The organism is Pseudomonas sp. TNT3, from assembly GCF_010095445.2.
Lineage (GTDB): Bacteria > Pseudomonadota > Gammaproteobacteria > Pseudomonadales > Pseudomonadaceae > Aquipseudomonas.
The window spans coordinates 1-57671 of the sequence record NZ_WFGV02000022.1 but is presented as its reverse complement, the minus strand read 5'-3'; the positions used below and the strand labels follow the sequence as shown (position 1 = coordinate 57671).

The window sequence follows — 57671 nt, the reverse complement described above, 5'->3', positions numbered from 1 at the left end:
CGGCAGAGATTAGTTCAGGACCAATATCGCCCTCAAACTTCTTCCATACCGGTTTCATCGCTTCTCGCCACTGCCCGCGTTCCTCCGGTGTCAGGGTGATGATTTCAGTGGTCTTGGCCGCGAGAATGCGCTGCTTGTCACCCTCATTGAGTTGTTCCGCTTCCTTGTTCACCTGAGCCGTGACTTCAACGACAATCTTGTCCAGCTCACTACGAACATCCGGCGGCAGCCCGTTCCAGAATTTGGTGTTGGTGATCAGCATATAATCCAGCACACCATGGTTGGATTCAGTGATGTACTTCTGCACTTCATGCATCTTCTGGCTGTAAATGTTCGAGTAGGGATTCTCCGCACCGTTGACCACGCCGGTCTGCAGTCCCTGATAAACCTCTGCAAAACTCATCTTGCGTGGATTGGCGCGCACAGCCTTGAACTGCTCCTCAAGCACGGCAGACGCCTGCACCCGGAACTTCAGGCCACGGGCATCGGCAGGGACGCGCAGTGGCTTGTTGGCAGACAGTTGCTTCATTCCGTTGTGCCAGTAGGCCAGGCCCGTGATGTTTTTACTCTCCATGGACTTGAGGAGCCCTTGGCCCTGCGGGCTCAACTGGAAGCGGTTGACTGCGGCGATGTCGTCAAATAGGAAGGGCAGGTCGAACAGCTGGACAGACTTCGTGTACTGCTCAAATTTTGCGAGCGAGGGGGCAATCAACTGCACATCTCCCAACAGCAGGGCTTCCATCTCCTTGCCGTCACCAAACAGGGACGAGTTTGGATAGACCTCGACCTTGACCTTGCCGGGCAGGCGCTCCTCGACCAATTTCTTAAACAGCAAGGCGCCTTGGCCCTTGGGCGTTTGCTCGGCGACCACATGTGAGAACTTGATAATTATTGGGTCGGCGGCCATCGCTGTGCTCAGCGTACCGAAGACAAGGGTACAGGCGAGTGCTTTGCATATTGACTTGAACATCGGGAGGATTCCTCTTGTTTTAGTTTTTCGTACATTCCATGCATTGAAGCTCATTTGTAAGGCGGACAAGAGGCAAGTCTAGGCGGAAAACTAGAAGAGGAGGATTGTCCGCTATCGCAACTCTAGCGGGCAGTTGAATGGATAAACTCGATAACACCTCAAGCGAAGTCAGAAAAAACAAGTGAAAAGGTACGTGTTTCCAGCAGGTGTTGAGCTGAGATCTTCAATGAGTGCTTGAGCAAATGGATTTGAATACCGATTGCAAATGAATCGTAATTCCCCCTGCCAAATTTGGATCTGGGTGCGGATAGAGATAGTCGTATTCGACTTATAAATACAGGGATATCAATATCTTAGAACTTGAGATGGCCACGAGAATCGATAAGCTCGTCATTCTGATAGAATCGTTCAGCTACTCATACTTGTCATCTGAGATTGGCATGAACTCAGAATTTTAGAGGTAGTGGTTCGTAGTACCGAACCGCTCCTATTTGGATGTGCGGCCCAATGTTCAATATTGACGATTTCCGGTTCAAATCTCATCACCTCTTGGTGGACCTCGATGCCGCGACGAATCACTTAATGATGTTAGTGGTAGCAAAAGAAGTATCAGGCCCCCGCTGGATTGAAGCCACTCTGCGCCAGAAGGCCGCATATGACGCTTGGGCCGCGCTGCTTTATGCGATAGAAACAGATCCTATGCCGTGCCTCGATGGCCGCTCCCCCGATAGTCTTATACCACCCCACCGTTTAACTGCTAGGAGTGGCGGCTTTTGGCCGATTTCTGCCTGTTGCGAGAGGCAGAGAACGGCCAAGAGCAGACGCTTTCACTAAGTGCTTGTTGTTCGGGAGCAGTACGCAGGCGGATAAACAATGGACGGTCTAACGATTCCCCCCGTCTCCGAAGAAATCGTCTATTGCGACCAAGCCAAAATCATCAGGGGCGTCAGCAGCTTTGGCGCTGAACAAATTCTCGGTCCGCCGTTCCTGCTTGAGGTAAGCAATGGTCTTGAAGAAGCAGTCTTCACAGAGATGCAACTCATACCGCTCGCCGTCATGTCTGGTGCCATAACCCCAGTGAGCGTGGAGGCTGGCGTATTGAAGTCCGCCATTCTCGGAACGCGTGGAACTGCTGCATGCATCACACAAGACGTCAATGACTGTCTCGATCTCGACTCTTCCCGTGATCTTCATTGCTGCCCTCTGCCTATGTCTTGAATCAAGACGTCAGCATACAGCTTGCGAGCCGGACCTATTGAACCGTTCGATGCAGCAACATTAAAGAAACAGTGTTTGTTTGAAGCGGTTGAAGCCCCTCCTGACAGGCACCTTCGCCCCAACGATAGCAGTGGCGACAGGCGAAAATAACCAATTTCTGCTTTTCTCGAATGCCTGTTTGTAACCGTCCGGCCAACCCACCTACCGAACTCCAGCATTAAGGGCGATGGTGTCCGCGTATTTTTAAGCGAACGCGATCACTCTTATCGCTAGGATTTCCATGCGCCAACGTAGCTCTTATCCCAAACCGTTCAAAGTCCAGGTCGTCCAGATAGCGCAATGCGGCAAGGTGTGACTGCGGGACGCTTACCGCCGATAAGCGGAAACCCCCCAAATAGTGGTTGCGCGGCCATTTTCGGTTAATATTTTCTGAGTGTTCAGCGCACATTTTAAGAAAATCTTGGCGCGGTTAAGAAAATCTAGCCAACTACAGGGGAAAAAATGGGAAATCTAGTGGGTTTACGCCCATTAGATCAATGCGATGGAGCTACCCACTGGTGCGGCAGCAACTGTCCCATTTCACTGGCCCTCTGTGTCGGCAACCGCGTAAGCACATCCTTGAGATAGCCATACAGGTTATGCCCGTTCATGCGTGCCGACTGAATCAGTATCATGATCATGATTGCCGCGGCCCGTTTTCCGCTGCGCAACGACCCTGCGAAGAGCCAGTTTTTGCGTCCAAGCGCCCATGGCCTAATTTGGTTTTCCGCCCAATTGTTTTCTATGGGTACGACCCCGTCATTGAGGTAGCGCGACAGCGCTGCCCAGCGTTTCAGGCTGTAATCGAGTGCTCTGCTGATGGCCGAGCCTTCGGGGTAAGCGTCCGCCCAACACACCTGGCGTGATTAAGCGGGCGCCCAGCTGTGCGGCAACAGTTCGGCAATGCCCTTGATCGCATCGACTACGTTGCCGATTTCGTTGCTATACCTGGCCAGCTGCGCCACTGTCATCCCGGTTTCACCCACCACCACCGAGAGGCGCTGAATGGCTTCCCGGGTGGCCCGGGCCAATTCGCGTCCACGCCAGGTCAACACATTGGCTTCTGGGTAAATTCGGCGGTGCGCTGGACATGGCTGGCGACTTCCTGTGTGGTGGCCGCCATTTGATTCACTGCGGCCGACTCCTGCTCGGAGTCGACCCGTTGGCGGTCTAAGCCACTGGAGAATTCGGTGGCTAGGCAGTCGAATCTACCGGCCAGACTGGTCATCTGCTCAGCCGTATCCTCCAGACGCACGGGCCCAGCAGAATGTGGTTGTTCGTTAAAGCGCATTTTCACAATGGCCAGTCATTCAAGAGGTTGTCCTCAATTAGCGAGATGAAGAGCTTGTTCTGTTGCACGCATGCTTTGAAAAATTGTTCACTGGCGGTGTCCCTGTGAGCAATCGCGCGCTCGTAGCAGTCGCGCAATAGAGCGTCAAGGGCGAACAGTCGTTCGGTCTCGAGATGAATACCTTGAATGCACTCGGGAAAGCACTTCGTATCCCGGACATCGTAGAGGCGGTGAAGCGTCTCCGCTTCAGCGTAGCCACCCAGGTCTGTGATGCGCAGGATCAGGAAATCGACATAGTCGATGTTTGCTTTCACCAGGCGGTGTAACAGCTGTTTCACAGGGAGGAAGCTGACGTTTTCCATCTGCTGTCTGGCTTGTTTCAGTTGAGTAAGAATCTTCACCCCGGTGGTACAGCTGTCGCTTAGAGCGTCGATGATCTCCACACGCTCGGCGGATGACAACGATGTGTGAGCGCCATAACGGCTGACGCGCAGGGGATGTCTGACAATGTACAGCGTGTGTAGTGCGTTCATGAAACGCGTCCCCTGCGAGCGCATCAGCGCTATGGGTTGATCAATTGGATGGGGCCACAATAAATCGACGCAGAACAGATGACACCCGTACCTCAAGACAGCGATTTAGCATATCGGTGTCGATCTTTAATACTGAGGTATGAACGGGCCGTCTCTCGCGCTCGCCTTAGCCGCGCAGGATGTCGAACGGGAGGTTCATTCCTGCTCGGCACCTGCGTCATGAGCATCAGCCTTTGATGAATGACAGAAGATCCGGGTTGATTACATCCGCATGGGTGGTGCACATTCCATGGGGCAGGCCAGGGTAGGTCTTCAGCTTGCCCTGTTTGAGCAGCTTGATTGCCAGATGGGCCGAATCGGCGATCGGCACGATCTGGTCGTCTTCACCATGCAATACCAGTGTTGGCACGTCGATGTTTTTCAAGTCGTCGGTGAAGTCGGTTTCCGAGAAGGCTTGAATGCAGTCGTACTGCGCCTTGATCCCACCGCTCATGCCCTGTCGCCACCAATTGTCGATGATCGCTTCGGAGATTTTCGCGCCTGGGCGATTGAAACCATAGAATGGGCCTGTCGGGAATTCCCGATAAAACGATGCTCGATGCTCGGCCACGGACTTGCGTAGACCGTCGAATACCTCCAGAGGAAGGCCTCCCGGGTTTTTCGCCGTGCGCAGCATGATTGGCGGCACCGCGCCGATCAGTATCGCTTTCGCTACGCGACCGCGGCCGTGATGCGCCACATAACGAACCACTTCGCCGCCACCAGTGGAGTGACCGATGTGCACAGCGTTCCTAATGTCGAGATGGGCCATCAGTTGAGCCACGTCTGCTGCGTAGGTATCCATGTCATTGCCGACAGCGGTTTGAGACGAACGACCGTGGCCGCGTCGGTCATGAGCAATGACACGGAAGCCCTTGCTGAGGAAATACAGCATCTGGGCATCCCAATCGTCGCTGGACAGGGGCCAGCCGTGATGGAACACGATCGGCTGCCCGGTCCCCCAATCCTTGTAGAAAATCCGCGTGCCGTCCTTGACGGTGATCATTTCTGAGCCGATGGCAGTACCGTCGTTTTTGTTGTCCGCCGGCTCGGCCGGGCGGGCTGTTTGCACCGCTAGCGCAGGTATCGTCACCGCCAACGCGGCTGCGGTCATGGCGCCGGTTGTCATCAATGCTCTACGGGTGGTTCCGTTCGTCTCATCATTCATCATCGTATTCCATGCGTGTTCGAAAAGTAGCGCCTGCAAGGCTCATGGGCAGGCCGTCAAGCGACAGCTTTGCCCCCTTCGGCAGCGGAGAATCTATGAGCAACCCGTGACGCTGACCACTGGACATGGGTTTTTGAAATTAACGCTTTGGTATGAGGGCTGGGCATGTATGCAGGGGGAGGAGGGGGCGAGGGCCAGTGCTCTATTTGATGAGAATCCACCGGGCTCCCATACCTTTTGATGGGGTGGATCATCCGAAGATGCAGCGATTCTATACCCGCGTATGGTATCGGCTCCGTTGCGCGACCAAGCACACTGGGCACCTGGGCAATCCGTCGCTCTCGCGTCGAGAGTGCGGCTTTCGCGGACCCAGGCAATAGGAGAGTAACCATGACAACGCATCTGAAAATCCCTACCCAACAGGAACATTCGCTCCAGCAAGGGAGTGCCCCGCAGGCGTCAGAAATCAGCTCGCACAACGCGGGGGGCCAGGAGCTGGTTCCTTCGCGCTATGCGCTGCGTGTCGGTGAAATTGATGTGATGGTCATTAGCGATGGCGTGCTGCCGCTGCCGACCACGACGATGTCCACCAATGCCGACCCGGTCGCCCGCGCAGCTTGGTTCAAGGACATGTTTCTAGGTCCTGACGCATTTGATTGGGCGTTGAACGTTCTTGTTGTGCGTAGCGGTAAGCAAACCATTCTCGTCGACGCTGGGCTGGGCGGCCAGTTCCCAGGCTTTCCACGAGCCGGGCAGTTCCCCAAGAGATTGGAAGCCGCCGGCATTGAACTCTCGTCCGTGACCGACGTGGTGATCACCCATATGCACATGGACCATATCGGCGGATTGCTCGTTGACGAGGTGAAAAACAAGTTGCGCCCGGACGTACGCATTCACGTCGCGGCAATTGAGGTCGCGTTTTGGGAGGCGCCCGATTTCGCTCACACTGAAATGCCTTCGCCAGTACCCGACGTACTGCGAGCAACCGCCAATCAATTCATAAACGATTACCGCAGTAATGTGCGGACATTCGAAGACGAGTACGAAGTGGCACCAGGCGTGGTTGTCAAACTCACCGGCGGTCATACCCCGGGCCACAGCGTGGTCTACGTGACGTCCGGGGGCGAGCGCTTGACGTTTGCTGGCGACGCCCTGTTCCCGGTCGCCTTCGAGCACCCCGACTGGCACAACGGTTTTGAACATGACCCTGAGGAATCGGTTCGCGTTCGGGTCCGCCTGATGCAAGAGGCGGCGGCGAGCGGCGAGCTGTTCGTCGCGACGCATCTGCCGTTCCCTTCCGTCGGCCGAGTGGCCATCGACGGTGACGCGTTTCGCTGGGTAGCGGCGTTCTGGGACTACTAATCACCTAACGGTTTTGGCTCGCCCAAGCGAATCATTTCTCTGAAGTAGGGAAGGTGGCTTGAGTGCGGGCCGAGTGCCAGTGGTGAACCGCAGAATCGCAAGAGACACACATGATGAACACGAAAAAACTGAGATGCCTCCTTGCAGGTTTGAAGCCGTCATTTGGCGCTGTGCGTTCGCATACCGCCCCAGCCAAAAAAGTCGACGTACTGCTCATTGGCAGCGGCATCATGAGCGCGACCCTGGGCGTTTGGCTAAATGAGTTAGAGCCGGATCTCTCTATGGAGATGATCGAGCGTCTCGACGATGTCGCACAGGAAAGCTCTAACGGCTGGAACAACGCGGGTACTGGTCATTCGGCATTGGCCGAGTTGAATTACACACCACTGGATGAGCACGGAAAAATCTCAATTTCGAAGGCTATTGAAGTCAATGAGGGCTTCCAGCTAACCCGAGAATTCTGGTCCTGGCAGGTCATGCGAGGTGTGCTGAAGAACCCACGTTCGTTCATCAACTCCACTCCGCACGTGAGTTTCGTTTGGGGCGAGGAAAACGTCAGCTTTCTGAAAAAGCGTTATGAGGCCCTGCAGGCTAGCCCATTATTCGGTGGCATCCAGTACTCCGAAGACCCTGCCGTAATTAAACAATGGGTTCCGCTTATGCTGGAAGGACGTGATCCGAAGCAAAAAATCGCAGCCACTTGGAACCCCAATGGCACAGACGTAAATTTTGGTGAGGTGGCCCGCCAACTGATCGGCTACCTGCAAACGACGCCGAAATTTGCCCTCAAGCTGTCGAGCGAAGTGAAGGACATCACCAGAAACGGGGACGGAAGTTGGCGTGTCAGCTACAGGAATCTTATAGACGGTAGCGAAGCGGCAACCGATGCCAGGTTCCTGTTCATCGGTGCCGGTGGAGGCGCGCTTAAGCTGTTGCAGAAATCGGGAATTCCCGAGGCAAGGGAGTATGCAGGCTTTCCAGTGGGGGGATCATTTCTGGTCGCAGAGAATCCGGCCATTACCGCGCAGCACCATGCCAAAGCCTATGGCCAGGCTTCGGTGGGAGCACCACCCATGTCCGTTCCGCATCTGGACTCTCGGGTGCTGGACGGCAAGCGCCTAATCCTGTTCGGTCCTTTCGCGACCTTTAGCACAAAATTTCTTAAACATGGCTCTTTCCTGGACCTGCTGAGTACTACCACCACACACAACGTGTGGCCGATGACACGCGTCGGCATAAAGCAATTCCCGCTCGTTCAATACTTAGCTGGACAACTGATGTTGTCAGAACAGGATCGCCTCAGCGCTTTGAAGGAATACTTCCCTAAGGCAAAAGCCGAAGACTGGCGAGTCTGGCAAGCAGGCCAACGCGTGCAGGTAATCAAGCGTGACAAAGCTGCAGGTGGCGTCTTGAAAATGGGCACTGAGATCGTCACGTCCGAAGACGGAACTATTGCCACCGTACTGGGTGCATCGCCTGGCGCGTCGACTGCAGTCCCTATCATGTTAGGTTTGCTGCAAAAAGTCTTCAAAGACCAAGTCGCGACTAACTCCTGGCAAAAGAAGATCCATCAGATTCTGCCGAGCTACGGTACCCAACTTAACAACAACCCACTAAAGCTAACCGAAGAGTGGGCCTTTACCGCCAGGGTGCTTGAGTTGGTGCCGCCACCGGTGAGAAGCTCGGCAGCTAAACCCGCTTTGGAAATGGAGGAGGGGAAGCCTGTCAGTGAAGATGCGTCTGTTGATATGGCGCTTTAACTCATCCTGGTATTGGGTCAATCCAACTGCGATTTTGATCCAGATGATCAAAAACAATAGTTCAGCGTCCAATCAAATCCGGGCGTTTACCTTCCGTTTTCATGCTCGCGTGGGCAAAGCTATCATCGCAGACAACGTCTGTAACGGTCCCGACTTCGACTCTCCTAACTATCTTCATTGCCGGCTCCTGCCGTGCATTGGTTTGCACTAACCATAGAGGCCTCAGCACAACGCGTTGTTGGTCACCGTCGCGCCCAGCGACATCTGGCAGTCAGGGACCGTCAGCGCAATTTTACCTCGGATGTGCTCTAAAGCCGGTCGTCCTTGCGCTCGATGTGCAACAGCAAGCGGGTGAGCTCTAGCGGTGACGATACAAATGTTCCCTGCATCGAGCATCCGCCCAACTTCTGTCAACGGCGCATCGCTGGAGCGCACTTACGGGGTCGAAACGGTGATACCTGGTTTTTCAGCTGCTTCGGCTTGGAAAATCCCTACAAGAAACAGCGGGAAAAACGCCTGGCTTGGTTTATGGCGGGTAGGAAGCTACCGGTTGTGGGGCCTCCAACTGCGTCGATCACGAATTCACGTACCGGGACAATGACCGCTTGGGGTATCTCCGTGTCCCGAACATCGCGGACGGCGTTCGCCCGCAATGGCCTCGACGGGGCAGTTTAGGTGGCATTCGTTGTGCCGAGGCTTTGTCTCCTAGGGCGATCATAACCAGTGGGACGCGAAGCCGCCGGTGCACCACCAAACCGATCTGTTCGAAATTCGGACCGTGGTGGTTGGACTCCCGATTAAAAAGGTATATAAAGCAGCTTCTAGCCTGTACCGATAGGTTCGAAATAGCTGTGTGATCATTTCTGATCAGCTTGGTTACAAGAAAGGGGGGATTTGAAAAATTTCCGAATGCAATCTAACGCATGTCCAAGGTTGAGCGGTTTAGCGGACAAGTCAAAATGGTCGTTTTGGGCGTCCAGGCTGTATTTCTGAAGAAGGGTTTCAACGCCGCCACGACGGACATGATCCAACGTGCAGCCGGCATCTCCAAGTCCATGGTGCATATCTGCTACCCGGCTAAAGAAGCCCTGTTCGAATCGGTGATCGTGACAGAGTGCGAAAGAGCATTGCGAGCAGTGAGTGAAATAGCACCCTCGCAAAATGATATTCGAGGAGTCCTCACTGGTGTAGCGCGGGCGTATATGAATATTTCTATTCTCCTGGCGTACTGCTCTCTTTTTGCGTCGTCGGTGAGGCGCCAACGATCTTTCACCTGGGGAGGCAGTTTTATCTGGTGGGGCCGCAATCCATGAACAAACTTGTTCCTGGGCACGTTGACAAGGCTTGTGCCGACGGCAAGGTTGATGTTTCAAGTCTGGGATTGGAGGTGACGGCTTCTGTATTTAACAACCTTGTCCGATCTGAGGCACAAATCCAATGCCTTACGTATCCAGCATTGCGCCCCTCAGACCCACCACCAGACCGCTGGATTAAGCTTGCGGTCACGACATTTCCCGTGCGTTTGGAGCGAGGTAGTACCGGGTTAAACAGGCCTTTGACCGACTACGGGGTGGCCACTGGGCTCACCCTATCTAAGTGACTTTCCCTGGCAAAGCCGCGCCTGGAGGTCACAATACAATGAGCTTGAAGTCATTTTTTTGCGATTTGCGGCAGATAAACATTTCAGCATTCGAGACTATCAGCATGCAAACACTTTGGGATGATGGTGAGCGTATTCTTCGCCGCGGGGATTTGCCAAATGGGAGCGGAGGTAACGTCCTGGTTGTGAGTACCTCCACCGACCATCCGTCGCCCAATAGCCTGGATCGTTTGGTGCACGAGTTTTCACTCAAGGATGAGCTTGACGACGTCTGGGCAGTGAGGCCGCTGGAGCTGCTACGTGACAACGGTATTCCCTTGCTCGTGCTAGCAGACCCCGGTGGCGAACCGCTTGTGCGACTGCTGACTGCACCAATGGAGACGGAATTATTCCTGCGGTTGGCTGCCAATATTGCCGCTGCGGTGAGCAAGCTGCACCAGCAGGGAATCGTTCATAAAGATCTTAAGCCCGCGCATATCCTCGTTAATTGCGATGACGGTCGGGCGCGGATCACTGGTTTTGGTCTGGCGTCACGGTTACCGCGGGAGCGACAGCCTCCAGAAATCATTGCCGGCACACTCGCCTATATGGCGCCTGAACAGACGGGTCGGATGAATCGCTCGATGGACTCACGCAGTGATCTTTACTCCTTGGGTGTCACATTCTATCAAATGTTGACCGGGTCCCTGCCATTCACCGCGGTCGACCCTATGGAGTGGATTCATTGCCACATCGCCAAGGCCCCTGCGGCTCCTCGGGTTCGCTTGCCTTCAATTCCCGAAACGCTTTCAAAAATTGTAATGAAATTATTGGCGAAAACTGCCGAGGATCGCTATCAAACTGCGATCGGCGTCGAGAACGATCTAAATCACTGCCTGGCTCAATGGCAGAGCGAAAAGCGAATCACCGAGTTTGCCCTTGACGAGCACGGTGCCGCTGAAAATTTGCTGATTCCGGAGAAGCTGTATGGTCGGGAAAATGAGGTCGACATACTCATTGCCGCATTCGGTCGAGTTATCAGCGATTGCGCGTCGGAATTAGTGCTCATCTCCGGTTACTCAGGTATCGGGAAGTCTTCCATCGTGAATGAACTTCGCAAGGCGCTGGTGCCGTCTTTTGGGTTATTCGCATCCGGAAAATTCGATCAATACAAACGCGACGTACCATATTCCACGTTAGTGCAAGCTTTTCAAAAGCTGGTGCGCACGCTATTAGGTAAGACCGACAGTGAACTGGGGCTATGGCGCAACAAGTTGCAGGACGAATTGCAACCTGATGCGCGGCTCATGACCGACCTCATTCCCGAATTGAAGCTCATCATTGGCGAGCAACCGTTGGTTTCGGAGCTTGAGCCATTGCAAGCCCAGCGCAGGTTCCAGCTGGTGTTTAGGCGTTTTATTGGGGTGTTTGCCACAGCGGAACACCCGCTCGCCCTGTTTCTCGACGATCTGCAGTGGTTGGATGCGGCAACGCTTGATCTGCTTGAGGAACTGGTGACGGGCTCAGACCTGAGCCATTTACTTTTAGTCGGCGCCTACCGCGACAACGAGGTGGATGAAACGCACCCGCTCTCAAGTAGGCTCCAACGTATCAGACAAGTGGGCGCTAGAATCAATGAGATAACGCTAACGCCACTTTCCGATGCAACCATCGGTCAACTGATCGCTGACTCACTGCGTTGCGACCTTACACAAGTCCGCGCACTGGCAACGTTAGTGTTCGATAAGACTGCTGGCAATCCGTTTTTCGTCATTCGGTTTTTGCAAGTGCTGAATGAAGAAGGCTTGCTCAGCTTCGATTACGGGGCACGGCGATGGCAGTGGGATCCAGATCGCATCCAAGCGAAAGGTTACACCGACAACATTGTAGACCTGATGGTCGGCAGATTGGCTCGCCTGCCTGACACCACGCAGCAAGCTCTGCAACAGTTGGCTTGTCTGGGCAACGCGAGCCATGTCAGCACCTTGGCGGCTGTGCTTAATGTTCCGCAGATTCAAGTGGCCACAATTTTCTGGGAAGCGATTCGCCAGGAACTTGTTGAGCGGTCGGATGGTGCCTACGCGTTTGTCCACGACCGTATTCATGAAGCTGCCTACTCCCAAATTCCGGATGACTTGCGTGCCGTAACTCATCTGCGCATTGGTCGCCTGTTAGTAGCGCAGACACCTGCGCAAAGCATAGAAAATTGTATTTTCGAGATTGTCGGTCAGCTTAACCGTGGCGCTAATCTAATCGTTGATCGGAGCGAGCGTGAACGCTTGGCGCACCTGAACCTTGCTGCGGGCCAACGAGCCAAGACTTCGACCGCGTACGCATCAGCACTCAGCTATTTCGCCGCCGGTGCGCAGCTCTTGGAGCAAAACCATTGGGCGCGGCAACATGAGCTGACATTCGCTCTGGAATCGAACCGAGCTGCTTGTGAATTCTTAACGGGGCAACTAACAGCCGCTGAAGAGCGGCTCACCGTGTTATCCATCCACGCTCGGACGGCGGTTCAACGCTCATCCATTGCCTGTCTGCAAGTGGACCTGTATCTGGTCTTCGATCAGCGTGACAACGCAGTGGCTGCGTGTCTCGCGTTTCTGCGGCATGTCGGCATCGAGTGGTCAGCTCACCCAGCAGAGGTTGAAGTGCGCCATGAATACAACCTGATCCAAGCCCGCCTTCAGAACCGCAACATCGAGGGGCTTATCGATTTACCGCGAATGGTGGATCCCACCGCGCTGGCGACCCTTGAAGCGTTGACCAGCCTGTTTTCCCCCGCGTTACACACGGACGGGAATCTTGCCTGCCTAACGATCTGCAAAGCGATCAACCTCAGTATTGAGTTTGGAAATGGCGACGCTTCATGTGTCGCCTACGCGAACATCCCTAGAGTTGCTGGCCGCCTGTTCGGCGACTATCTGGATGGCATTCACTTTGGCCAGCTAGGGTGCAGGATGGTTGAGCGCCACGGGCTTGATCGGTTCGTTCCACGCACTTACCTGTCCTTCACCTTATTTGTAGAGCGCTGGATGCGCCCCGTGCGTGCTTGTCGCGATAACCTGAATCGAGTATTCGATGCCGCGAATCGGATAGGAGACATTCCATTCGGCGCGTTCGCGTGCAATAGCCTGTATACGAATATGCTTTTTACAGGTGAGCCATTGGAGACGCTTGAGCTGGAAGCGGAACGGGGCCTGACTTACAGCAAGAAGGTGCGGTTCGGGCTGGTCACTGACTTCATTGACAATCAGCTAGCACTGATCCGGACGCTTCGTGGAAATACGAGTGAATTCGGAATTCTGGAAGACGTGCGCTTTAGTGAAGCCAGCATGGAGTTGCGCCTTCCTAATGTTTCCCGCGTGTTGGCTTGCTGGTACTGGATCCGCAAATTGCAGTGTCGTTTCCTAGCAGGCGAGTATGAGTCGGCACGGCACGCGGCTGATCAAGCGGAAGCGTTAATTTGGACATCTCATGCTTTCATTGAAGAAGCGGAATTTTACTTCTACAGCGCGCTCACTCGTGCTGCATGTTGTGATACTTCGCCTGTGGAGCAACACGCCAAATTATTGCAGGAAATGGCGGACGAGCACCGTCAGCTGGAAGCTTGGGCGCAGCAATGCGCCGAGAATTTCGCTTGCCGAGTAGCATTAGTCGGTGCCGAGATAGCTCGCCTCGAAGGTCGAATTGTAGTCGCTGAGGAGCTCTACGAGCATGCCATTCAATTGGCCCAAGACAGCAATTTTATTCACATCGAGGCCTTGGCAAACGAGCTCGCTTCGCGCTTTTACGCAGCGCGTGGATTTGAAAAAATCGCCCGTTTGTATCTGCAAGATGCAAGTTATGGCTACTTGCGTTGGGGGGCGATGGGCAAAGTACGTCATCTTGAAATGAAGCACCCATTCTTGCGTCCTGAAAACCGGCCCCTCAACTCCGAAATCACAATTTCTACTTCGGTCGACCAGCTCGATCTTGAAACGGTGCTTAAGGTGGCACAAGCCGCGTCAGGCGATATCGTCCTGGAAGGCTTGATCAAAACGGTCCTGGAAATGGCCATCGAGCAGGCTGGTGCCGAAAGGGGGCTATTGATTCTGTCGGACAGCGGCGCATACACGATCATGGCTGAGGCCGCCATCGGCAGAGATGCGACGCTGTTGCGGGATACGCCAGTATCGGCGGCTCTGCTCCCAGAGTCTGTTTTCTACCACGTCGTGCGCACTCGAGAAAGCGTGGTACTGAACGACGCAATCGAGTCGACATTCGCTAATGACCCCTTTGTCCAGCAGCACTGCGCACGCTCGATTTTGTGTATGCCGTTAGTGAACCAGGCAAAACTTACGGGTGCGCTTTATCTTGAAAATAAACATACCGCCCAGGTGTTCAGTCCTGCTCGGATTGCGGTTTTAAAATTGATCACCTCACAGGCGGCCACCTCGCTGGCGAACGCCTTGTTATATCGTGATGTAGAGGAGCGCGAGGCGAAAATTCGTCGATTGGTCGATGCCAATATTATCGGCATTATCGTTGGAACGACAGATGGCGATATTGTTGAAGCCAATAACGCCTTTTTGCAGATGATTGGCTACGACCGCATTGACGTAGTTTCAGGGCGTGTTCGGTGGAGCGACCTGACGCCACCAGAATTCCATGATGTCAGTGCGCAGGCCATGGCAGATGCTCTAGAGAGCGGAAACGCGAGTCTTCTGGAGAAAGAGTATGTGAGAAAAGATGGCTCCCGAGTACCGGTCTTGGTGGGTTTGGCAATGTTCGGAGACAAGCGTAAGCAAGGGGTTGCGTTTGTGTTAGATCTGACTGAGCGCAAACGAGCAGAGCAGCGTGCGCGCGAGAGTGAACAGCGCTTTCGTGAAGTACAAGCAGAACTAGCGCATGCCAATCGTGTGGCGACCATGGGACAGCTTGCGGCTTCGATTGCACACGAGGTGAGCCAGCCGATTGCTGCCACCGTGATGAACGCGCATGCAGCACTACGCTGGCTCAATATTCAGCCGCCTGAAATTGGCGAAGTCCGGCAGGTGCTCGGAGCCCTCATCCAACAGGCCAATCGCGCGGCGGATGTGCTAAATCGCATCCGTGGCCACATTCGCAATGTACCTCCGCAGAAAGAGCAAATGGATCTCACATCGACGATCCGCGAAATGATCGAATTCACCCACGCTCAGATTGCTAAGAGCGGTGTGAATCTGAACATGCAGCTAGATGATGGTCTGCCTCTGATTAATGGCGATAGGGTAGAGCTGCAACAGGTGTTGCTCAACCTCATTATCAACGCACTGGAGGCGATGAGCAGTGTGAGGGAAGGAGCTAAGCAAATGGACATCCGCTCGAGTCTTGATGAGTCCGGTTGCGTTCACGTAAGTGTCAGTGATTCAGGCCCGGGGTTTGGAGAGGCCAGTGCCGAGCAAGTGTTCGCGTCCTTCTACACCACCAAATCCACAGGACTAGGAATGGGGCTGTCAATTTGCCGTACTATCATTGAAGGGCACGGGGGAAAACTATGGGCAGTCGCCAATCAACCACATGGTGCTACCTTTCAGTTTTCTTTACCAATACTCATCTGACTATCTACGGGCGTTCATACTGCCCGATTGTCAGTGTCTAGATGGGAACAAGAGTCGACGGTTGATTGGCATTCTGCACTCCACATTGCCTAGCTACGCTTGACGCGGGCGCATTATTATTTTTCCACCGTAGAGGCGAGGACTAGGGTAGGGATGAGAATCTAAAGATTTAAGTGAAGATTTGGCCCGGTGCTGCCCTTTGAATGAGCAGAAGGTGATGGTTCGCGCGCAACGGTTCTAGTCCTAAAACTCCCCCATGATTTGGATTGGATGAATGACCGAAAGACAGGCTCGCGCTTTGTTCCACGAGTGCGTCACATGCTTCGTCCACCTACGGTGGTACCGTATGAGCTTTGCGCAACTGCAGAATGGACAAATGTCGCGGGTAGAGAAGCTATTTTTTCGCGCTGCCGGCGGGATGCCAATTGAGAAATCCGCTGCCAGTAAGGGCTGCGGATGGTTTCTCTTACGTCGAGAGATTACGCACTGGGGTTAATCAAACTCAACGACCTGTTCCGGGTTTTTGTTCACAGCCCGCGGCGGGTGCGCTTTCAGGTCCAGGTCGGCCAGTGCATTGGTTACCCCTGCACCATATCGTGGATCAGCTTTGCTGCAATGCGCAATATGGCGTTGTTGAACGTCCTCGCTGACTCCCGCAAGCGAACGTGCGGTGTTTTCAAACAGCGCTTGTCTTTCTTGCGCTGACATCAATCGGAAGAGGTTACCCGGTTGCTCAAAGTGGTCCTCGTCTACACGATGATCCCAGTGCCCTGCAACCCCGGATATCTTAAGGGGTGGCTCACACCAACGCGGTTGATCGCCCCAGTCGTCAGCGCTGTTTGGCGTGTACGCCAATCGTCCCCCGTGATTGCCGTCTACGCGCATGGCTCCATCGCGATGGAAGCTGTGGACCGGGCAACGGGGGGCATTCACTGGGATCTGGTGATGGTTGACACCCAGGCGATAGCGCAGGGCGTCACCGTAAGCAAACAGGCGCGCCTGCAGCATGCGGTCGGGTGAAAAGCCTATACCAGGAACGACATTGGATGGAGCAAATGCCGCCTGCTCGACTTCGGCAAACACATTCTCCGGGTTACGGTTCAACTCAAAATAACCCACTTCTATAAGCGGGTAATCTTGGTGGGGCCAGACCTTAGTCAAGTCAAAAGGGTTGACGGCGTGTCTTTCTGCTTGAGCCTCGGTCATAACCTGGATGTAGAATGTCCAACAAGGAAAATTGCGCGCTTCAATACTTTCGAACAGATCGCGCTGATGACTTTCCCTGTCTCGACCCACCAGTATTTGTGCTTGTTCATCGCTCAAATTCTCAATGCCCTGCCTTGATTTGAATGTGAATTTCACCCAGTGTCTTTCGTTATTGGCGTTGATCATACTAAAGGTGTGACTACCAAAACCATGCATATGCCGGTAGCTCCGAGGAATACCACGATTGCTCATAACAATTGTTATCTGATGCAGTGCCTCGGGTAATGACGTCCAGAAGTCCCAATTGTTTTGTGCGCTGCGCATCCCTGTTCGCGGGTCACGTTTGACCGCGTGATTCAGATCTGGAAAGCGTAGCGGGTCACGAAAAAAAAACACTGGAGTATTGTTGCCAACTAAATCCCAATTTCCTTGCTCAGTATAAAACTTTAAAGCAAAGCCACGAATATCTCTTTCAGCATCGGCTGCACCCCGTTCGCCGGCAACGGTGGAGAATCGCGCAAAAATCGCCGTCTGCTTGCCCAACTCCGAAAATAGTTTAGCCTTGGTGTAGCGAGTGATGTCGTGGGTTACGGTGAACGTCCCGTATGCGCCGGAGCCTTTCGCGTGCATGCGTCGTTCGGGAATCACCTCTCGGTCAAAATGTGCAAGTTTTTCTAAAAGCCAGACGTCTTGTAAGAGAGCGGGGCCGCGAGGACCAGCAGTTTGAATATTAAAATTATCGACGACGGGCGCGCCATTAGTGGATGTGAGTTTTTTTCCGGGCATGGCGAGGCTTCTCCAAAGGTGAGCGATGATTGTTGTCATTGGGTGATGATTTTTCGGAAGTTTAAGCTAACTAGTTGGCCGTCATATCGGCTTTTCGTATGGGCCTAGTTGAATATTAGCTTTTCAAACACAGCCTTAATGGCCTGCCGTCTAACACACGGCGAATAAGTCATCTGCTGGGTACTCAGAGTACATCGACTAAGTGCAGGTAACATTTGTACCTGCAGACAGCGACATAGCACCTCAGTGTTGCGCTTACATACATAGGTGTTAAATCTCAACACCGTGGTAAGAGTTCCTGCTGCAACCGGAGGCCTTAAAGCGCGCCGGCAGTTGAGTGTGCGGGCTTAAATTTTTATTGCCGAAGGCGTTGCTGGTTCTCTATTGTTACAGCTCGCGAGCAGATGACGGTAATGTGTTTGCTATCGTTATAGTGTTAAAGTCTTCTGAAGACAAACTCGATGCTTCAAACTCCTGCAGATTGATCCTTATACTCTTGGGTTACCGTGGTCCTAGTGGATCTCGGTTTGGAGTACTCAGGGCCTGATCAATTACTGCCATTCGTAATGTGTGGCAAACGTCTAAGCGCCAGTCTCAGAGCGGGGCAGGGTGCCGACGTGGCAAACACGCGGTTTTATAAATTCGCGCTATTTTTAAGATGATTCAGATTTCGCTTAAAAAGGTTCCCCTGCCGCGCGCAGTGATCCTGAATATTCCGGTCACTAAGATAAGGTTACACGCCAAACAGCCCTTTCAATTTAGTATCGTCTCGGAGCATTGCAAAAAAATGGCGAGCAGCCAACGCACGATCTCCGATCTGGACCTCATTTCGTTTTTCCGCTCCACCTTTCATGGCTGCATAAGTACGTCTGCACTGCCAGAGCCATATAATGTATACACTATCCGGATATTAATGAGCTGCGACCTTCAGTGGACCTTTTGGCCGTTTGATCAACCAGACTGCACCGATCGATAAAATCATGAGCAGGGTTGCCCAAGCGTAGAAGTCATTTGTTGCGAGCATCACCGCCTGCCCATCAACTAGCCGTGAAAAAACCGACGTAGCACTTTCGGGCGTCAGATGGTTTCCGAGCGCGCCGGCAATTATTTCTTGCTGTGCCTCAGAGGGGATAACAGCAACGAGTTCGGATCTATTTTCCTTACTCATGTGTTCCCAATAGGTTTGGGTCAATGAAGAGCCAATAGCCATGGACAATACCCTTAGGAAATTTTGCAAGCCTGCGCCACTGGCTACTTTTTCACTGGGCAGGTCAGAAACACCCAATGATGTTAGTGTTATCATGCAAGCGGGGATGCCCGCTCCCAACACGAACATAGCAAGCGCAACTGTCTCATAATCGGCTTGGGAGGTCATGTGGGCTCTCATAAAAAATGAAACTGCTAGAACGCTCATGCCATAAGTCACAATCCAACGTGGGTCAACTTTCGGAAGTAGTCTTCCTACAATAGGTGCACTTATGACGGCAAGTATTCCCATTGGAGCTGTCGCTAGCCCCGCCCATGTTGCGGTGTAGCCCATTTGTTGCTGGAGCCAGAGTGGGGTTAAAACAATGTTTCCAAAAAATATACCGAACATCAAACTCAGTGTTACGGTGGAAACCAGCCAGTTTCGCGAGCGGAAGACGCTTAAATCAATCACTGGTTCTACTTCGGTCAACTCCCAAATAACCAGAATTATGACGCTGGCTATTGAGATGACCGCGCAGGCGGTGATGATAGGAGAGGAGAACCAATCCAGTTCTCTCCCCTTATCGATCATGAATTGAAAACTTGTGACAAAGATTGCGAGCAGCGCCAGTCCCACACCATCAACTCTTGTGCGGCAGGTCGGTCCGTCCCGTCCTCGTAAAACCTTGAACGTACCGAGCATGACCAGCAAACCGAATCCAATGTTGATATGAAAAACCCAGCCCCAATGCCAATTATCGGAAATAATTCCGCCGAGGATCGGTCCAAAAATAGGAGCCACGACTGTCATCATCCCCCATAACGCAAGTGCGATATGGGATTTTTCCCTTGGAAAGACCGCGAGCATCAACGTTGAAGAAAGTGGAATCAGTGGCCCACCTGCCAAACCTTGTAGCACCCGAAAAATCACCAAGCTTCCCAACGACCACGACAGACCGCAGCAAACAGAAAATACAACAAAGCAAACGAGAGATATCGTAAATAATCGTACTTCACCGACTTGGCGGACCAGCCATCCGGTAAGGGGGATGGTGATAGCTTCCGCTACTGCATATGCCGTAATGATCCAGGTCCCCTCTGTCGTTGAGACGCCCAAGAATCCCGATATGGTTGGCATTGCGACGTTCGCAATGGTGGTGTCGAGAACCACCATGAAGTTCGCGAGTGAAAGCACGACAGCTGCAATAAACAGATTACCCCCGGTCAAAGGGGAATGTTTAGTAGCACTCATAGTTGTTATCGCTTTGCCACAGAGTTCGGCTCGTCTTTGCCGCTGACGTCGACACTGACCTGCATAGATAGCCCCACGCGCAGTGGGTGCTGCATGATTTGATCGCGATCCAGAGAAATACGAACAGGTAAACGCTGTACAACTTTGATCCAGTTACCGGTAGCATTCTGTGCCGGAATAGCCGAGAACGCGGATCCCGATCCGCCTGCGAAACCGACAACCACTCCCTTATAAACGACGCTGTCTCCATAGATATCTGCAGTAAGTTCAACAGATTGACCAGGGTGAACGCGCTTCAACTGCCCTTCCTTGAAGTTTGCATAAACATAAATTTTGTCGAGAGGAACTACAGTCATTAGTCGAGCCCCCAATTGCACCTGCTGGCCGATTTCGACTACCCGCTGCGCGATGACTCCGTCAAAAGGCGCGCGCAAAACAGTACGCTCCAGATTGACTTTAGCTTGGTTAAGCTTTGCCCTGGCCATCAATACTGCCGGGTTGGAGCTGAGCGAACCATCCTCGACGAGGGCCATGTTTGCTTGCCTCGCCCCCTTTGCTGCTTCATATGCAGCCTCTGCAACACGTATGCTGGCTTTGGCTTGATCCAACGCGGCCTTCGCCTCACGAAGGCGCGTTTGTGCGTTGGTTAATTCTTCCTGAGATATCGCTCCTACCGCAGCTAGGTTATGCCTACGGCGCTCGTCGATCAGAGCTTTTTCATAAGCGGCATTGAATCGAGATAGATCACTGCGTGCAGCAGTAATCTGAGCGCTTCGCAAATTGATCTGACCAGCATAATTTACGTCGTTACCCAGCAGCTCCCTGACTTGTCGCTCGGTGTGCGCCACCTCAGATTGTGCTCGTGCAACGTTAAGCTGAGCGTCAGTATCATCCAGCAATACCAACACATCACCTGCTCTCACAAATTGAGTATCACTGACTCTGACCTCTCTTACGGGGCCAGCTATCAATGGGGTGATCTGAGCGCTCTCGGCGGCCGTGTAGGCATTCTCAGTCGTCACAAAATCGCCTGCAAAAAACAATGTCCATCCTGCGTACGTAAGCCCAGCCGCCGCGAAGCCCAGCATTGCGAGTCGAAGAAGTTTTGTACGCCGGCATTGAAGGGCATTTTTCTGTGCCTCAGTCGCATCCGATGGTGCCTGGATAATGCTCATATGTCGCTCGTCACGTCATCGCTTGATGGGGAGAAAAAAGTTCTCACTCGAAGAATATCTAGACTAAACCGATCGGTACGGTATAGTCAAATTCGTTGCGATGTCTATGGCGATGTATGTGATTCTCTTAGTAAAGGTTGACTGTACTGATGGGTCCGAAGATCATTAACCCTATTTTTGCTGTGCTCATGCCTTGGCCGGGCACATCGTCAACCATCTAGCTCTCTGGCAAAGGAATCCGCATGCAGGCAACTTCCGCCATCCCTTCCGATACCATCTCCCCAAAAGCCAAAATGGTTGTCGCCGGAGCACGTGAGATCTTCTTGGCACACGGTTTTAGCGCAGCTACCACCGACATGATTCAACGCGCCGCCGGCGTATCAAAGTCCACCGTGTACGCGTATTACCCCACTAAAGAAAAACTATTTGAAGCCGTAGTGGAAGCAGAGTGTGAAAGGGCGATCCAAGCAGTGCACTCGGTCGCTATGAACATGAATGACCTGCGTGACATCCTGACAACTCTAGCCAGGTCCTATATGGAGATATTTCTATCACCTTCGGGCTTAGCGCTTTTCCGCGCGATAATCGGCGAAGCTCCCAGGTTCCCGCAGCTTGCTCGCCATTTTTATGTGGTCGGGCCGAGCTCAATGAATAATCTAGTTGCTCAGCACATTGAACGGTCTACTCGAATTGGAGAGTTAGACGTCAGCAGCGTAGGGCTTGACACCGCTGCCAGTATCTTTACGAACCTCGTGCGCTCCGAGGCGCAGATGCAATGTTTGACTCATCCGGATTCGATCCCGTCCGGCGCGCAGCAAGATCAATGGATTAACACTGCTGTCATCACATTTCTCCGTGCATTCGGAACGCCTAGCTCCCATACAGGAAAGGCTTGACTAACCAAAGCCGTGTGAGCCACCGGGCTATCAGTATTATAGGTCGGCCCGTTCGGCCTTCGAAATGCTGCTAAAACCTGCCGGCGCGGGTGGAAAACTGAAAAAATCAGGAACTCCTCGAATTGTCCCGAAGGAGGCTGTTCCGATTTTTTGATAAAAACGAGTGGTTGGGGATTCCTTTTTTCAATGGACTGCTGCGTCGCCGCATGGACGCCGGTCTGGTCAAAGGTTAGGGACTTGCTGTGGATGCGAGCATTATCAAAGCGGAAGCGTGTTGGCAGCGCGGCGCATCGGCATATGAGCCGGTCAATTAAAGCAATCCCCATGCATTACCCAGATCGTTCGAGCTTTACATTCGGGCTTGAACGTAATAACGAGCAGGCAAAAAAACGCCCGCCAAGAAAACGTGTGGCGGGCGCTTGGAAGATGTCCCAGTTCAGAAAGGAAAACTGGCCGGGATGTCGGTATCCAATTTCAAATCATGACGCGGGAAGGGATAGCAAACGTTTCAGGGTCAGGAGGCGCAATACATATCCCAGTTTGATAGCAGTCGGTCCCAGAATCGTCATGGTATGGGCAATTATCAGGTAGGGCAGCAATACGTACTGGTCAACGCCATAGGCTACGACGGCCCCAAGGATCAAGGTGAATAGCCCACCGAGCAAAAGACTGTTGGACAGTCTTAGCGCCCGATACGGATTTTCAAAAAAGCCATACATGTCGACTATCCGCAGTTGGCGTTTAGATCATGACTGACACTACGTGAGCGGTTGCCGGATTATGATCGGCAACCACTCCAGAATCAGTCTTTTCATGCCACCGGAATCAGCGGGTCGGCGGCGGCGAGTGCCGTTGCGCGATCAGCCGCCGGAGGATAGATCCACATCGAGTTAATCTGCGCCTTGAGTTCCTTGGCTTCGTGCTTGATCAGTTTGACCTGGCGATCCCATCCCTCGGTGAATACGGCTCCCCAGGCACCCAGATCGAGACAGGTGACGTACTTGGGTTGGCTGTAAGTCATCGGTTCCACACCCAGCAGGTCGGCGGCAACGTTGTTGCCGGCATAACGGCCCAAGGCGATGGAGTGCTGGCAAGACATTACCGTAAAGTTGCCTGCCTCATCCGTCGCGGCATAGGCAACGTCTCCTGCAGCAAACACGTCAGTTCTACCCAGTACCTTCAAGTGCTTGTCCACATGTAGCCGCCCCTGAAGATCACGAGTGCCTTCCACTTGTTCAGTCAGCGGGCTTGCGCGGAAGCCTACGGTCCAGATCACGGTGTTGGACTCGATACGCGTGCCATCGCCCAGAGTGACACCATTGGCGTCGATCGAGGCCACGGTGGAATTGAGAATCCAATCGATATTCAAATGCTCGGACGCCTCGACAATCAATGGGCTAATGTCGTCGCCCATGGCTGCGGCGATTTGCGGGCCTCGGTCTACGATGATCACCCGGATGTCGGTGTTTTCGCCCAGTGAAGCACGCAGGCGCGCAGGCATTTCAGTTGCCGTTTCGATACCGGTAAAACCGCCGCCCACTACTACAACGGTATTGCGGGCGGCACTGGCGGGTACATTGTTGAGTGAATTGATGTGGGCTTCCAAACGTGTGGCGGCTTCTATCTGATCGACATCAAACGCGTGCTCGAGCAAACCTTCGACCGGCAGACGCATCAATTGGCTACCCGCTGCCAGTACTAACCGGTCGTATCTCAATTGCCCTTGTCTACCCAAGGTATCCCTATAGCTGACCTGGCTGTTGTTTTCGTCAATGACTTCGGCAATGCCCTGCACGAATTTCACACCTACTGCGTCGAACAAGTCGAGCAGGGGGGCTTTCATGTTGTGGACGTTCGGCTCATAGAACCGCGGACGAATTCGCAACTCCGCTTGAGGCGCCAGAACGGTGATCTCGACGTCATTCCGGCCATGTATATCTAACAGGCGGGCGGCGCTCAATGCACTCCAAACGCCACCAAATCCTGCACCGACAATCAAAATTTGCTGTTTCATTGTTTAACTCCTGAAGAGTAATCGAGGGCAGTAAAAAGTGTTGCAATTCAGCACCGGCGTCGTGCTGTGTGTTCGTCAGGAGATGTTATGCGGCGGCGGTATATGAAACACTGCTACATGAGGTCAGCGAGGGCATAAGTAGGTGTTAACGGGTTATACGAAGGTATGCAAAACGGCTCGTTGCGGTCACGGCTTCTAAGCGTTTTAACTACAGAAGTGATCGCGTCATTGTGCATTCGGTAGGTTCTGCCTGGAGGCGGACACGCCTGAAGGTCGTCCGCCATCAGGGCAAGATAGACTCTTGTGAAAGGGACCGCTGTATACGTGGGTATAGTCATTGCTCTGACGTAAAAGCCGATATGGCCTCGGCCATTCGTACCAAGTCGGCAAATGAGCGAGCCCCCATTTTGCGCATCGCCTGGCCGCGATGGATCTTTACGGTTATTTCGCTCAAGCCGATCTCACCGGCAATCTGCTTATTCATTAGACCGGAGGCCGCTAGCCTCATGACAGTTTGCTCACGGGCCGTCAGCGTATCGTGTCGCCCGCGTAAATCCACAGCAAAGCGCTCGGTTTCGCGACGGTTTTTATCCCGTGTATGGGCTGCGCTTACGGCATCTATCAAGTCCTGTTCGCGGAACGGTTTGGTCAGGAAATCCACTGCACCGGCTTTCATCGCCCGCACAGTCATGGCGATATCACCGTGTCCCGTGATGAAGACAATGGGTACTTTGATGTTGGCGTCGGCCAGGTCATTCTGAAAATCAAGACCGCTGCTGCCTTGCAGACGTACGTCCAGCACCATGCAGCTTGGTATCTCCGGTCGGTTGAATTTCATGAAGTCGGCGACCGAGCCGAACAGTTCGACTCGCAGTCCAATGGAGCGCAACAGGCTACCCAGTGATTCACGCAAAGGAGCGTCGTCATCGATTATGAAAACGATAGGTTCACTGCGGCTGGTTTTAGGATGGGGATGATGCTCGTTCATTTAATTTTCCCAAAGGGTCGTTACTTTCGTTGCAAACCTCTTCGCATGAAACGGGTGCTGCGTAGGAAGGTAGTTGTTTTTGATTGAACTCGATCATGCGCAGTTCGATATTTTTAGCCCGAAACGAACAATCGAATGCCTATGCTAAACGCAACGTTTCCCTTTTTCTAAGGACAACAAAACCGTAATTTCGGCCAAGTCGCTCATGCGAAAAGTCGCTCGTCAAAGCCAGAAGACACCATTATGTAGCTTTTTTCATTCGTTGGTTATACCCAGGTGTTAGTGAGCACTGCTAATGAATGACCGAGCTGTCCTCATGTACGACAGACGTTTTTCAATCGCGCCAATAATCTATTCATGCACATCACCAAACTCAATGGCCCAGTGCCGGGTGGCGAATATCATGAACAGAAACGAGCTGCGTCGTGCTGACATCAATCTTCTGGTGGTGTTCGAGACAATGATGCATGAACGTAATGTCAGCCGTGTTGGTGAGAAGCTATTCCTTGGACAGCCCACCATCAGCGCGGCCCTTAGTCGCCTGCGGGTGCTGTTCGACGATCCGTTGTTCATCCGAGCAGGGCGAGGTATGGAGCCGACCGCGCGGGCCCTGGAGATTTTTTCCAATCTGGTGCCTGCACTGGACGGCATTGCGGCTGCGTTAAGTCGTTGCCAGTCGTTCGATCCCTGCACCAGTAACGTCACTTTTCAAATCGGACTATCCGATGATGTTGAGTACTCGTTACTGCCACGCCTGCTCCGTCAACTACGGATTGAGGCGCCGAACATCACGCTGATCGTACGGCGAGCCGACCACCGGCAAATGTCGCAAATGTTAATGAGCGGCGAAATTTCCATAGGCATCAGTCTCACCCTTGACCTGCCGGCCAATGCACATCGCAAAGCCTTGCGGCCGATCCGGCCGATGCTGCTACGTACCGATAACCGGCCAGGCCCGTTGGGGCTGGATGAGTTTTGCCAGCGTCCCCATGCTCTCGTGTCGTCGATGGGAAGAACGTCCGATGCCACTGATCTTGCGCTGAGCCTGATGGGCCGTCAGCGCAGGGTTGCGCTGACGATCCCTCAGTTCAGTTCGTTGCCGGTGTTACTGGCGAACAGTGACATGCTCGCCATCGTGCCGGACTATGTCGCAAAGGCGATGGCTTCGAGCGGCACCCTGCGAGCCGAGCCGGCGCCGCTGCAATTGCCGGCAGAGGAGCTTTCCATGGTCTGGCGTGCCGCAATGCACAAAGACTCGGGGGAGCGCTGGTTGCGCTCCCGCTGCTGTGCAATTTTTAGTGAACCGATCGAGTTCCCGGTTGTGCCGGCGCTGCGCATTGCGATGCATAATAATCAGGCTTTGAGGGCGTCAAGGTAGTCATCCTGACGCCGTCCTGTTTTTGCTAAAGGTCTGTGGCTGAGAGAGTAGCAGGCTAGTGCATTGAAGCTGCTGGAGACATCAGCCGAGCGACATTCCTCCGTCTACATGCAATTCGATACCGTTGATGAATGCGCTATCAGTCGAGGCGAGGAAAAGTGCGGCACGCGCCAGTTCCTCAGCATCGCCCAGTCGCCCAGCTGGGATCATATCGGACATGAGCTTCAAAAAGTCTGGACGATGCTCATCCGAAATACCGAGTTTTCCAATGATGGCCGTGTCAACAGGGCCAGGGCTTAACACGTTTACGCGGATGCGACGTGCACGCAGTTCGAGCGCCCAATTACGAGCAAAGGCAGCGATTGCTGCTTTGGAACCAGCGTACACAGCATGTCCATCCAGCACTTTGGTCGCGGCCAACGAACTGGTCAGAATGATGCTGGCATTGTCGTGTAGCAGTGGCGCGATTGACTGAACGCCGAAGAAGACGCCCCGTGTGTTGATATTGAATTGCGCGTCATAGTCTTCTGGTGTGACTTCGGCAGTGGGCTGAAGGGTGATCACACCGGCGTTGGCCATGTAAATATCTAACCCGCCGAAGCGTCGCTTGAGTTCCTCTGCGACACTGGCGTGATGTTCCAGACTCGCGACGTCGCCTTGAATACCAATCGCGCCATGACCAATGACCTCGATGGCCTGGTCAAGAATGTCTCTACGCCGAGCCGTTATGACTACCTGCGCACCCTCTTGGGCAAACATGCATGCCGATGCTAGGCCTATTCCGCTATTGCCTCCGGTAATGACGGCAACTTTACCTTCAAGACGTTTCATATGATGACTCCAAGATTTGATATAGCGCTGTATTATGCGGCGCAGTTTTACCCCCACCAGTCCTGAGCAGGGCACATCTGTTGTGCTCCGGAGTCACCTATGTCCAATCTGTTGAGTCATTCGAGCAACTTGATTACTTTCGTCCGGGTGGTAGAGGCGGGTACGTTTAGCGCGGCCGCGCGCAATGCCGGAACGACACCTTCGGCGATTTCCAAAAGTATTGCTCGTCTGGAAGCGGAACTGAACGCCACTTTGTTTCGTCGCTCGACCCGAACGCTAAGTTTGACGCCTGAGGGGCAAGCATTTTTCGAACGTGTGGCGCCGTTGTTGCAGGCACTTGATGATTCAGCGGATGCGATCAGGCCCGCGGGCAATGCACGAGGTCATTTGCGGGTGAGCATGCCGAGCGAGTTAGGTCGTTTGATGCTGACAAGGATTCACTCGGTTTTTTTAGCTGACCACCCTTCCATCGACCTGGATCTGACCTTGCTCGATCACCACGTTGATCTGATCAGCGAAGGGTATGACGTCATCTATCGGGTGGGATTACTTAGCGACAGCAGCCTCAGGGCGCGCAAATTGGCTCGAATGGATATGGTCTTGGTGGCGTCCCCCGGTTTTATCGATCTTCAAGGGCAACCTGATTCCATTGAGGATTTACGGCGTTTACCATTCGTGCGGTATCAGTTGTGGGGGCGCACGTTGCCTATCGTCTTCGACAGTGGTGAAACGCTCTTGCCACAAGGCCGCGTAGGGGTTGATTCTGGGTTCGCACTTCGAACGGCAGTGTTAGGCGGCATGGGCGTCGCGTATCTGATGAGGTGCACTGTTCAGCAGGATCTGGATCAAGGGCGTCTGGTGCAGCTATTGCAAAAGCGCCCATTGCCCTCACTCGATCTGCACGCGGTGCATGCCTACGGCGCTAACACTCCAGTCAGGGTCAAGCTATTTACGGATTTCGTTCAGAGGGAAGTACTGAACTGGCTGCCAGGGTGAACAACTCACTCTGAGATTGAAAGTTCGGTAACAGTCGACTTTAACCGGTTATGTCGCTGTCGTGAACGCTTCTGGGAAACTGGCTGGGAGTCAGGCCTGTATGTTGGCGAAACGCCCGGCTGAACGTTGATAAAGAAGAAAAATTCAGAGCCGTCGCCACCTCGGTCAAAGACCGGTTTCGATGTCTCAAAAGGGTTTTGGCCCGTTCCATTCGGCGATCATTGACGTACTCATGAGGAGTCTTGCCGGTGACCTTTTTGAATGAGCGGGCGAAGTGAAATCGACTCAAATATGCCACGCTCGCCAGATCATCAAGACTGATGGGCGCTTCTATGTTGTCCTCGACATAGTCCATAACGTGACGAATTCGCTTGATACCCAGGTCCGGTGTCACCTCCAGTGACGACAGGCGAGCGGGGCTGGTCGATGTGAATCTCTGGATCAATCGCGCGCCGATGCAACAGGCCAGGGTTTCCACTAGGAGGCGCCCGGCGGCGGTGGGATTATGCAACTCGGCAAGAATCGCGTAGCCGATGTGCGCGATGAGTTCGTCCCCAAAACCCTTTTCGAAACGGATCGTTGTGAATTCGCTTCCATCGAAATGATCGCCGAGGGCTGGCGAGGAAAAATGATGCGGTTCCAGGTAGAGATGCAGAAGTCCAGGCATCGGGCTTGATAACTCAACCAGATCTTCCTGAATGCCTTTGGGACAAATCCAGCTCATGCCGCGCGTGGTTGGCGTCCTCTCAAGAATATCGTATGCCTTGCGGGTCACAATCGTGCGGCTGTCACCCTGGGGGTCGATAACAAGTTCAGTAACCGGCTGCGCCGAGTTTTTGGATATGACTCCACCGCTATGGCTGAGCACTTGAGCCAATATTCCGGTCCAGTCGCGGTCAGCCGATGAAATATCCAAATCTGCCGAATTGTATTTATCGGCTCTGCTGTCGAACATAACTACGAAGTTTCCTATGTTGTCTCATTTCAACCTGTTCGGGAATGCTTCGCGGTTCTCATCATTGCAAAGCCAATAATCGTGCTATCTAAACCTACGGACGGGTAAAAATGGAAACACCTTGACTATGGATAGTTAGTTATTCGCAACGACGTTTGCGGTACTCAGTTGGTGATAATCCCAGGTTTCGCTGAAACGTCAGGCGCATTCTTTCCTCGTCGCCGAACCCGCACTGCCGGGCTATGAGTTCAATTTGATTGTCGGTTTCTTCCAGGAGTCGTCGAGCAAGTTCGAGTCTCATGTTTTCCAGGGTCTTCGCGGGCGTCCTGCCGGTTTTCTGCTTATAGACTCTTGCGAAATTACGCAGGCTCATGTTCGCCTGCTGTGCCAGTTGATCTACCCCGAGGCCTGTGTGGCTGAGGTTGCTGGCCATCCACACGTGGAGCTTATCAAAGGTCGGTGCGTCGTGCATCTGGCTTATCAGCAGGGCACTGAGCTGTGATTCCCCGGTGGACCGCCTCAAATAAGTCACGAGCTTCGCGGCCACTTCCATGCTTACTGCTCGCCCGCAGTCGGCCTCGACCAGCGCCAGAGCGAGATCGATTCCTGCGGTGAAACCTGCGCAAGTCCAGAATTTGCCGGCTTGCACAACGATGGCGTCCGGATCGACTTCAATGGCGGGAAAGCGGCTTTGCAGCAACTCGCGCCACTCCCAATGGGCCGTCGCTCGCCTGCCATCCAGAAGCCCTGCTTCAGCCAATACAAATGTGCCTGTGCCCAGCGAAACGATCCGTCGTGCATGCGGCACGATCTCTCGAAGCCGGTTAATCAGGCTATTCAAATGGTCGAGCGGGGTCGTCACCGGCGGGCTGCCCGAAATGAGCACTGTGTCCACCTCGCTTTCGCGCCACTGCTCAAGGGAAACGGTGCTGAACTCTAGCCCCTCAATGCTCTTCACCAAGCCACCTTTCATGCTCACGGTCGTGCAGGTGTAACCGGGAAAACCGCGCGCTTCCCTGATTTGCGATGCCAGCGAGAATGTTGTTTGCGGGCAGGTCAGATCAAGAAGCCCCATGCCCGGGAAGGCAACGAGAAGTACTATTTTCGGGCGACTGAAGTTAAGCGGGAAGGAGTTTTGGATAGAGGTCAATTTACAACAATTTCCTTTTTTGTGGCCCCTTGACGAATTAATCGAGTTGGCAAAGGAGGGGACGGTACAGCCGATGATAGTTTCTAAATCTGAAAATGCTCTGCGTTTTTAAACAGATGTTAAAGATGGGCAATATCGGCAAAACGCGAAGGTGTGCACAGCAATAAATGCAAAGGCGTTAGTCAGATCCTTGTGCTACGGCAATTCAATAGGGTGTTGGGTTCGTGCGACTGTGAAGAAAATGGCTGTTTAACAGGGAAAATAGTCATTTCTTGCTGATCAAGACCTGATTAGCATCTGAGTCCTTGAATGTCACACGTCGTCAATGTTGGGTCTGCCTGTGAAGATCGGGCCTGTTTGTCGTGCAAGCCATGAGGTTTTCTTTTTTATAAACTTTGCTGAAGGAACTAACCATGTCATTTAATATTGGCCTTAGTGGTCTTCGTGCAGCCAACAAACGCTTGGAAGTCACGGGAAATAACATTGCTAACGCTGGTACTGTGGGGTTCAAGGCCTCCCGTGCTGAATTTTCAGATGTGTACTCCGATGCGCGTTTCGGTTCTGGTAGCAACGCGGTCGGCAATGGGGTGCGTCTGGCGGCTGTCTCGCAGAATTTTCGCCAGGGCGGGATGAGCGGTGGATCGGGTAACGTTCTTGATTTAGGGATACAGGGGCAGGGCTTTTTTGTGTTGAATAACCAGGGATCTCTGGCGTACACACGCGCTGGCGCGTTCACCACTGACAGCAACGGCTATGTCACCACAGCCGACCGGACCTCTCGTTTGCAAGGCTATGGGCTGGATGCTAACGGTGGGATCCGGACGGGTGTATTGACTGACTTACAAATCAGCACAGCGGATATGTCCCCAAAAGCGACCACCACGGTATCCTCGACAAGCAACCTGAAGTCCACCGATCCCGAAATTAAACAGGACGAGCACCCCTTCGACCCCACCAAGTCAGACAGCTATTCCGACGTCTTCACCAGTGCGATTCACGACAGTCAGGGCAACAACCATTCGGTGGATCAGTACATGGTGAAAACCGGAGCCAATACTTGGAAGTCCTACACTCTCGTCGACGGCCGTAACCCTGACGGGTCGGTATTCAGCGAAGCGACGCAAGCACCGATGACTATGACCTTCAATGCGCAAGGCCTGCTAACCGGTATTACGGCACCTCCTCCTCCGGCCACCAGCCCACTAGATGTTACTGGCACAACAATTACCTTGCGAGGTACGGGAGCGGGCGCATGGGTGCCAGGTTCAGTCAAAGAGGGTGTCTGGACGGCTAACGGCGCATCTCCTAATGAAGGAGGCGTAGCGTTCAACATGGCTAAGACCACCCAGTTTGGCGCTGATTATTCTCAGATCGGCAAATTCCAAGATGGTTATCAGGTTGGACATATCTCCAGTATCACGATCGACGAAAGAGGCACGCTGTTCGTCAACTATAGCAATGAGAAGAGCACGCCTATCGGTCAGGTGGCACTGGCTAGCTTTAACAATGATCAGGGGTTGACGCCTGTCGGCAGCACCAGTTGGAAGGAAAGTGGAGCATCGGGTGAGCCCAGTTACGACTCGCCACTCACCGGCATCTTGGGTTCAGTGGAATCGGGCTATCTGGAAGAGTCCAATGTAGAAATGGGAGTTGAGTTGGTGGAACTGGTCAGAGCTCAATCCTTTTATCAGGCGAATGCGAAAACCATCTCAACAGAAAGCACGGTAATGCAGACCTTGCTTCAAATGACCTGATGATAGTGCTGGTCACTGGCTCGGATTGAAAGCCCGTCTACCAAGGGCGGGCTTTCTATTACATTCGTTCACCGGTCCAGACCAACGCCTAACGACTCGGCCATTCGGACGAGGTCAGCAAAAGATTTCGCGTGCATTTTCTTCATCGCATGCCCGCGGTGAATTTTCACAGTGACCTCGCTCAGGTTCATTTGTCCTGCAATCTGCTTATTCATCAAGCCTTTGACAGCAAGGCCCATCACTTCTTTCTCCCGCGCGGTTAGCGTCTGGTAGTCGGCATGCAAATGGGAAGACTGCTGCTCACTTTCCCTGCGTTTGACATCGGCCTGCAGCGCCGCCGACACCGCGTCCAGAAGGGCTTGCTCACGAAATGGCTTGACCAGAAAATCCACAGCTCCGGCTTTCATCGCCTTGACCGACATCTCGATGTCGCCATGACCGGTAATGAAAATAATCGGAATATTCGTATTTGATTGAGCCAATAGACTCTGGAATTCAAGTCCGCTATTACCTTGCAGTCGTACATCTAGGACTAGGCAGCTAGCGCTCTCTGCGCGTGGATGCTGGAGAAATTCCGCGGTGGACGCGAACGTCTGAACTTGAATTCCGGCTGAGCGGAAAAGATTACTTAGTGCATCGCGGATGGAAGCATCGTCATCTACCACGAAAACAATAGAGCCATTACTAGATGCAGCGCTGGATGGGGGACTACCGTTCATGCACGATACTCGCAGGATATTGAAGGAAAAAGTGTAGCACAGGCGTTTATCCTTGTGTTGGTGACGCAGGTGTCAAACTTTTAGCCGAGAGCAGCCTATGCAGTTAATTGAGGTTCTAGCGTAGAAATCAATGCAAGAAGATAGCGAGGGCAATGAAAGTAAGCATTGACTTGTGCGCTGTAGCTTTTACCGCTGACACACCAACTGCAAAAGTGCTCGCAATTGTTGGAGAGGATTTTATACTGCGTTTCGCCAATTCTTGAACGAGCCCGAGTTATGATTTCATCGCTGGAATAATGACGCGGCTCTTGAATAACCCAGAGAGGCTTGCCATTGGAAAAGTTTTCCAGGTTTATTACTTCTATTGGTCCCGGTCTGAGTGATCGGCTGAGTCCGGAATAATGGACGACCTCCCCGCCGCCAAGGTATATGCCGTGGTGCGTATAAAACTTTCTAGGGGTAATCAGATGGCAGCCAATCGGCAGAATTTTTCCCGCATGCTCAATATTGACGGGCTTCAGTGAAAAGTAGAGTTCACCCTGTGCAGGCTTTCTGTTTCTTAAAAAAGAGAGTAAATTATTGTTGAATAAGGTGGCGTTCAGTTGACTGAAAGCGATCGCCGCCAATAGTGTCAATCCTAGAAGTACAGATGATCTAAGCGACGCATAAGCGATCGCTGCCTCCATTGTTAGTCTGTTCATGATGTAACTCCTCAGCCCTAGACTTTTAATATATCGCGAGGGCTGAGGCGTTTCATTTGTACATTAGCGTGATTTGCTTTACCTATTAATATGCCTGCTATAAACCTTAGTATTATGCACCTGCCTCTCGCTGGAGAGAGCAGGGCATACACCGGGCGATTCACTCATGTGGAACAGGGAGCGTGAACTGAACGGTGGCACCTCGGGGTCTGTTGACGCTTGCCCACAAACGTCCACCATGCGCTTCGATGATTGAGCGACAGATTGATAACCCCATTCCCAGTCCTGTAGCCTTGGTTGTATAGAACGAAGTGAATATCTGATCGGTGTCTTTCGAGGAAAACCCTGGTCCGGAATCGCTCACACTGACGAGCACGCAACCCGAATTCAACACCGCGCCGATATGCAAATAACGGTCGTCTTCGCTCACACCATTCATCGCTTCGAGCGCGTTCATGATCAGATTTAGCAATACCTGTTGCAATTCGACGCGATCTCCTTCGATGAGTGGCAACTCTTCCGTTAGCGAGATCTGCATCGAGGTGCCGCTTTTTATGATTTGGCCTCGGGTGAAATCGATCATCTCCTCAATGGCTACGTTGATGTTCAACGCTTCCTTCTGATGCGGCGCCTTTCGGATATGTCGACGAATGCGGCCCAACACATCAGCCGCTCGATTGGCGTCCAGGATAAGCCTGCCGAGTACATGTCGGACTTCATCGATCTCCGCAGGCTCTGCGTTCAGCCACCGTAGCGCTGCGTCGGCATTGAGAATCGCGGCTGCAATTGGCTGGTTAACTTCGTGCGCAATCGACGCCACAAGTTGGCCCATGGTGGCGACACGGTTCGCATGGGCCAACTCTGTTTGCACTTCCCGATAACGGCTTTCGCTTTCGCGGATTTTTTCTTCAGCCTGTTTGCGCTCGGTCAAATCCAGAACAAATGCGACACCTTCTTTTTTGCTGGCTTCGAACCGCGCCAAACCGACGATGACTGGCAATCGGCCTCCATCCTTTTTCAAATATTCTTTTTCGAAAGGTTGGGCATAACCGGACTGTATCGCCTCAATCAATGACCGCTCGCTGACTTCACGGAATTCGGGCGTCGTCAGATCTCTCCAGCGCAGTCGACCGGATTCCAGATCTACGCGCTCGTAGCCCACCATGTGAAGAAATGCATCATTGGCCTCGACAATATCACCGTCGTAGTTCCACACGAGAATCCCAATGATGTTGGCGTCTACCAAGCGGCGGATTTTACCTTCGCGCTCTTGGACTTCGCGGTACAACTGGGCATTTTCCAGAGAGATGGCAGCCTGTGTGACCACCAGCTTCAGCACCGCGATCCGTTCAGGACTGAAGACGTGGGCGGCCAGGTTATTTTCCAGGTAAAGCGCGCCGGTGAACTTGCCTTGGTTCAGCAGCGGCATACAAAGTACCGAACGGGCGCGATGCTGACGGATGTAAGGGTCTGTAGCGAAGGACGCGTCGGACGCTGCATCATCAAGAAAAACGCTCTCCCGGGTTCGTTGGACGTGGTACAGAACGGACTCCGGCAGCAGCGAAGCGCTGACGGGTTCGTCGCGCAATAGCGTTGAGTGTCCGCCGGTGGTGACCTGCGCCGCGACACGATACTCACCAGCGTCCGACAGAATCAGCAAACCTCTTTCGGCACCTGCCTGTTCGATGGCCGTGTACATCACAATGTCGATAAGTTTTTCCAGAACGATTTCGCCTGACACGGCCTGCGACACCTTGATGACGGTCGCAAGATCAAGGTGTTCGACCGGTGCTGCCATGGTCGATGTCGGGCCTAGCGTGTGCTCCTCGGTCCTTAGCAACGGATACTTCGCATCGAGCTGCCGAACCTTCCCAACAGCGCCCCAACGCAGGTAGCCGTAGCGGGCGTCTTGCAAATAAGCTCGTGCAATTTTTTCAAGGCCTCTCGTCGCGTAGAAGCGAGATGCAAGCTCGTTGGCAAGCGCCTCGATATGGACAAAGCCACTTTCCTGGGATTCCTGGATGGATTGTTCGTAGAGTAACTCTGCATCGATTACGCGCCCCTCGACGCGAGCGATTTCGGCCTCCACCAAAGAGGCACGGCTACCGAAATTCTCCGGGCACTGTTGCGCCCAGATCTGCAGCATGCGGTGGTGTCCTTCCATCACGATCAGATGCTGCGCATGCTCGTCCACCGGCGCTTCATAGCACCAGGCGGCGCGGGCCAGCGCATCGTAGAAGTAATACTCGGATTCTTCGAAGAACAGGAATGATGACCAGAGAGATTGCTGTGCTTTTGCGGCGGCTTGCATGGCTGCCTGAGGGGCACCCGCTAAGTAGAAGGCCTGTAACTTCCGGACCCAGTACCAACACGCCGCCAGTGCCAGGTCCGGCGTGCTGGAAAGATGGACCTCGGTGGCCGTTTCATCAAACTGTCCGTCATCAAAGCAGCCGAACGTCGGCGTCAGGCCTCTAAGCATCCGGATCAGTGCCAACTGCGTGCCTATAAAATCAACGACCAGCCCGAAGCGCACCTTCTTGGCGTAAGCCAACCCACGTTCGGCTTCGTTTTGCACTTCGGTCAATGCCTCACCGGCGAAGAGCGAATCGGAGACTTGGCTGTTGCCCGCATACGCGCCATACGGCAGGTCACCGATTCGATTCGCTGCCACAAAAGAGCGGCGCAGCAATTCACGGCATCGCCCGACCGGTTTCATCCAGCGCACGGCAAAATTCGAAAAGCATAGATAGGTGCCGGCCTCGAATCGCTTCAAGCCACGTCGCTCAACAAGTTCACAGCCGAGCTGGCCGAATCTGAACCCGGCCTGATAGTCGCCGAACCGTCTGCCTGCCACTCTGAACGCATTGGCGTAATGCACGGATGAGGCATCACAGTTGCCCCGTTCCAGGCTGAGACGGATCGCCATGCAAATCGAAAGGCACGCCAGGTTGTCATCCGTCTGCAAAGCGGCCGGGAACAGCTTGCCAAGCGCGTTTACAGTCATGAGAGAGGCGGCGTCCTCCATCATCGGTAAATCAATGAGATCTTCGATTGCCCGAGTACCCATTGATGTCCAGATTTGGTCGTATCCCTGCCTGACTTCATCATCGTCAGGGTGTGCTGACCACTCTATCCCCACGTGTCGCAAGTAGTCGAGACAGACAGCGACGGCGCTATCGCTGCGATCCAGCAGCAGGTACACGTCCATTTGCAGGCACACGACGCTGCCTCGTTCGATCGTTGTCGCCGCGCGTTGCGACAGATGCGCTAGACGATTGTCCGCGGTCGAGAGTTGTCCGGTAAGGAGTTCGCATTCGGCGCGATTCAGTTCCAAGGCGAACGTCAGTTTATGCCGGAGCGACCAGCAATCGTCGTTCAACAACTGCGATCCGGTGGTTAGATAATTAAGCGCCGACGCGTAGGCCGTCGAGGCCTTTGCTCGCTGGCCCGCGACCAGGTTGAACTCCGCCAGTTGTTCCCGCTCGGCCCTATCAGTGAGCAGAGCGAGACCGCTGTTGAGTTGGCCGACGATTTCAAAAATCCCGTCCTCCCATTTTTGCGGCGGTGTTTGTACCGCGAGCAGTCGCCCGATTCGCAAATGTGATTTGGCGCGATCAGTTTCGGGGATCAGTGAGTAGGCGGCTTCATGAATTCTGTCGTGCACAAAACCATAGGCGCTTTCCAGTCTCTGGACTAACTCCTGGCGGATCGCTTCCCACAGTACTGAGCGGATCTGCGCTTTTGGAACGCCTAGCACAATTGAAAGGGCTTTGCTGCTGGCAACGTTACCCAGGCATGCAAGCTGCTGTAATGCCTGTTGTGTTTCAACAGGAAGACGGGTGAGCCTGCCGACCATCAGGTCCACGATATTGTCGGTGTATCCCTTCGCATGAATGCGGTCCGGGTCCCAGCACCATTGCCTGGCGCCATGCTCGAAAGTCAGCAGATGCTCGTCGGCAAGCGTTTGCAGGAACTGAATAACGAAGAACGGATTGCCCGCAGTTTTGTCCAGAACCAACTTTGCAAGTGGCTCAACGCGTTCAAGGTCGTCGTGCAGCGTGTCGGCAATCAACTGCTCTACGTGTTCCTTCACGAGGGGGGAGAGCATGATTTCATCAATCTTGCCGCCAGCGTTTCGAATGGCCTGCAGTTTGCCCGTCAGCGGGTGTGTGATATCCACCTCGTTGTTGCGGTACGCACCGACTAACATGAGATGCCGGACATCCGAGTTGGTCAACAGATCCTCCAGCAGGTCGAGAGTTGCCACGTCGAGCCACTGAAGATCATCGAGAAACAATGCGAGTGGATGATCCGCCCGAGCGAATACTGCTATGAATCGCCTAAACACCAGAAGGAAACGTCGTTGTGCCTGTTGGGGTTCAAGTGGCGTGACTGGTGGAGGGTCGCCAATGATGAGTTTTAGCTCGGGTATAAGGTCGGTCATGAGCCGTGCGTTAGCGTCCAGCGCGCTCAGCAATGAGTCGCGCCATTTAGCCAGTTCCGCGTCGTTCTTTCCGAGCAACGTACGCACCAGGCTTTGAAACGCCTGCACAAGAGTGGAATAGGGGATGTCGCGTCGGTATTGATCGAACTTGCCGGTGGCAAAGAGACCTCGCGGTGGGACCAGTGCTTTGTGCAGCTCGTTCACCACCGACGATTTGCCAATACCGGAGTAACCAGTGACCAGCACAAGCTCCGGCGTACTGCTCGCAATGATCCGGTCAAACGCGGCGATCAACGTATCAACCTCACGTTCCCGGCCGTAGAGTTTTTCAGGAATCAGCAGCCGATCGGAAGTGCCTTGCTCGCCCAGCACAAAGGGATTGATGCGCCCATGCGACTCCCAGTCTGTGAGGCAACGCCGCAAATCATGCTCGACACTCGCGGCCGTCTGATAACGCTCCTCGGCAGTCTTGGCGAGCAACTTCATGACGATTTGGGAGAGCATCTCAGGGACAGTCTCGACCCGGACACTTGGGGGTTGCGGTTTTTTTGCGATATGACAGTGCACCCATTCGATCGGGTCAGACGCCGTAAACGGAAGATAGCCTGTCAGCATTTCGTAAAAGGTGACGCCGATGGAATAGAGATCACTGCGAGAATCTATGGAGCGATTCATCCTCCCGGTTTGCTCAGGCGCCATGTAGGCGAGAGTACCCGCGATGGTTTCTGGTGCCTGTCTTTCACGAGGAAGCTTTGAGGCGAGTCCGAAACCTGTGAACCGAGCGTGACCGTCAATGCAGTTCACCAGGATATGGCTGGGCTTGATGTCTTTATGAACAAGTCCTCGCTGGTGGAGCTTGCCCAGCGAAATAGCGGTAGAAATCGCAATAGGGAGAAACGTGTCGGTTTTCATGGGGGCAACAAGCAATTGCACAAGCGGCGTGCCACCGGGATCTTCCAGCATCAGTTGGATGAGACTACCTTCGCGCACCAACTCCAACGGTCTCACCGCCCATGCTTTATCCAGTTCGTCCTTGAGGCTGAATTCGTGGGCGAGGCGTCCGAGACAAGCCGGCAGCGGCTGTTCGCTAGTAGGGCGCGCAACCAGAACGTCGCGTTCACCCGATGCATCCAACCGTCGTACCCGACAGAAGGTACGTTCGCCATCGTCCCATAAAATCTGCATGTTGTTATCCGTCGGAGTAGGTAAAATATGTGATAACTTCGCTGGTCTAGCTAAGGTGACAGAGCCAAATCATTATATGCAGGCCCGCCTCAAGGCGTCACTCATACAACGGTTTAACTACAACAGACGGGGTCGCGACTCATGCGTGATGGCATAGGTATTACTGATACTATGCCTTAACACTCGGAGAAACACGGCTACGTTCACTTGCGGGCACGTTGCCTCGTAAACCACGGAAATAGTGAAAATTATCCGCAGTAAACAGACTAATTTACACCGTGATTATTTTGTATATTTCTACGGCAAGTCTCATACCTTGGTTGTGTCGGTTAATACGTTGGTATGATTTCCGGGGAAGTGAGCGCGCGTATATTAGATTAATAATTGGCGACGGCGCGTGAGTAAATTTTATGAAGCAGACCATAAAAAATTCTGTAATTATTGCCATTGTCGACGATGATGATTCTGTCAGGATGGCGCTGGACAGTCTATTGCGATCCTTTGGCTATAAAGTACGGACTTACTCCAGAGCGCTGCAATTCCTCTACGCAAAAGAAACGGCAGAAACTGATTGTCTGATCTCGGATGTGCAAATGCCGGGGCTAAGTGGTGTCGAGTTGCATGAGCAACTCATCGCTGGCGGAATCCACATTCCTACGATATTCATCACAGCCTACCCTGAGGCGATTTCGCACCTTGGCACCCATACGCCGACAGTTATCGCCTGCTTGCCTAAACCTTGTGATGGCAATAAATTGCTGAATTATATAGAAATAGCCCTGGCTACCAAAGATGCCTGCTCGATTTAGTTGATTTCTTACTCAGCCTGCGCGCGTTTTTACATACGCACTTTGTTTTTGTTAGATGTATCCTTTCCCTTGGCTTGTGCTAGGTTTCACGCCTAGTAGAATGGCCTTCGGTTGATTATTCGCAAATCCGCAGCCCTGTGAACAAGTAGCGCACGTTATTCGGATGAATAAACACTTTTATGCTTGGTTCGCACCCAGGGCAGTCAAGAAGAGCAACAAAATTTAGACACCGAAAAACGGGACCTGTTGAGACTTCATTCGAAAAGGTGCATTAATATGCTGAGCCTGTTCATTGATCTTAATCGCGAGCGTCGTGCGGAACGGAGTTTTTTCAGCGACGCTCGCCGATGAAAGTGACGAAAGAAATATTATCGGCGGCTACATATGAGCCGCAGTCAAGTAACAGCTACCGTGGCGCTGTCACTTTATTACTGGGCAAACGAAAGCGAATCACCAAGGCCGCAGTTGAGGCGTTTCTCGCTTCATCAGAAGCCAGACGACGGAAATTTCCGTTTTTCCGACGCCGTTGCATGATTCCTTGAAAACTCGCCTCCATACGTTCGGCGGACAATGGGAACATGAGCATGGAAGGTCCCGAACCGACAGTGGCGGGCGGCGCCGTGACGTCCGACGTCAGTTAGCATTCTTCGACGCACCGGCCGGCATCATCTTCGCGATGGATAGTCGTCTTGAGTGGGCCAGCTTTCCTTGTCATGGCTTCTTCCTGCTGAACGTGATGTTGGCAGCCGAGGATCCATGGGGTCGATACCTACAGCGGATCTCCATTTTGGTGGCATCGGTGGGGACTTGCAGTAGGGTGTCTGACCGGGAGCGATATGCACCGTAAGCCGGTTCGCGCAGATGATCTCGGCTAGCATGTCTACCTCCTGAAAGATGTGGTGTATGCCATATAGTGATCGGCATATGCCGAATATGTCAGCGTTGATCCGCAATCGGTCGTCAGCACTGAAAATTGGTGTGTTCTGGGGGGAGGCAGTGATGCGGGCTTCCCTTTAAGATGTCCACTCGCACTGCGGTTCCTGAGGCTTCAGAGTGATAGGACCATCCCGCCTACTACCGCATCCCTTCGGGACGTTGAAATATTGGATGGGGCAGCACACGTCCTGGCGCGAAAGCTGAGCTTGAATGTAATCGCCTACCTGGGCAGACAGGAAACCAATTTGTCAAAATCAGCTGGCAGTCAGAATCTCGCTTCAACTGGCAAAAGCATTGTGAGCATAATGAACGGCCCTGCAGATACCAAATTTTGGATAGCGTAGATAGCGTAATGATTGAAACTCAGCTTCGGACCGTGAAATGCCACGATTGTGCAGATGGGAGTGGCGACGTCTTCGTTGACTTACCGGCTGACTTACTCGTGGACCTGGGACTGAGTATCGGCGACGTATTATCATTGAGGTGATCAATAGTGCAATTGCTTTGACGCCGAAGGCAAAAGATCTGATGACATTATGAAACACGATGAGCGTCAACTTAGATCTCAAGTGACTGCATGGAAGTCGCACCTGCCAATGGCTACCGGGGCGGGGCAGTGCTTGACGCAAGCCTACCGTGACAGGCATCAATCGGCCGGCTGTGGCGTGCCACGATAGGCTGAAAACCAAACAGGTGTATGCCTCCCGTGCTTGGCTTCTATGGCCGCGGTGAGCGCCAGCGGGTTAGTTTGATCGACAACGCCTCCGATGGCATCCACCTCGGCCCCGATTTGTCGCTTATCTTGACTGCATCACCATCAGGTCTCTGTCGCCAAGCACTGCGGAGAGGCGCTGAATGGCTTTTACTTATGTCCCGCCGCGGCTATGACCTTCAAGTGCAACCATGTAAAATTGCGCGTCGGATGCCAGAGGCTCCGGTTCCGTCTTCTATCTATGAGTCGCGGGACGGGGACGAAAGGCTCTCTCGTCGGATACGCTCAAACAACGAGTCTAAATCCGTATCAGGATCGAGTACCAAAAAACTCTCGAGAAGAAGGGTGAGCGGATGTACTCCCATTCTGCCAGCAAGCTCCGATGCTTTCTCCAAAGTGACGTTTTTGAGACCTCGCTCTAGGGTGCTGAGGTATGTCCTACTGCTGACGATCCCAAAATCTTCTTGCGTCAACCCCCGGCGTATCCTTGTGTTGCGTAACGCTATGGCAAACGCTTCCCGCAGTTCCATTTTGCTTCATCCACAAAAGGAACGATGAGGCCTTCTTGAGCTCTATAGGGCTACAATCTATAGTGTTCATTTAGCGAGGTTTTTATGGCCGCATTACAGCTGAGTGCCCGTCAGTTGTCAGCCACAAACAATGAGCACAGTCCCTCAACTATGCTGATTGTCGCAGTGGCGAACGTTGCTCAGCCGGAGCAGGGTGTAGAGATTATCAAGCGCATTTCCGGCCAAAATCTGATCGATCTCTTCAACGAAATGGATCGACCAGATGCAGAAACAGCGATTGTTGGAGTCCTTTTCGCGATTCCGCCAGCACTTAATGGTTCTGCAAGATGGACCGCTGAAAATGTGGTTGATTTTGCCCGGGTCAAGCTCAAGGGGAGGGGAGAGGCTTTCATGGATACATATGCATATCGGCTTGCTTCAAAAGCTGTATTCCGAGACAACGCTAAGGTCGAGCCAGCAGATATCCTGGACTGGAGATCACTCTACGAAACGTCCAATGCCAGGGGTGAAGTCGACGCAGAGCTTGTTGCTCATCAAACCTGGCTGTCGGTCGTCATCACTCGTATGGTCAACGCAGTCAATCTACCTGACGATGGGGAAGAACCTGAGTAGTTGCCCGCAGGGGTTGGGCAGGCTACGAATCTCAAGGGGCGCGGCAGGAAAGCGGATGTATAATTTGATGCCGAATCGTCGGACGGTCGATTTTGCTCAAAGCAGCGCTTACCAACAGTGCGCGGCACGCATCGGGAGAATCGAAAGGTAAATTTGGGGAGCAGACTTCATGAAGCAGAATTCCGATAAAGATGCCAAAGGTGCCGTGGGTGAGGCGTTCAGTCGTCCCAATACCGCAACTCGATCGAGTAAACCAATGCAGGACCATGAGGTAGTCTGGTGCTCACCTCCAGAGGCATCGCTTAGGCGTACAGATGAAAAGCGCCGGACTATCGAAGAGAGAGAACGGAAAATGGTTGAGCTCGCCAAGGCTCATATCCTCTCTTGCGGCGACTTTCTTCTGGCTCCAGATTTGGCTAACCATCTGGGTATCCAGGCTGAACTCCTCAGCACCGCACTCAAGAAGTGGGAAGCGAACCACCGAATTTTCTCGATCGAACATGATGGCTTCAGATTGTTTCCCGCTTACGGATTCCCGTCGCACGGCGGAGACAGTCCAATTCCCGGTCTTATGGATATTTTATCTATTCTCTGTCCCATGAAAGATGGCTGGGGACTTTCATTCTGGTTTATCTCACCTAATGGGTTCCTCGGGGGCGAGCGCCCGCAGGATCTCCTTTCTACTGATGTAAACCGTGTGATCTTAGCCGCACACGATGAAGCAGTCGGTCTCACGCATGGTTAGTATGGGTGACCTGGTACAACCTTAAGATTTATAGTTTTACCTTCTGGTCAATCCAGCGGCGCATTGACGATGAGTGAACGGCGAGTTTCGATTTAGCTGTACTTTTTTTGACAACTAGGTCGGGCAGCCTCGCGTTCGAACTCAGAGGCAAAGGTACGGCGTGGCTTGATCTTCTGATACCTCAATCTGGCGAGCAACCTCGCCTAAATGGGTGTCCGGTTTCTTTAGACCACTGCACATCGAACCCGTTTACGGTACGGCGGAGAGTTTCTTATTTTCGGAATTATCTACGCGAGAGTTTCAAATTTACTAAAAGGATAGGGTTTCAAAGCACAATTTGGTGGCGAATAGTTTCAAATTTACGGAATCGCTAGCAAGTTTCTATCTTAGAGGAATTCTGGATGAAAAAAATGGGGCGATTAGTCCACGATTTCTGTTGGAGCGGGCCATCGCTGCTATCTCGCTGGCGCGGGGTTCTCATTTCAATTGACACCGCTCTCATTTCTAATGAACACCTAGGATGGCTCCCATTTAGGGTGTGTGTTTGGGCCTGTAAATGGGGGTATCTACGTAGAACTACGTAGTCCGTGTGTACGTAGTTCTGCGGATTTATTTGTGGACGGCATGCGGGGATATTGGGCCAGCTCCGCACAGCGGACACAATTATAAAAATTACCGCCGCGGCCACGAGCTGTCGGCAGGAGACACACAATGCCCCGTCTGGCTAAACACCTCGCCTGGTTTGCCGTGGCTGTCCTTGGAGCGTTCGCGCTGAGTGTCGTGGCCCTGCGCCGCGGCGAAGCCATCAACGCCCTGTGGATCGTAGTCGCAGCAGTCGCTATCTACCTCGTCGCTTATCGCTATTACAGCCTGTTCATCGCCAACAAGGTGATGCAGCTCGACCCCAATCGGGCCACGCCCGCCGTGCTCAACAACGATGGCCTGGACTTCGTACCGACCAACAAGCACGTCCTCTTCGGTCACCACTTCGCGGCCATCGCTGGCGCGGGGCCTTTGGTCGGTCCGGTGTTGGCGGCACAAATGGGCTATCTGCCCGGCACGCTGTGGCTGATCGCCGGCGTGGTGCTGGCCGGTGCGGTTCAGGACTTCATGGTGCTGTTCCTGTCCACCCGCCGCAACGGTCGCTCATTGGGCGATATGGTCCGTGAGGAAATGGGCCGCATTCCCGGCACCATCGCCTTGTTCGGCTGCTTCCTGATCATGATCATCATCCTCGCGGTGCTGGCGCTGATCGTGGTCAAAGCCCTGGCCGAGAGCCCGTGGGGCATGTTCACCGTGATGGCGACCGTGCCGATCGCGATGCTCATGGGCATCTACATGCGCTACATCCGCCCGGGCCGCATTGGCGAGATCTCGGTGGTGGGCGTGTTGCTGCTGCTGGGTTCGATCTGGCTGGGCGGGCAGATTGCTGCTGATCCGGTGTGGGCCAAGGCGTTTACCTTCACCGGGATCCAGATCACCTGGATGCTGATTGGTTACGGGTTTGTCGCAGCGGTGCTGCCGGTGTGGCTGATCCTGGCCCCCCGTGACTACCTGTCGACCTTCCTGAAAATCGGCACCATCATGGCCCTGGCGATCGGCATCCTGGTGACCATGCCAGACCTGAAAATGCCAGCACTGACCCAGTTCATCGACGGCACTGGCCCGGTGTGGAAAGGCGGTCTGTTTCCGTTCCTGTTTATCACCATCGCCTGCGGTGCGGTGTCGGGTTTCCATGCGCTGATCGCTTCCGGCACTACGCCGAAGTTGCTGGCCAGCGAAGGGCATGCCCGTTACATCGGTTACGGCGGCATGCTGATGGAATCCTTCGTGGCGATCATGGCGATGGTTGCCGCTTCGGTGATCGAGCCGGGTGTGTACTTCGCCATGAACAGCCCGGCGGCGATCGTCGGTTCCGATGCGGTGACGGTTGCGCAGACGGTCAGCAGCTGGGGCTTTGCGATCACGCCGGACGCGCTGGAAGCGGTGGCCCGGGATATCGGTGAAACCACCATTCTGGCCCGTGCCGGTGGTGCGCCGACCCTGGCTGTTGGCATCGCGCAAATCCTGCACCAGTTGCTGCCAGGTGAAAACACCATGGCGTTCTGGTACCACTTCGCGATCTTGTTTGAAGCGTTGTTTATTTTGACAGCGGTGGACGCCGGTACCCGTGCCGGGCGCTTCATGCTGCAGGACTTGCTCGGCTCGTTTGTGCCGGCGCTGAAACGCACCGAGTCCTGGACTGCCAACCTGATCGCCACCGCCGGTTGCGTGGCGATGTGGGGCTACCTGCTGTATCAAGGCGTGATCGACCCATTGGGCGGCATCAACACCTTGTGGCCGCTGTTTGGTATCTCCAACCAGATGCTGGCGGGTATCGCGCTGATGCTGGCGACGGTCGTGCTGATCAAAATGAAACGCCAGCGCTACGTCTGGGTGACCATGCTGCCCGCCGTCTGGCTGCTGATCTGCACCACCACGGCCGGTTTCATCAAGCTGTTCGACGCGAACCCGGCGATTGGTTTCCTGGCATTGGCCAAGAAGTACAGCGATGCGCTGGCCAATGGTCAGATCCTCGCTCCGGCCAAGGACATCAACCAGATGCAGCACGTGATCTGGAACGCCTACACCAACGCGACGCTGACGGCGCTGTTCCTGCTCGTGGTGTTCAGCATCCTGTTCTTTGCACTGAAAGTCGGTATTGCCGCCTGGGGTACGAAAGAGCGCACGGATAAAGAAGCACCGTTTCAGGCGCTGCCAGAGGCTTGAGTGAGGAGGGCACATGTTCAATGACTTGAGCCGCCTCGGTAAATACCTGGGGCAGGCTGCGCGCTTGATGGTGGGAATGCCTGACTACGATAACTACGTTGAGCATATGCAGAGCAAACACCCGGACAAGCCGGTGATGGATTACGAGATGTTCTTTCGGGAGCGCCAGGAGGCGAGATACGGGAGTAAGGCTGGGCCTAAGTGTTGTTGATGCGATTGTGGAATTAGCAGCAATCCTGTGGGAGCTAGCCTGCTAGCGATGGCGGACTGTCAATCAACAGTGATGTTGAATGTTCAGCCGCTATCGCCAGCAGGCTAGCTCCCACATTTGCTATCTGTGTATCCACTAACCAGGTGTATCAGCTACCGCCACTGCCACCGCTGCTGCTCCCGCCACCCGCCTTGTCAGCACCACCGGCTTTCGAGCCGGCAGGTGTAGGGCCGCTGTCGGTAGTGCCGCCATCCGCGCCTTGTGGCAGGGAAGCAGCGTCCGGATCCGCGTTGGTGGCTTTGGGCGCTGGATCACGGGTCTGGCTGGTGCCATCCGCAGAGGGCGTTCCAGTGGTCGTTTCGCCCGCCGCAAAGGCGTGAAGCGAGCAGGCCGACATGATGCCTGCAAGCGTAAGTACCGCAATTTTTCTGTTCATCATGTTGAATCTTCCTTGCGAGTGGTTAACACAACATTGGAAGGATGAACGGGCCATAGGTGCGGGCCAGCGGACGAACGGTATCGACACTCAAATCCTGAAAACCACAAAGCCCTGAAATGTCAGGGCTTTGTCGTATGGGTGAGTTGTGTCTGCGCCGTTCAATCAACGCCGCAAGCGTATTTTCTGCCAGTTATCCGCACTGGTGAGCGTTCCCGTGTCGCCGCGCACTGAATACAAGGTGGCTCGATAGAAAGCAGTGAGGCGAGAGCAGTGCAGGCCACGAAGCTTTCGGTAGGCCCATGTCCAACCATGCTTAGGTATGTCGCTCATACATTCCCCTATATCAAGATCATCCATTCCCTGAGGGTAGCAGGTTACTTCGTCGATGTCGGGCGATTGGATCCAGTCGATGCCAGATTGCCTTCGGAGCGTCTAGGTGGCGCTTATCGACTGGCGGCGACGATCAACATCATGGGGCGATGCACCTCATCGGCCAGGGCGGGACGGGCAACGAGGTCCTCGACTGACGGTCCCCACTCGTTGATGTGGTCGAGCCTGAATCCTGTGTCGATCAACAGATTCAACAGTGTTCCCAACGTGCGGTGCTGCTTGATCACATTGTCGCTCAGCCAGTTGGTCGAGCGCGGGCCCTCGACCTGGTAGTGGTCCACGGGCCATGTTTTGCCTTTGTGTTCGTCGACAATCCAGTCGGGGTGCAGCGAGGCCATGAAGATCGGGTGTTCGATCGAGAACACCAGTTTTCCCCCCGGCACCAGTGCTTGATACACCGTGCGCAGCAGTGCCGCCAGGTCAGTGATGTAGTGCAAGGTCAGCGAACTGTAGGCGAGGGTCAGGCTGGAGGGCTCAAGTTCCAGGTGTTCGAGGTCCGCCTGACGGTAAGTGATACGCGGGTGATGATGACGGGTCTCGGCACGCTCCAGCATCTTCTGCGAGACGTCCAGGCCGGTCACGCTGGCAGCGCCCTGTTCGGCGGCCCAATAACTGAACCAGCCGTAGCCGCATCCGAGGTCCACGACTTTTTGCCCGGCCATTTGCGGTAACAGCAAACGCAGGCTTGGCCATTCAGGCGCGCCGGCGAGTCCTTCAACTGAACGGGGCAGTTGGCTGTAACCCTCAAAAAATTCGGGGGTGTCATAGATGTTCTGCGTCACGTCTTGCCTCTCTCGATGAATCTCCGATGTGGGTCACAAGGGCAGCCTGCGCCAGGTCAGGCTGCCTGTATTTCAATGGTCATCGACAGCTCGATTAACCGTCACCGGGCTGCAATTCAATAACGCATTTCTACCGCCACATACGCGCCAATCCCGTCACCCGGATACAGCGCCGCAGTGTCCTGGCCTTTGGCGTCGTACAGCGGTTGGACCGCCGTGACGTATTTTTTGTTCGCCAGGTTCTTCAGATCAAGGGACACCTTCCAGTCTTTGCTGGGGGTCTCGTAACCCACGTTCGCGCCAAAAATAGTGTAGGAGGGCGCGTAGAAACTGTTGGCGTAATCCACCGCTGTGCGTGACGCGGACTGCACGTTCACACCGGTGTAGAAGCCTGTCGGATGCTCGTACTGAACTTCACCCTGATACACATGCTTGGGGATGCCCGGCAGTTGATTGTCACCAAAGGTCGGATCGTGACGGTAGTAGAAATCGTTGTAGGTGTACACCTGGCGCCACGAGACCTGCTCGCCGCTGTCGCTTTCCCATAAACGCGTGTTCAACCCGGCTTCGATGCCCTGGTGGATCGTTGGCGTCGCGTTGAAGGCGCCGGTCACCGCCGCGGCGGTCGAGGTAGCGGGGATCAGTTGAACGTTCAGCAATTCGTTCTTAACCCACGAGCGATAGAGCGCCAGGCTGCCATCGAAAATGCCTTCGGAGCCCTTGATACCGATTTCCACCGTGTTGGCTTTCTGTTCTACCAGCGGACGCACGTACGGCGCGGTCGGACCGGAACCCGAATACTCCCAGGACGCCGGTGGATCCACCGAACGGCTGACGTTGGCAAACACCTGCAGGTTCGGATTGAACTGGTAACGCACGCCGATGCGTGGCGCCAGGCTCCAGTTATCGTAGGTCACATCGGTGGGGAACGCGGTGGTGTTGGGCACCAGCGATTCCTTCACGTTGGCGTGACGACGGACGTTGATGGCCGACAGGCCGGTGGTCAGCCACAGGTCATCCACCAGTTCCAGGTCGTTGCCCAGCGAGAACACGTGGTCGAACGAGGAGCCATAGTCCACGAACTTGCGCGTCTGTTTGTTGGCAAACGTGGAATTGACTTCGCCCTTCAGATGCTCGGTGGAAGTGGAGGCCACACTCGAGCGGCTTTCATGGCCGAACCATTGATCCGTGCGGTCGTAATTGATCACGGCGCTGAGGTCATGCCAGTCCCAATAGCTCGGGTTGCTTGGGCTGTTCGGGCTGTTGTTGTGAGCGTACTCGTAGTAGGACAAACCCACCGACAAGGTGGCGTCGTCGTCGAAGGTGTAGGTGGTCTTGCTGCCGGCCCAGACGCTGCCCGGACGCCGGCTGCCGGCACCGCTGGAAGCGGCGGTTGCACTGGCGCGATCGCTGTGATGCTTGACCTGATCCAGCGTGGTGGCGCTTGGGTCGTTGTGGTACTCGTCGCGGTAACGCAGCATCAGCTGGGTTTCCAGTTTGGGGCTGAACTTGTAGCCGAAGTTGGCGACTACGCCTTGGCTTTTCGACAGGCTGTAGTCGCGGAATCCATCGCTGCGGTAATTGTCGGCGTTGACGTAGTAGTCGAAGGCACCCTCGACGCCACCAAAACTGACGCTCTGTTTGTTGTAGCCATAGCTGCCAGCTTCAGCGCGCAGGCGCAGCCCCGGCGCGGTGTAGCCGGTCTGGTTGACGAAGTTGATCGCGCCGCCCAGGCTCAAGGCTCCGTACTGAAAGGCGTTGGCACCGCGCAGGATCTCGGTGTAATTCACCCCGGAGCCGTTCAGAAACTCGTAAGGCGTGCCGCCGGGCCCGGTGATGGGCAAACCGTTGAACAGGAATTTGATGCCCTCGCGGAAATAACCCGGCGAGGTGTTGGCACCCGAGCCGCGAATGGAAATCTTCGCCGCATCATTGCCGCCGGTGGATTGCACGAACACCCCTGGCTGATAGGCGAGGGTGTCTTGCAGCGTCGCGGTCCGTCCCTTGGACACTTGCTCGCTGTCGACAATGCTGGTGCCGCCCGGTACTTCATCCAGCTGACTTTTAGCGGCCTCGACCGGTGTGATCTGCTGCCCCTTTACCGTGACCGTCTGCAGCTGTGGCTCGACTGATTTCGAAGAGCCAGCTGTTGTGGTTGATGTGTCATCCGCTTGTACGGCACCTGAAAGCAACAAGGCAGAACCGAGTCCCACTGTTGTCAACCAGGTCGCCTGTCGGATGGCCTGCGGTAACTTTTGTAACGCTCCCCGGAATACTGAACGCATCACGCTTAATCCCCAATGAATAGATAAATTCGTCTGAGCTTTCTATTCGTATAGTCATGCTTGATTGGCTCTAAGCAGTAACTGTGCCAATGGCGTTGTTAGTTGAGATTCGCCGTTTAAAGACGCTCAGTGCAGAAGTAATTTTGCTGCGAAGTGATCTTTTATTTGAACCGCTGTTGGTGTGGCAACAGTTGGTGATTCCCAGCACATCTTTGTAGGCGCACAGCTTGCTGGCGATGGCGGACCGCCATTCGATTTCGATTTCGATGTTGACTGATGCGGCCTCATCGCCAGCAAGCTGTGCTCCTACAGGGCTGTCAGCTGTTTCTGGCGCAACAGTGAATGGACAGATTGCGAAATTACCGGCAGTTGCTGACTGGCAATAAATGCATATCGATATAAGTGTTTGTCATTAATAAAGGCCCAGCCGATTCGAGTAATAAATCGAATAAACACCACGGAACAAAAGGCCTCGCGCAAGTAACCACCTTTTCAGTAATCGGCTACTCATACTCAATATCGACGCGTATTAGCCCATGGCATGTTCAGTGCATAGGCGCTTCCAATTCCAGTTATTCGCTGAACACTATTAAGGACGCGTCATTGAGAACAGTCTTCAAACTCTCGGGCCTTATCGTTTTATCCCTAGCGATAAATGCCTGCTCGCCCTCAGCGGCTCCCCAGCCCGGCGCGCCGCAGGCTGACGGGACCGTGAACAATGGAATCATTTCCTACCCGGCGGCGGATTTTCACGAGCCGTCACCGGGTCGCAGCGGTGGAACCCTGAAAGTCTCGGCAGCCTCGGACGCCGGCAGTTTCGACATCCACGCCTTGTCCAATGGCAACATTCAGTGGCTGGGCCGAATCCTGTTCGACTGCCTGGTGTATCAGGACGAGCAAGGCAACATCAGCCCGTGGCTGGCGCGTTCCTGGGAGATCTCCGAAGACGGCAAGACCTACACGTTTCACCTGCGCGATGACGTGACGTTCAGCGACGGCGAAAAATTCAACGCCGCCGCGCTGCAAACCAACCTGGAACACATGCGTGATCCGGCGACCAAGTCGCCATTGGCGGCGGCGTACATCGCGCCATACCTGGACGGCAAGGTCGTCGACGAATACACCTTCGAAGCTCACCTGCGTGAGCCCTATACACCGTTTCTGGATGTGCTGGCCCAGTCGTGGCTGGGGATGATCTCGCCGAAGCAGATCCGTGAAGCGCCGAAAACCATCGCCGAACACCCGGTCGGCAGCGGCCCGTTTCTGCTGCAAAGCTACACCCGGGATCAGGGCGCGGTCTTTGTGAAACGCCCCGGCTATCACTGGGCGCCGGCAGTCACGCGCCACGTCGGTGAGGCCTACCTGGACCGCATCGAACTCAGTTACGTCCCCGAAGCGATGATCCGCTTCACCGCGCTGGAATCCGGGCAATCGGATTTCGCCCTGGATGCGCCGGCGCAGAACGCGGCTGCAATTCGCGCCAACCCTGAACTGGTCATGCGCAGCCGCATTCGCAAAGGCAACCCGAGTCGCAGCATGACGTTCAACGTCGAGCAGCCTCCCTTCGACGACGTGCGGATACGTCGCGCGGTGGCCCGGGCAATTGATCGCGAAGGCCTGGCCTGGATTTCCGGTTTCGGCGAGTTCCTGAGCAAGGCCGATTTCCTTGCCGCCAACACGCGCTTCTATCAACCCAACAACGACGCCCTGGCGTATGACGTCAGCGCCGCCAACGCCTTGCTCGACGACGCGGGCTGGACCGTACGCGATTCTCAGGGGTACAGGACCAAAGACGGCCAGCGTCTCAAGGCGACCTTGCTGACCTATGACAATCCGGCGTTTCCCGCCAGCGTGTCGGTGGCCATACAGGCCGATCTGAAAAAAGTCGGCTTCGAGATGCCCATTGAAATGCTGCCCCTGACCCGCGTCACGGAGCGGCGCTATGCCGGCAAGTTTCAGGCCCTGGCGGCGGGTTACTGGCACACCAACACGCCTGATGGTTTGTTCGTGCTGTATCAAAGCCAGTCAATCAGCACGGCGAAACTGATTGGCCAGAACGCCGGGCGTTTTCGCGATGATGAACTGGATCGCGTCCTCAGCGCCGCGCGTCGCTCTCGCGATCCAGTGGAGCTGCAGGCGCTTTACAGCAAGGCGCAACAGCGTCTGGTTGAAACGGTCCCCGCCGTGCCTTCGGTCGAAAGCCAGGTACTGACCGCCTATGGGCGTCAGGTCCAAGGCGTGATTTTCGACACGTCCCACAACGTTCCGTTTTTCACCAGCGTCTGGCTGGACCGGGGGCAACCATGAACCTGCTCAAACGTATTGCCTGGCGTCTGCTGGCGGGCATTGGTGCGTTGTGGGGCGCAGCGACGCTGACGTTTCTGGCGGTGAACTTCAGTGGAGGCGACACCGCGCTGGCGATCCTCGGTGGCCCGGATGCCTTGCCGACGCCGGAGTTGCTGGCCAGGGTGCGTGCCGAGTACGGACTCGATCAGCCATTGATCGTGCAATACGGGCAATACTTGCTGCGCCTGGCTCACGCCGACCTGGGCGAGTCCTATCGCTTGCGCATTCCAGTGTCCCAGGCGATCGGCGAACAGATCGGCGCGACCCTGCAACTGTCCGTCAGCGCCGCGTTGTTGGCGGTGGTGTTGGCGCTGGTCTGCGCGATCCTCACCGCCAACCGTTCGCGCTGGGTTCGTTCGTTCGCGTCAGGCAGCGAACTGGTGATTTCGTCCGCACCGTCGTTCGTGATCGGCCTCTTGCTGTTGCTGGTGTTTTCGTTTCATTGGCACTGGTTGCCACCGTCCGGGTCAGTGGGCTGGCGCTCGTTGATATTGCCTTCGGTAGCGCTGGCATTACCGGTGGCGGCGGTGCTCACCCAACTGTTGCGCCAGTCCCTGGAAGACACCCTGGAACAGCCCTTTATCGCCATGGCCCGTGCCCGGGGGCTGTCCGAAACCGCCGTGCGCCTGCGCCATGCCCTGCGTCATGCACTGGTGCCTTTGGTGACGCTGGCCGGGTTCATTTTTGCCAGCCTGCTGGGCGGTGCGGTGGTCATCGAACTGCTGTTCGCACGCCAGGGCATTGGCCGCCTGATGCTTGACGCCACCAGCAACAAAGACGTGCCCATGGTGTTGGGCGTGACCTTGCTCGCCGCCGCTGTTTACGTGGTGGTGAACCTCACTGTGGATTTGATCAACCGCTGGATCGACCCTCGGGCGGATCAAGCGTGAGTGTCTATGAAAAAGGAAAAATCATGAGTGCTGCGATTTCACCTGCTGTGACCGATGAAGACCTGAACCAGCGTTTTACCGAGGTATTTGCCCGCATCGCCGACACCGCTGTCGCTCGCGAGCAGCAACGCGAGTTGGCGCATGACGCGGTGACCTGGCTGCGTGAAGCGGGGTTCGGGGCGTTGCGGGTTCCCGCCTCCCAAGGTGGCCTGGGCGCCAGTCTGCCGCAGTTGTTTCGGCTGTTGATTGCCCTGGGCGAAGCCGATTCGAACCTGCCGCAGATCGTCCGTGCGCACTTCGGCTTCGTCGAAGGCCGGCTGTCCAGCCGTGACGCCGACTCGCAGGATTACTGGCTGGGCAAAGTGGTCGACGGCCAGCTCTGGGGCGCGGCCATGGCCGAGCGCAGCGACACCACGCGCAACTCGGTCACGCTCAGTGCGGTCGAGTCTGAAACGGGTGAGACCGGCTGGCAGCTGGATGGCGAGAAGTACTACTGCACCGGCACGCTGTACGCCAACTGGATTGCCGCCGTGGCACTGGACGGGGATGACTTTGTCAGCGTCGCGGTGCCCACCGATGCACCGGGCGTGACGGTCGAGGATGACTGGGACGGTTTCGGCCAGCGCCTCACGGGCAGCGGCACCACGCGTTTCAAGGCGGTGAAGGTGCCGGCGCAGCATATCGTCCGTCGCTTCAAGAAGGACGAGCTGCGCGCCGAATCCTACCTGACGGCCTTCTATCAGCTGTTCCATCTGGCGACGTTGGCCGGCATCGCCAATGCGGTGCTGCGTGATGCCACCGAATTCGTGCAAGGGCGCACGCGGGCGTTTGGCGTACCGGGGCAATCCAGTCCCAAGGATGATCCGCTGGTGCAGCGTGTTATCGGGCGTCTGTCCAGCCTGGCCTATGCCGCGCGCACCCAGGTGTTGGCGGTGGCTCAGGTGCTGCAGGAAGTCCATGAAGCGGAGCAGGGCGGTACTGCCACCGAACAGCAGTACACCGAGGCGGAAATTCGCGCGTATCAGGCGCAACAGATCGTGCTTGAGCAAGTGCTGGAGGCCACGACCTTGCTGTTTGAAGTGGGCGGCGCTTCCGCCACCAGCGAGACCCGACGCTTTGATCGGCATTGGCGCAACGCGCGCACCCTGGCCTCGCACAACCCGGCGATCTACCGCGAGCGCGCCCTGGGCAATTACTACCTCAACAACATCAGCCCCAACGCCGCCTGGCGCCAACTGCAAGCGGCCGACGCCGAGAAGCAGGGCAGCGGCGCACGTGACGAAGCGAGTGCCGTATGAGCAAGCCATCGAGCAATACCCGTGACGGGCAAATGAGCCTGGGCATGAACATCCTGGGCTTTGGCGCGCACTCCGGCGCCTGGCGTGCGGCCGAAGTGCCGGCCAACGCGTATCTGGACGTGGAGTACTACCGCAACATCGCGCGGATTTCCGAACGCGGCTGCCTGGATGCGATTTTCCTCGCCGATGGCCCGGCGTTGGCAGGCGACGTTGCCAGTCAGCCGGGCGGACGTCTGGAACCCACCGTGTTGCTGACCGCCGTGGCGCTGGCCACCCAGCGCATCGGGGTCATCGCCACGGCCTCCAGCACCTACAACGATCCATACAACATCGCCCGCCGCTTTGCCTCGCTGGACTACATCAGCGGTGGTCGCGCGGCGTGGAACGTGGTGACCAACGCGGGTGATGCCGCTGCGCAAAACTTCGGCCTTGCCGGCGCGCCGTTACACGTGGACCGCTATGCCCGCGCAGACGAGTTCATCGACGTCACTGTGAAGTTATGGGACAGCTGGGAGGACGACGCGATCATCGGCGATGCTCGTGCCGGACGCTTTGCCGACCCGAAAAAAGTCCACACCATCGACTTCGTCGGGCAGCACTTTTCCGTCAAAGGCCCGTTGAATGTGCCGCGCTCACCCCAGGGCCGGCCGGTGCTGGTCCAGGCCGGTTCATCGGAGGGCGGCAAGGCCTTGGGCTCGCGCTACGCCGATGCGATTTTTACCACCCAGACCACCCTGGAAGACGGACAGCTGTTCTACGGCGAAATGAAAGAGCGGGCGCTGGGCTGGGGACGCAATCCCGAGCACCTGAAAATCATGCCCGGCCTGTCGACCGTGATCGGCAGCACCGAAGCCGAGGCCCATGCACGCTTCGATGCACTCAACGCGTGGCACGGTGAACACGGCTTGCTGGAGCAGGTGGCAGGCCGGATCGGCATCGCTGCCAAGGAGCTCGACCCGGACGCGCCATTGCCTTGGGATCGTATCGGTCCGGTGGCTGATTTCGAGCGCGGCTCCCAGGGTTTCCTTGAGGCGCAACTCAATCTCGCCCGTCGGGAGAACCTCAGTATTCGCCAGCTTTCGCGGCGCATCCTGGTGGGTCACCGGTTGCTGGTGGGCACGCCGGAACAGGTCGCCGACACCTTGTCGCACTGGTACCTGGCCCATGCCGCAGACGGCTTTAACATCATGCCGGACATGTTCCCCTCCGGCGTCGAGATCTTTGTCGACGAGGTCGTGCCGTTGCTGCAAAAACGCGGACTGTTCCGTCACGAGTACACCGGCAGCACGTTGCGCGAGCACCTCGGCTTGCCGTTTCCGACCAATCAATACGCGCTGCGAACCTGAACCCCGGCGTCTTCAACATTTCAATGAAAGGATGAACCATGCGTTACCGCCAATTGGGCAACAGTGATATCGAAATCAGTGTGCTGGGTCTGGGCACCATGACCTGGGGCCACCAGAACAGCGAAAGCGATGCGCATCAACAAATCGATCTGGCCCTGGCCGAAGGCATCAATTTCATCGACACCGCCGAGATGTATCCCACGCCGACCCGGGCCGAAACCTGGCGCACCACTGAGCGATACATCGGCAGTTGGCTGGCCGCCAGCGGTGGTCGTGAGCGTATTGTCCTGGCGAGCAAAATCGCTGGCCCGGCGCGCGATCCTGCGGGTCAGCAGCATATTCGCGACGGTCTCAGCCGGCATGATCGCCGCAACATCGTCGAGGCGCTGGACGGCAGCCTCAAGCGTTTGAATACGGACTACCTGGACCTCTATCAACTGCACTGGCCAGACCGCAAAACCAACTTCTTCGGTCAGCGCGAATACCCTTATCTCGATGACGCTGACAGCGTCGCCATCGAGGAAACGCTAGAAGTGCTGGCCGATCAGGTCAAGGCCGGCAAGGTTCGTCACATTGGCGTGTCCAACGAAACGCCGTGGGGCGTGGCCGAGTTCATCAAGCAAAGCGAGCGCCGCGGTCTGCCACGGATTGTCAGCGTGCAGAACCCTTACAGTTTGCTGAATCGCCTGTACGAGGGCGGCCTCTCGGAGTTCAGCCACCGCGAGGGCGTCGGGCTGCTGGCGTACTCGCCACTGGCGTTTGGTGCGCTGACCGGCAAGTACCTGGGCGGCGCGCGTCCTGAGGGTTCGCGGCTTTCGGCGGTCTATCGCACGTTCAATCGCTATGACAGCGCGTCGGCCCAGGCAGCGATCGCCGGTTACGTAGAGGTTGCGCAACAGCACAACATCAGCCCGGCGCAATTGGCACTCGCCTATGTCATCAGCAAGCCGTTCGTTGCCAGTGCCCTGACCGGTCAGACTAGCCTTGCGCAATTGCGCGACAACCTCGGTGCGCTGGACGTCACCCTCAGCGAAGAGATTCAGGCGCAAGTCCAGGCCATCCACCAACGCATTCCCAACCCCGCGCCGTGACATGACGCTTGGGGAATGACTGGGTTCGAAAAAAGGAGCGGTGAATGGCGCAGACAATTGGAACGGTGATGACAGGGCCGGTGGTGGGCGTCGGGGGGCAACGTCCATTGCGTCTTGCCCGCCTGGGACGGTTGCGACCCGGTTTGTTACTGGCCGGGGTGTTCGTGGCACTGTTGCTGCTGGCGGCAGCGTTTCCAGCGGCGCTCGCTCCGTACGACCCGCTCGATGCGTCGGCGCGATTGGCCTTCCAGCCGCCCGGCAGCGCTCACTGGCTGGGCACCGATGAAAATGGTCGGGACGTGCTCAGCCGTTTGATCCACG

37 protein-coding genes and 3 pseudogenes (1 of these 40 running past the window's edge) are annotated in these 57671 nt (G+C 54.9%); 19 read left to right on the top strand and 21 right to left on the bottom strand.

All coding sequences use genetic code 11. The annotated features are described in order from the left end of the window. From dctP to GBC55_RS14945, 6 genes and pseudogenes are all read right to left on the bottom strand, one after another. A protein-coding gene (gene dctP, locus GBC55_RS14970) for a C4-dicarboxylate TRAP substrate-binding protein DctP (RefSeq protein WP_247266922.1) crosses the window boundary here: on the bottom strand, window positions 1-907 show its 5' portion. The gene continues 26 nt to the left of window position 1, outside the view; 907 of the gene's 933 nt are visible here — the first part of the coding sequence; the start codon lies at window positions 905-907; the stop codon falls past the left edge of the window. Window positions 908-1852: 945 nt separating this feature from the next. Further along, window positions 1853-2164, bottom strand: coding sequence for a hypothetical protein (locus GBC55_RS14965; protein WP_247266916.1), 312 nt, complete (start codon window positions 2162-2164; stop codon window positions 1853-1855). Window positions 2165-2721: 557 nt separating this feature from the next. After that, window positions 2722-3063, bottom strand: a pseudogene (locus GBC55_RS14960) (transposase); the annotation flags it as partial. Window positions 3064-3123: 60 nt separating this feature from the next. Continuing rightward, a pseudogene (locus GBC55_RS14955) lies at window positions 3124-3479 on the bottom strand (chemotaxis protein); the annotation flags it as partial. A 41-nt stretch (window positions 3480-3520) separates the two neighbouring features. After that, on the bottom strand, window positions 3521-4051 hold the full coding sequence (locus tag GBC55_RS14950; RefSeq protein WP_162438109.1) for a hypothetical protein: 531 nt from the start codon (window positions 4049-4051) through the stop codon (window positions 3521-3523). A 226-nt stretch (window positions 4052-4277) separates the two neighbouring features. After that, window positions 4278-5096, bottom strand: a complete 819-nt coding sequence (locus GBC55_RS14945; protein WP_247266921.1) for an alpha/beta hydrolase — start codon at window positions 5094-5096, stop codon at window positions 4278-4280. Window positions 5097-5648: 552 nt separating this feature from the next. Here GBC55_RS14945 and GBC55_RS14940 point away from each other — a divergent pair. The 4 genes from GBC55_RS14940 (at window position 5649) to GBC55_RS14925 (ending at window position 15541) form a co-directional block, all read left to right on the top strand. Continuing rightward, window positions 5649-6620, top strand: coding sequence for an MBL fold metallo-hydrolase (locus tag GBC55_RS14940; RefSeq protein WP_162438107.1), 972 nt, complete (start codon window positions 5649-5651; stop codon window positions 6618-6620). 110 nt (window positions 6621-6730) lie between these two features. Beyond that, a complete protein-coding gene (gene mqo / locus GBC55_RS14935) occupies window positions 6731-8380 on the top strand; it encodes a malate dehydrogenase (quinone) (RefSeq protein ID WP_247266915.1) in 1650 nt (549 codons plus the stop codon). Window positions 8381-9303: 923 nt separating this feature from the next. Then, the gene (locus GBC55_RS14930) at window positions 9304-9693 is read left to right on the top strand and encodes a TetR/AcrR family transcriptional regulator (protein WP_162438106.1); all 390 of its coding nucleotides are present in this window, start codon (window positions 9304-9306) and stop codon (window positions 9691-9693) included. A gap of 391 nt (window positions 9694-10084) precedes the next feature. Continuing rightward, entirely contained in the window at window positions 10085-15541 is a 5457-nt protein-coding gene (locus GBC55_RS14925) for an ATP-binding sensor histidine kinase (protein WP_162438139.1), read from the top strand. Between the two features lie 492 nt (window positions 15542-16033). Here the strand turns inward: GBC55_RS14925 and GBC55_RS14920 are convergent, their stop codons facing one another. From GBC55_RS14920 to GBC55_RS14910, 3 genes are all read right to left on the bottom strand, one after another. Next, entirely contained in the window at window positions 16034-17533 is a 1500-nt protein-coding gene (locus GBC55_RS14920) for a catalase (RefSeq protein WP_162438105.1), read from the bottom strand. A 910-nt stretch (window positions 17534-18443) separates the two neighbouring features. Next, window positions 18444-19973, bottom strand: coding sequence for a DHA2 family efflux MFS transporter permease subunit (locus GBC55_RS14915; RefSeq protein WP_162438104.1), 1530 nt, complete (start codon window positions 19971-19973; stop codon window positions 18444-18446). 5 nt (window positions 19974-19978) lie between these two features. Beyond that, window positions 19979-21148, bottom strand: a complete 1170-nt coding sequence (locus tag GBC55_RS14910) for an HlyD family efflux transporter periplasmic adaptor subunit (protein WP_162438103.1) — start codon at window positions 21146-21148, stop codon at window positions 19979-19981. A 242-nt stretch (window positions 21149-21390) separates the two neighbouring features. Between GBC55_RS14910 and GBC55_RS14905 the strand changes: the two genes are divergently transcribed. After that, on the top strand, window positions 21391-22044 hold the full coding sequence (locus tag GBC55_RS14905; protein WP_051550502.1) for a TetR/AcrR family transcriptional regulator: 654 nt from the start codon (window positions 21391-21393) through the stop codon (window positions 22042-22044). Window positions 22045-22855: 811 nt separating this feature from the next. Here GBC55_RS14905 and GBC55_RS14895 read toward each other — a convergent pair. Together GBC55_RS14895 and GBC55_RS14890 are read right to left on the bottom strand one after the other, a co-directional pair. Next, window positions 22856-24058, bottom strand: a complete 1203-nt coding sequence (locus GBC55_RS14895) for an FAD-dependent oxidoreductase (protein ID WP_162438102.1) — start codon at window positions 24056-24058, stop codon at window positions 22856-22858. 334 nt (window positions 24059-24392) lie between these two features. After that, entirely contained in the window at window positions 24393-25046 is a 654-nt protein-coding gene (locus tag GBC55_RS14890) for a response regulator (RefSeq protein ID WP_027618225.1), read from the bottom strand. Window positions 25047-25449: 403 nt separating this feature from the next. On the opposite strand from GBC55_RS14890, the gene GBC55_RS14885 reads away from it, so the two are divergent. Further along, complete coding sequence (locus GBC55_RS14885) at window positions 25450-26424, top strand: LysR family transcriptional regulator (RefSeq protein WP_162438101.1); 975 nt, start codon at window positions 25450-25452, stop codon at window positions 26422-26424. A gap of 81 nt (window positions 26425-26505) precedes the next feature. On the opposite strand, the gene GBC55_RS14880 is transcribed toward GBC55_RS14885, so the two are convergent. Next, a complete protein-coding gene (locus GBC55_RS14880) occupies window positions 26506-27255 on the bottom strand; it encodes an SDR family oxidoreductase (RefSeq protein ID WP_027618227.1) in 750 nt (249 codons plus the stop codon). Between the two features lie 99 nt (window positions 27256-27354). On the opposite strand from GBC55_RS14880, the gene GBC55_RS14875 reads away from it, so the two are divergent. After that, window positions 27355-28251 carry a LysR family transcriptional regulator gene (locus GBC55_RS14875; protein WP_162438100.1) on the top strand — a complete coding sequence of 299 codons (897 nt, stop codon included), beginning with the start codon at window positions 27355-27357 and terminating at the stop codon, window positions 28249-28251. Between the two features lie 40 nt (window positions 28252-28291). Here the strand turns inward: GBC55_RS14875 and GBC55_RS14870 are convergent, their stop codons facing one another. Both GBC55_RS14870 and GBC55_RS14865 read right to left on the bottom strand, forming a co-directional pair. Further along, on the bottom strand, window positions 28292-29206 hold the full coding sequence (locus GBC55_RS14870) for an AraC family transcriptional regulator (protein WP_162438099.1): 915 nt from the start codon (window positions 29204-29206) through the stop codon (window positions 28292-28294). A 139-nt stretch (window positions 29207-29345) separates the two neighbouring features. Next, on the bottom strand, window positions 29346-30356 hold the full coding sequence (locus tag GBC55_RS14865; protein ID WP_218576859.1) for a helix-turn-helix domain-containing protein: 1011 nt from the start codon (window positions 30354-30356) through the stop codon (window positions 29346-29348). 413 nt (window positions 30357-30769) lie between these two features. On the opposite strand from GBC55_RS14865, the gene flgE reads away from it, so the two are divergent. Then, window positions 30770-32110 (top strand): flagellar hook protein FlgE, encoded by a 1341-nt coding sequence (gene flgE / locus GBC55_RS14860; RefSeq protein ID WP_162438098.1) that lies wholly within the window; start codon window positions 30770-30772, stop codon window positions 32108-32110. Between the two features lie 68 nt (window positions 32111-32178). Here flgE and GBC55_RS14855 read toward each other — a convergent pair whose 3' ends face one another. The 3 genes from GBC55_RS14855 to GBC55_RS14845 all read right to left on the bottom strand — a co-directional run bounded on the left by GBC55_RS14855 (window position 32179) and on the right by GBC55_RS14845 (window position 39159). Next, window positions 32179-32829: a response regulator transcription factor gene (locus tag GBC55_RS14855; protein ID WP_162438097.1), complete on the bottom strand. Its 651-nt coding sequence runs from the start codon at window positions 32827-32829 to the stop codon at window positions 32179-32181. Window positions 32830-32924: 95 nt separating this feature from the next. Continuing rightward, entirely contained in the window at window positions 32925-33530 is a 606-nt protein-coding gene (locus GBC55_RS14850; protein ID WP_162438096.1) for a lecithin retinol acyltransferase family protein, read from the bottom strand. Window positions 33531-33690: 160 nt separating this feature from the next. Continuing rightward, window positions 33691-39159, bottom strand: a complete 5469-nt coding sequence (locus GBC55_RS14845; protein ID WP_162438095.1) for a trifunctional serine/threonine-protein kinase/ATP-binding protein/sensor histidine kinase — start codon at window positions 39157-39159, stop codon at window positions 33691-33693. A gap of 410 nt (window positions 39160-39569) precedes the next feature. On the opposite strand from GBC55_RS14845, the gene GBC55_RS14840 reads away from it, so the two are divergent. Continuing rightward, a complete protein-coding gene (locus tag GBC55_RS14840) occupies window positions 39570-39968 on the top strand; it encodes a response regulator (protein WP_162438094.1) in 399 nt (132 codons plus the stop codon). A 1887-nt stretch (window positions 39969-41855) separates the two neighbouring features. On the opposite strand, the gene GBC55_RS14835 is transcribed toward GBC55_RS14840, so the two are convergent. After that, window positions 41856-42146 (bottom strand): helix-turn-helix transcriptional regulator, encoded by a 291-nt coding sequence (locus GBC55_RS14835; RefSeq protein WP_162438093.1) that lies wholly within the window; start codon window positions 42144-42146, stop codon window positions 41856-41858. A gap of 84 nt (window positions 42147-42230) precedes the next feature. Between GBC55_RS14835 and GBC55_RS14830 the strand changes: the two genes are divergently transcribed. The 4 genes from GBC55_RS14830 (at window position 42231) to GBC55_RS14815 (ending at window position 46483) form a co-directional block, all read left to right on the top strand. Next, the gene (locus tag GBC55_RS14830; protein WP_247266914.1) at window positions 42231-42758 is read left to right on the top strand and encodes a hypothetical protein; all 528 of its coding nucleotides are present in this window, start codon (window positions 42231-42233) and stop codon (window positions 42756-42758) included. A 169-nt stretch (window positions 42759-42927) separates the two neighbouring features. Further along, window positions 42928-43503, top strand: a complete 576-nt coding sequence (locus GBC55_RS14825) for a hypothetical protein (protein WP_247266913.1) — start codon at window positions 42928-42930, stop codon at window positions 43501-43503. Between the two features lie 711 nt (window positions 43504-44214). Beyond that, window positions 44215-46272 (top strand): carbon starvation CstA family protein, encoded by a 2058-nt coding sequence (locus GBC55_RS14820; RefSeq protein ID WP_162438092.1) that lies wholly within the window; start codon window positions 44215-44217, stop codon window positions 46270-46272. A 13-nt stretch (window positions 46273-46285) separates the two neighbouring features. Beyond that, complete coding sequence (locus GBC55_RS14815) at window positions 46286-46483, top strand: YbdD/YjiX family protein (RefSeq protein WP_059406027.1); 198 nt, start codon at window positions 46286-46288, stop codon at window positions 46481-46483. A 148-nt stretch (window positions 46484-46631) separates the two neighbouring features. On the opposite strand, the gene GBC55_RS14810 is transcribed toward GBC55_RS14815, so the two are convergent. From GBC55_RS14810 to GBC55_RS14800, 3 genes are all read right to left on the bottom strand, one after another. Next, on the bottom strand, window positions 46632-46922 hold the full coding sequence (locus GBC55_RS14810) for a hypothetical protein (protein ID WP_162438091.1): 291 nt from the start codon (window positions 46920-46922) through the stop codon (window positions 46632-46634). Between the two features lie 443 nt (window positions 46923-47365). Further along, complete coding sequence (locus GBC55_RS14805; RefSeq protein WP_162438090.1) at window positions 47366-48094, bottom strand: class I SAM-dependent methyltransferase; 729 nt, start codon at window positions 48092-48094, stop codon at window positions 47366-47368. A 116-nt stretch (window positions 48095-48210) separates the two neighbouring features. Beyond that, complete coding sequence (locus GBC55_RS14800; protein ID WP_162438089.1) at window positions 48211-50379, bottom strand: TonB-dependent receptor; 2169 nt, start codon at window positions 50377-50379, stop codon at window positions 48211-48213. A gap of 603 nt (window positions 50380-50982) precedes the next feature. Here GBC55_RS14800 and GBC55_RS14795 point away from each other — a divergent pair. The 6 genes and pseudogenes from GBC55_RS14795 to GBC55_RS14770 form a co-directional block, all read left to right on the top strand. Further along, complete coding sequence (locus GBC55_RS14795; protein WP_162438088.1) at window positions 50983-52686, top strand: ABC transporter substrate-binding protein; 1704 nt, start codon at window positions 50983-50985, stop codon at window positions 52684-52686. Next, window positions 52683-53615, top strand: a complete 933-nt coding sequence (locus tag GBC55_RS14790) for an ABC transporter permease (protein WP_162438087.1) — start codon at window positions 52683-52685, stop codon at window positions 53613-53615. The genes GBC55_RS14795 and GBC55_RS14790 overlap by 4 nt, the downstream gene beginning before the upstream one ends. A gap of 23 nt (window positions 53616-53638) precedes the next feature. Next, the gene (locus GBC55_RS14785) at window positions 53639-54913 is read left to right on the top strand and encodes an acyl-CoA dehydrogenase family protein (RefSeq protein ID WP_162438086.1); all 1275 of its coding nucleotides are present in this window, start codon (window positions 53639-53641) and stop codon (window positions 54911-54913) included. After that, window positions 54910-56259, top strand: coding sequence for an LLM class flavin-dependent oxidoreductase (locus GBC55_RS14780; protein ID WP_162438085.1), 1350 nt, complete (start codon window positions 54910-54912; stop codon window positions 56257-56259). The genes GBC55_RS14785 and GBC55_RS14780 overlap by 4 nt, the downstream gene beginning before the upstream one ends. 38 nt (window positions 56260-56297) lie before the next feature. Beyond that, entirely contained in the window at window positions 56298-57350 is a 1053-nt protein-coding gene (locus tag GBC55_RS14775) for an NADP(H)-dependent aldo-keto reductase (protein WP_162438084.1), read from the top strand. A 44-nt stretch (window positions 57351-57394) separates the two neighbouring features. Further along, window positions 57395-57671, top strand: a pseudogene (locus GBC55_RS14770) (ABC transporter permease); the annotation flags it as partial.

Bases quoted from the DNA above. Each gene is read 5' to 3' on its own strand.
- GBC55_RS14965 (WP_247266916.1), bottom strand. From the start codon at position 2,164: ATGAAGATCACGGGAAGAGTCGAGATCGAGACAGTCATTGACGTCTTG.
- GBC55_RS14950 (WP_162438109.1), bottom strand. From the start codon at position 4,051: ATGAACGCACTACACACGCTGTACATTGTCAGACATCCCCTGCGCGTC.
- GBC55_RS14945 (WP_247266921.1), bottom strand. From the start codon at position 5,096: ATGATCACCGTCAAGGACGGCACGCGGATTTTCTACAAGGATTGGGGG.
- GBC55_RS14940 (WP_162438107.1), top strand. From the start codon at position 5,649: ATGACAACGCATCTGAAAATCCCTACCCAACAGGAACATTCGCTCCAG.
- mqo (WP_247266915.1), top strand. From the start codon at position 6,731: ATGATGAACACGAAAAAACTGAGATGCCTCCTTGCAGGTTTGAAGCCG.
- GBC55_RS14930 (WP_162438106.1), top strand. From the start codon at position 9,304: ATGTCCAAGGTTGAGCGGTTTAGCGGACAAGTCAAAATGGTCGTTTTG.
- GBC55_RS14925 (WP_162438139.1), top strand. From the start codon at position 10,085: ATGCAAACACTTTGGGATGATGGTGAGCGTATTCTTCGCCGCGGGGAT.
- GBC55_RS14920 (WP_162438105.1), bottom strand. From the start codon at position 17,533: ATGCCCGGAAAAAAACTCACATCCACTAATGGCGCGCCCGTCGTCGAT.
- GBC55_RS14915 (WP_162438104.1), bottom strand. From the start codon at position 19,973: ATGAGTGCTACTAAACATTCCCCTTTGACCGGGGGTAATCTGTTTATT.
- GBC55_RS14910 (WP_162438103.1), bottom strand. From the start codon at position 21,148: ATGAGCATTATCCAGGCACCATCGGATGCGACTGAGGCACAGAAAAAT.
- GBC55_RS14905 (WP_051550502.1), top strand. From the start codon at position 21,391: ATGCAGGCAACTTCCGCCATCCCTTCCGATACCATCTCCCCAAAAGCC.
- GBC55_RS14895 (WP_162438102.1), bottom strand. From the start codon at position 24,058: ATGAAACAGCAAATTTTGATTGTCGGTGCAGGATTTGGTGGCGTTTGG.
- GBC55_RS14890 (WP_027618225.1), bottom strand. From the start codon at position 25,046: ATGAACGAGCATCATCCCCATCCTAAAACCAGCCGCAGTGAACCTATC.
- GBC55_RS14885 (WP_162438101.1), top strand. From the start codon at position 25,450: ATGAACAGAAACGAGCTGCGTCGTGCTGACATCAATCTTCTGGTGGTG.
- GBC55_RS14880 (WP_027618227.1), bottom strand. From the start codon at position 27,255: ATGAAACGTCTTGAAGGTAAAGTTGCCGTCATTACCGGAGGCAATAGC.
- GBC55_RS14875 (WP_162438100.1), top strand. From the start codon at position 27,355: ATGTCCAATCTGTTGAGTCATTCGAGCAACTTGATTACTTTCGTCCGG.
- GBC55_RS14870 (WP_162438099.1), bottom strand. From the start codon at position 29,206: ATGTTCGACAGCAGAGCCGATAAATACAATTCGGCAGATTTGGATATT.
- flgE (WP_162438098.1), top strand. From the start codon at position 30,770: ATGTCATTTAATATTGGCCTTAGTGGTCTTCGTGCAGCCAACAAACGC.
- GBC55_RS14855 (WP_162438097.1), bottom strand. From the start codon at position 32,829: ATGAACGGTAGTCCCCCATCCAGCGCTGCATCTAGTAATGGCTCTATT.
- GBC55_RS14850 (WP_162438096.1), bottom strand. From the start codon at position 33,530: ATGAACAGACTAACAATGGAGGCAGCGATCGCTTATGCGTCGCTTAGA.
- GBC55_RS14845 (WP_162438095.1), bottom strand. From the start codon at position 39,159: ATGCAGATTTTATGGGACGATGGCGAACGTACCTTCTGTCGGGTACGA.
- GBC55_RS14840 (WP_162438094.1), top strand. From the start codon at position 39,570: ATGAAGCAGACCATAAAAAATTCTGTAATTATTGCCATTGTCGACGAT.
- GBC55_RS14835 (WP_162438093.1), bottom strand. From the start codon at position 42,146: ATGGAACTGCGGGAAGCGTTTGCCATAGCGTTACGCAACACAAGGATA.
- GBC55_RS14830 (WP_247266914.1), top strand. From the start codon at position 42,231: ATGGCCGCATTACAGCTGAGTGCCCGTCAGTTGTCAGCCACAAACAAT.
- GBC55_RS14825 (WP_247266913.1), top strand. From the start codon at position 42,928: ATGAAGCAGAATTCCGATAAAGATGCCAAAGGTGCCGTGGGTGAGGCG.
- GBC55_RS14820 (WP_162438092.1), top strand. From the start codon at position 44,215: ATGCCCCGTCTGGCTAAACACCTCGCCTGGTTTGCCGTGGCTGTCCTT.
- GBC55_RS14815 (WP_059406027.1), top strand. From the start codon at position 46,286: ATGTTCAATGACTTGAGCCGCCTCGGTAAATACCTGGGGCAGGCTGCG.
- GBC55_RS14810 (WP_162438091.1), bottom strand. From the start codon at position 46,922: ATGATGAACAGAAAAATTGCGGTACTTACGCTTGCAGGCATCATGTCG.
- GBC55_RS14800 (WP_162438089.1), bottom strand. From the start codon at position 50,379: ATGCGTTCAGTATTCCGGGGAGCGTTACAAAAGTTACCGCAGGCCATC.
- GBC55_RS14790 (WP_162438087.1), top strand. From the start codon at position 52,683: ATGAACCTGCTCAAACGTATTGCCTGGCGTCTGCTGGCGGGCATTGGT.
- GBC55_RS14785 (WP_162438086.1), top strand. From the start codon at position 53,639: ATGAGTGCTGCGATTTCACCTGCTGTGACCGATGAAGACCTGAACCAG.
- GBC55_RS14780 (WP_162438085.1), top strand. From the start codon at position 54,910: ATGAGCAAGCCATCGAGCAATACCCGTGACGGGCAAATGAGCCTGGGC.
- GBC55_RS14775 (WP_162438084.1), top strand. From the start codon at position 56,298: ATGCGTTACCGCCAATTGGGCAACAGTGATATCGAAATCAGTGTGCTG.